Genomic DNA, 56,229 nt, shown 5'->3' with positions numbered 1-56,229 from the left:
ACAAAAGAAGCGTCTGCACAATTCTCCGCAATAAGTTTTAGAGACAGAGCTTTAATGGCAGCTAAAAGTTGTTGGATATCTTGACTAGTGGTATCTCGGTACTGCTCACTCACTTCTAGGCTGAAGATGTCCACATCATAGAGACTGAATGCGTCTCCAACAGCAAATGTCGCATCCTGAGCTTCTTCCGACCCAACGGATAGGATAATTTTGGATAGGGTTGAGAGGAGCAATGAGAGCCCCTCTTCCCAAAACTCTTGCGGAAGGCTTGCGAGGTGCGAAAATACATTTGTGTATGAGTGATTGCGGATAGAGAATGGGCTCTCATTGCGAAGAACATACTCCTGAGGGTCAACTTCTGGCCTGCTTCTTAAGCTTAGCACCGCACTTGATAGGGTAATAAGTTCTTTGAAATGTCCAGCCTGTTGAAGAGTTCCAAGCATTTTCCCATAGTCCATGCCCCACTGGTTGAAATCGCGCATCAAACCAGGCCAATCTTCATTTTGAATTTTCTCAACTAACCTAACCAGGCTATCGCCTGGAAGATCACTGGCTATTCGTGTAAACCGATCAACTACTTCCGGGTTCAAGGTCTTCGATGAAATAGTAGTGTCTAGGATTACCCCCACAACTTTGTCTGGGTCAACCTGTGCCATCCTTGTCAAGTAATGCAGCTCAGGAGTGATGAATGAGTATATTGATGGGTCTTCTGCCGCCTCACTCAAAAAGGCAAAAAAGCCGTGCGCATGCAGCCAATCCAACCAGGCTTCATCAGCTTTTTCATAAAAATAGTGGCGAGCGTCCTGATTTAGGCTTATAAGCCTACTTAGCTCTTTGGCCTTCGTGGCAGAAGCTTCTTCATCTGATACTCCCTGCCCCACCACAACATCAATCTCGGAATGGATATCTAACTGTCTCGCAAGCGCATAGCGCATTGCTTTTTCAAAATCGAGTAGAAGCTGTTCAAACTCCAGAACAGAGCAGATTATTTCGTGGTGCGCCAATTTAGTCACAAATCCATATATCCGACCAACCTCCTGAATTATCCTGTCATCCTCTGCTGTAACAGAGCCGGCCATCTTTAGCAGGGTTCTTTTGCTTTCCTCTCCCCTCCAAATCGGCATTATTATTTCCCTAAGCGAATGAGCAGCTTGAGCCATCCAATCGGGGTTACTCCTCAACTCTGGTCTCGATAAATATATTGCGCCACGAAACATGCCCGAAGCTCTCCGCTCGGACTGGAATCTTTCTTCATAGACCTGGTCTAGCCGTCGACAGAGATCTTCCTGGCTTGGAGTTAGAGTCGGTGGTGGAATGGGATTATTTTGAGTTGCGAATGTCAAAATAAACCGCCAATTTGGGATTACCCCACTTGGGATAGAACAGCTTCCTGTATTTTACTAAGCCTGAGCCAGGTTTCAGTAGTGATCCACTTGCACGAAAGAAGCTGGTCCTAATACAAGTATTGTAATCCTGCAAGAGTAGCATCGTCCCTTTTTATTGTTTAGAACCCAGTCCCCACACTATCGCCAGAGTAAATTCAATTTGACGTTTTGTGTCCATCGTACCTCAGTACGCCCCTAACGGTTCACGGGAGCAAAAAAAAAGGCCCGTACATAGGCACGGGCCTTTTTTCGAAACGATTCGCTTACGGAGCGATCTGGCGCAGCTGCTCCATCAACATGGAACCGCCGCCGGCTGCCAGGCCGACCGCGGCCAGCACCAGGCCACCGATGAAGCCGGTGACGAAGAAGCTGGCGATCCAGCCGACGATGACGGTGATGGCCGTCTGGCCGGTGTCCAGATCCAGCGCTTCCTGCGCGGCAATGAACCACGAGACCAGGCCAAGAATGGCGGCAATGCAGGCGATCGGAGCGGTGATGCAGCCCAGCAGGGGCACCACTGCGCCCACCACGCCCAGCACACCCGCCAAACCCCAGATCTGGGCCAGGCCGAGGGTGCGCACCATCTCGTCAAACGTGACATCCGCTTTGAAGAGGGCCTTGCCCAGCCAGGAAATGATGAATGCGCCCAGCGCGAAGCCAGCCACGCTGACCGCCGCGCCCACCACGCCGCCCAGGATCCAGCTGGTCATATCCAGCTGGCCGCCCTCGGTATAAGCGAAGGTGGCCGCAGAACCCAACTGGCTCAGCAGGCCAACCACGGCCGCAATGCCCCAGGCAGTCGGGGTGAAGCTGGTGTCCTTCTCAACATCTGCATAGACTTGGCGCTTGAAAGTCAGTGCGCCGATAATACGTTCCATCAACATACGCTTCCTCCAGTTTGGAATGATGAATTCACAAGGGTTAACACGCTTTGCGTGAATTCGTTACCGTAGATCGTGCAGGCTGGGCACGCCCGCCAGGCCGCGGGCGGCCTGCAGGGCGTTGTAGACTGCCTGCACCACCGCCTCGGCCGCAAACGCACCCACGATGCTCACATTCGCCTTCTTGCGCCCCGTGCTGAGGGCGAAGAGGGTATCGCCGTCCAGCATGGTGTTGGCGGGGCGCAGACAGCGCGCTAGGCCGTTGCTGGCCATGGCGGCCACTTTGGTCGCGCCTTCTTTGTCCAGCTGAGCGTTGGTGGCCACCACGCCGATGACCGTGTTGCTGCCAGTGGCCAGGCCCATTACGCTGCGGCCGGCCGCGGTGCGCATCACTTGCAGCGTGTCGGCAAACCGCCCCTTGCCCAGTTTGAGCGGGCCTTTCTTCACAGAGCGCACGCCGGCCATGATCTCGCCATACGGCCCGATCACATCGCCAAAGGTGTTGACCGCGATCAGCGCGCCCACCTTGACCCCGCCGCCGGCATCCAGCAGGGCGTTGCCGATCCCGCCTTTGACGGCCTGGCCCATGCCCAGCAGCTTGCCCAGCGTGGCGCCCATGCCGGCCCCGGCGTTGCCCTGGGCTGGTTCTTCGGCGCTGGCGTTCTGGCAAGCCTGGTAGCCCATCTCGGCGTCGGGGCGGCGGATGGCTGAGCCGATGCCAAGGTCGAACAGGATCGCCGCCGGCACAATGGGCACGCGCGCCACGCCCACGTTGAGGCCTACCTTGCGCTCTTCGAGGTAGCGCATCGCGCCGCTGGCCGCGTCCAGGCCGAAGGCCGAGCCGCCGGACAGTATGACCGCGTGGACCTTGTTCACCAGGTGCGCGGGGCGCAGCGCGTCGGTCTCACGCGTGCCTGGGGCGCCGCCGCGCTGGTCAACACCGGCCACCGCGCCCTTCTCGGTCAGGATGACGGTACAGCCGGTGGCAGCATCCACATCGTGCGCATGGCCAACCCGGATGCCGGGGATGGCAGTGATGGAATTGTTTGGCATGGAAGTCTCCTGTTGGGGAGTCTATCAGAGGCGCGGGCGGCAGGTAAAAGCCACGTGGTTCCCGTAATGGTTTGCTCAGTCAGGCTTGCTAGAGCGGTGAGGTTGGACTTAGGTTCACCTCGGGGTAACGCTCCAGAAACAGCTCTCGAATGAACTTATTGCGGAAAAGCACAACAAAATTCCCGTTCGTGTCCTGGGCCCAGGTCACCTTGTTCAGTGAATAACGCTCGAAATCCGGCTCAGCTGGTTCAACAACCCACTGGGCAGTCTCGTAGTCTGTGGGCTCAATGACGACGGCCACGTTGTACTCCGACTCCAGCCGGGCCTTGACCACATCAAACTGCAGCATGCCTACCGCGGCCAGGATCGGCTCGCGCCGTGAGGCGTGAACTCTAAAGAAGATCTGGATGGCGCCTTCGTCGGCCAGTTGCTTGAGGCCTTTGTCGAATTGCTTTGACTTTGTTACATCCAGCATACGGATCGTGCCAAAGATCTCAGGCGCGAAGGACGGCAAGGGCATGAAATCGATCGGCTTGCCGGAGTAGAGCGTGTCACCGATCGCAAAGCGTCCATTGCTGGGAATGGCGACAATGTCGCCAGCCACCGCTTCGTTCACCACCGCGCGCTCCTGTGCAAAGGTTTTGTAGACTACAGGCAGACGAATGTCCTTGCTGGTGGCTGCGTGCACCACAGACATGCCCCGGTTGAACTGGCCTGAGCAGATGCGGATGAAGGCTACGCTATCACGGTGGCGCGGGTCCAGGTTGGCCTGCACTTTGAATATAAATGCAGAGAAATCATCCGAGGCTGGCGTCACCCTCTCGCCATGGCGGTCAATGTATTCCTGGGGCGGCGGCGCCAATTCCACAAAACTGGCCAGGAATTGCTCGACGCCAAAATTGGTAAGGGCGCTGCCAAAGAATACCGGCGTCTGCTGCTGCGAGAGCACTTTGTCGCGCTGCATGGCGATCCCCAGCCCGTCGAGCAGCTCCAGATCAGCCTTGAGCGTGTACAGCAGTTGGGATCCATCTTGCTCCTGCGCCAGTTGAGCCAGGAACGCGTCCAGGCTGATCGTGCGCATCGCCGCGGTGGTCTCGTTGCGCACAGAGCGCTCAAACAGGGCGACCTGCCTGGTGACGCGGTCATACACGCCTTTGAAAGACACCCCGTCGCCGATGGGCCAGGCCAGGGGCACAGGTTGCATGCCCAGCACCTCTTCGATCTCGTCCAGCAGCGCCAGCGGCGGCTTTGACGGCCGGTCCAGCTTGTTGATGAACGTGAAGATAGGGATGCCGCGCTGGCGGCAAACCTCAAACAGCTTCTTGGTCTGCTCTTCAATGCCTTTGGCCGCATCAATGATCATCACGGCGCTATCCACCGCCGTCAGGGTGCGATAGGTATCCTCGGAGAAATCATCGTGGCCAGGGGTGTCAAGTAGGTTGATGACATAGTCTTTGAATACGAATTGCAGCACGCTGGAAGCGATCGAGATGCCTCTGGTTTTTTCAATATCCATCCAATCCGAAACCGTGGCGCGCTGCGTTTTGCGGGCGCGCACGTTGCCGGCCAGCGCAATGGCGCCAGAATACAGCAGCATCTTTTCGGTGAGGGTTGTTTTGCCTGCGTCCGGATGGGAGATGATGGCGAAGGTGCGCCGGTGCGAGATCTTATCGGCCAGGTCTTGTGCTGGCGCGGTGCTTGTGTTTTCCATAGTCGGCAGGAATGATACCGCGCCAACCTATGCTCTCCGAAGCGAGGCGCGTGCGTTTAGTGCTTGGCTGCGACTGTGGCCGAGCGTAGCTGCGGCCTGTACTACTCATCATCCTCGCGGATCTCCTGCATGCGCCGCGAGAGATCCGGCACCTTGCGCCCGTACTCCTGGCCCATCAATGGGGACGTGATCAGGAAGTCTGCGGTGGCGCGGTTGGAGGCGGTGGGGATGTTGTGCAGCACCGCCAGGCGTAGTAGCGCTTTTACGTCCGGGTCGTGCGGCTGCGGCTCCAGCGGGTCCCAAAAGAACACCAGCATGTCGATCTCGGCTACGGCGATGGCGGCGCCTAGCTGCTGGTCGCCGCCCAGCGGGCCGCTGAGGAAGCGGCTCACGGGCAGCCCTGTCGCTTCGCTGATGCGCGTGCCTGTGCCGCCGGTGCCGTATAGCTCGTGCTGCGAGAGGGTGGCCTTGTTGTAGACCGCCCACTCGATCAAGTCCTTCTTGCGGCCATCGTGGGCCACCAGGGCGATGCGTTTTTGGGCAGGCAATGTGTGGATTGGCATAGTTACCCCGCGTAGATCAGTTCGGTTTGCGGCGCGCCCAGATATTCGCAGCCGTTCTCGGTCACCACCACATCTTCTTCGATGCCGATGCAGCCGTGGCCAGCCACCATCAAGCTCGGCTCGATGGTGAACACCTGGCCGGCCTCCAGCGGCATGTTGGGCGTCTCGCCGTACTTCTCCCACAGCGGGCCGAGCAAGGCGCCGCCGTCGTGCACGCTTCGGCCCATTTGGTGGCCGAGGGCATGCTTGAATTCGGTGAAGCCCGCCTCGGTCACGATCGTGCGGGCGGCCGTGTCGGCCGCAAGCCCGATCGCGCCGGGCTTGATCAGCGCCATGGCCGCCTCGATGGCGGCCCGCGCCGTGTCAAAGCCGTGCTGCACTTCGGCTGGCGCGGCGCTCTCACCCGGGCGCAGCACGTACATCACGCGTTGAATGTCGGAGGTGTAGTCCTCCTGCAGCACGCCAAAGTCAAAGTGAATGATCTGGCCGGGCTCGACCTTGATCTCGGTGGGCGCGGCGTGGCCGATGGGGCTGTCTGGCCCGGCATTCACCGCCGGGCAGAATTTCTGCTCCCAGGCGAAGCCAAGGCCACGCTTGAGCGTCTCGGCGTGCATGTGGGCCGCGATCTCGCGCTCGGTCTGGCCCACCTTGACGAAGGGGTAGGTGGCGGCGTAGATCTCGGCGGTGCTGGCAATGGCAGCGCGGATGCGGCGCTGCTCCTCGGCGGTCTTGCGGCCGCGTACGGCGTTGATCACCGGCTCGGCCGAGATGATGCGCTCGGCGTACTCGCCCAGGTAATCACGCAGCAGTTCGCCCAGGCCGCTGCTCAGGCCATCGGCGAAGGGGTCATTGCGTGAAATGTTGATTGCAATCTGTTTTGGATCTAGGCGCTTGATCGTGTCCTGCAGTACCTGGCGCACGGACTGGTCGTAGCCCACGATGGTGTCGTAGGCGCCGGTGTTCTGGGCCGTATCCGCCTCCAGGTTGCCGAGGATGGCGATGCGCTCGCCGGCGCGGGTCATGATCAGCGCGCTCTGCCAGGTCAGGTCGGCCCCAAAGATGATCGGCAGCATGGGGTCGCCGGCCGCGCGGGTCTCGCGCACGAAGGTGAGCCACATATCCACGCCCTTCTCCTGCAGAATGCTGACCGCTTGCTGCGTTTTTTCTTGTACGAGTGTTGCCATCGTGTTCTCCGTTTACCAAGCGTACGCTTCAGGGGCCTCGCCGCCCGGGCCGGGCCAGATCTCGTCCAGCTTGTTCATCGCCTCGGCATCCAGGGTGAAATCCAGCGGCTCCAAGGCCGTCTCCAACTGCTCCAGCGTGCGCGGGCCAATGATCGGCGCGGTCACCACTGGGTTCGCCAGCAGCCAGGCCATCGCCACCGTGGCCGGGCTGGCGCCCAGCTGCTTGCACAGCGCCTCGTAATCCTTGTGCTGTTGCTCGCGGCGCTCGATGGCTTTCTGGTTACGCTCATCCGTGCGGCGGCTGTCCTTCACCTTCTCGAAGGCGCCGGCCAGCGTGCCCGCCGCCAGCGGGCTATACGGGATCAGGCCCAGGCCGTACTCGCGGCAGGCCGGGATCAGCTCCTGCTCGATGCGACGGGCGGCCAGGTTGTATAGGCTTTGCTCGCACACCAGTCCCATAAAGTTGCGCGTCTTGGCCGCGGCCTGCGCCTGGGCAATATGGAAGCCGGCGAAGTTGCTGCTGCCCACATAGATCACCTTGCCTTGCTGCACCAACACTTCCATCGCCTGCCATATCTCTTCCCAGGGCGTGTTGCGGTCAATGTGGTGCATCTGGTACAGGTCGATGTAGTCGGTCTGCAAGCGCTTCAAACTGGCTTCGCAGGCCTGGCGGATGTGAAGGGCTGAGAGGCGCTTCTGGTTGGGCCAGTCGCCCATTTCGCCGTAGGCCTTGGTAGCCAGCACCACTTTCTCGCGGCGGCCGCCGCCCTGCGCAAACCAGCGCCCGATGATGTTCTCGGTGATGCCTTCGCCTTTCTTCCAGCCGTATACATTGGCCGTGTCGAAGAAGTTGATGCCCAACTCCAAGGCGCGGTCCATGATGGCGAAGCTGTCAGCCTCGCTGGTCTTGGGGCCGAAGTTCATCGTGCCCAGGCACAAGCGGCTGACCTGCAGGCCGGTGCGTCCGAGATAGGTGTATTGCATGTCCATGTATGCTCCTTAGTTTTGCGCCGGCACGGCCGCGGCTTGGATGTGGGGTTTTTGGGCCAGGCTGCCGAGGTAGATGGCCTCGGTGCCCAGCGAGAGGGTCAGCGCCGCCACCGCGGTGGGGATGCTGGGCAGGCGCAGGGCTACGCCCAGCGCCAGCACGCCGGCCAGCACGGCAAGCTCCAGCGCCATGGCAACCGCCTGCGGGCGGGTGTTGCGCCGCGCCGTCAGCAGGCCGCGCGCCAGGCACACCGCCGCCATCGCCAGCGGCAGCAGCACGCCAAGGCGTGCGCCGCCCTCGGCGATCACGGCCAGCTCATCGCTGACGCCGATCAGGGTGTGAAAGTAAAAGTCCGACAGCGGAGTGTAGGCCACCAGCGCCAGCAGGGCGCAGGCGGCCAGGCCCACGCTGTAGCTGAAGCGCCGCAGCGCGGGCTGGCTGCCGGGCTCGTCGTAGTGGGCAATGACCACTTCGGGCAGCGCCATCTCCAGCGAGCGGCTGATGAAGAACAGGCCGTTCAGCACCGGCCAGGCCGCCAAGGCCGTCTCCGGCTCCGGGCTGCGCGCCAGGGCCGCGGCGATCAGCGGCTGGGTCAGCAGGAACAACAGGTTGCTGGTGGCCAGCGGCCAGTGGAAGTTGACCAGGGCGCGGTAGCTCAAGTCTGGCGCGCTGAGTTTGCTCTCCGCGCCAAAGTGCGTGCGCACGAGCGCGGCCGAGGCGAAATGGGCGTAGATCGCCTCGGCGATGACGCCCAGGCTCAGCGCCAATGCGCCGAGCGCAACGCCGCTGGCGTCGGTGAACACCGCCAGCAAGGTCGCCGTGCCGGCCGAGGCCAGCAGGCGCACCACAGTGCCTTTGCCCACCGAGGCGCTCTGCCCAAAACGAATGAGAATACCCTGGCGGAAGCGCCGCCAGGCGATGGCCGCGCTCCACAATAGCATCAGCTGCAAGCCCAGCTTGACCGGCGCCAGCAGGCTGGTAGGCACGCCCATCCAATCGCGCACCACCAGCTCAAACAGGGGTGACCAACCCAGCAGCGCCTGCAGCACGGTGGTGCCCACCATGAGCTGGATGGTGAAACGGCGCAGCATGGCGTAGTTCTGCGGGCTGCGCGCCAGGGCGGTGCTGGTGGCCAGCAGCGAGATGACCGGGCTCTCGATCGTGATGCTCAGCGAGGCGGCCAGCCCGAAGGCGGCGATCATCAGCACGCTATTCGGCAGCCGCGCCAGGGCGGCGTTCACATATGGCATCTCCAGCGCCATCAGCAGCCAGCTGGCCGCCAGCGGCAGCCAGGTCAGCAATATTCGTTTTTGGGATAGGGGGGCGGTGCTCTGAGCTTGCATATATAAGGGGAGTGTACCAAAGAGCGGTCAACGCACCTGTTTTAGATAAGGCGAGTATCCCTTGACAACAAGTATGGATTCTGCTATTCTTTGGCTAGAGAAAATACGAAAATGGCTAAAAGCAATATGCAAAAGTTCACGGTCAAGGATTTTCAGCAGGTGTTCCCTGATGATGACTCTTGCTTGGATTACATTCGCCAACAAAAATATCCTGAGCGCATAGACTGCCCTTCCTGTAGCAAGAACGCTCTGTTCCACAAGATTAAGGAGCGCAAGTCTTACGCCTGCGATTATTGCGGGTATCAGATTGCGCCGATGGCTGGCACTATTTTTGAGAAATCCAGCACTCCGCTCACTCTGTGGTTTTATGCGATTTATCTCATGGCACAAACGCGCGGCGGTATTTCTGCCAAGCAGATCGAACGCGAAACGGGTGTTACCTACAAAACCGCGTGGCGCATGTGCAAAGAAATTCGCCATTGCTTGGACGAGGATTTTTCGCCCTTTACTGGCGATGTAGAACTGGACGAGTCCTACTTTGGTGGTCGCAAGCATGGAAAGCGCGGGCGCGGCGCAGAGGGTAAGACCGCTGTTTTTGGTATGGCTCAGCGCGCTGGCAGAGTTAAGGCTCGCGTTGTTCCAAATGTTCGCCGTAAATCCATCATGCCGATTATTGAATCTAGCGTGAACAAGACTGCTCGCGTATTTACTGACGAAAGGAACACCTATGCTGCGTTGCCAGCTATGGGCTACGCTCACGGCAGCATTCCTCACGCTCAAAAAGTCTACGTTATGGGTGATGTTCACACCAACACCATTGAGGGCTTTTGGTCTAATGTCAAGAATGGTATTCGCGGCGTTTATCACTCTGTTAGCTCCAGGTATCTACAGTCTTATTTGAACGAGTACGCCTTTCGGTATAACCATCGCAAAGACATTACTCCGATGTTTTGGTTTTTCCTGCGCCGGAGCGTTTTCCATCGGGCTTCTTAGAGGGCTTAGTCCGAATAACCTTGTTTAGTGCCAAAAAGAAGTCCTTTTTAGTGATTTGAGGTTCGGACTTTAGGGGCTTTGGTTTCTTGCCATCTCGTTTTTTCATGCGCTTTCCTTACGGGCAGGATGCTCCGCGGTTATAAAAGCTTTGGATTTCCCAGCCATTGTTGCTGGAAACACAATGAGTCCATATGCCGTTGTTGTCGTTACTTAGCAAATTAAATTCAACTCTATACATGTTACCCATTTGCTGAATTGACAAATCCCCGATGATTTCATAGGTAGTTCGGGTTACTTCTCTTAGCCACGCATCCCAAGCAAAATTGGGATGTTCCTTCAATTCTTTGTTCAATAAACTGTACGCAATTTCGTATCGCCCATCCGCTAGTAGGTCGTAATAAGAGCGGGTAACTTCCTCTGCTGACTGAAATGTAGGACGCGAAAAGGATAATGTCGCGGCGGATGCGGGGGTTTCTGTAGACGCTGGTATTTTCGTTACAGAAGCACTAGGCGGGTCTGATGGGATTGGTTCATTGCCTATGCCCGCCCTGTCAGCCAACCAAAATACACCCACCATAAACAAGAGGATAAGAAGGAATACACCATAAATGACCGCCAGTACTCTTGATGCTTGACCCCTCACCCAAAACAGTATTCGCGCCCTTATTGCAACGAAGCGATGCCCAATGAGCTTATGAGCAACGCCCAAAATACGGTCAAGCAAAATATCCCCCAAACGGCCTGAAATTGCCTGTCCCAACAACAATAAAATGCCGCCACCCAACGCGGCAAGCAGACCTACAATAGCGACATCCACATCCGCATTCTACCCCATACTTGCCGTTAGGGGATACTCGCTTTAGATAATGTGAGGCTTATCAGTTTTTTGTAAAGATAACCTCCCAATGTTTGGTCGTTTTTTGTGTAGAGTTTTTCTTGTAGCCTACATGAGAAAATCAAGGGCAGGAATTCCCTGTCCAGTGAAAGTCAATCCGCCACCGTGAGTCATCGTCCCATCCTGGAGTGGCATATGCCCACAATGTACTTATTCCCCAGATATTTTCTCCGTCCTTATGTCCATGGTAATCAAGATACTTCCAAGAATTCCTGTAGTAAATGAATAAATCTGATGTTCCAGGGCCCATTAGGCTAGCGAGGCTGGGGCCGCGATATACAAGCTCATAATTTCTGTCACGGAAGGTTCCACCCCCTCTGTCTACTGCCACAGGCGTTATGGAACACCATATTTTGGAATTCTGCTGAGTAGTAACTACATAGTCAAGTGATATCCATCCGCTGCCTTGATTTGTATCAACTTTCCCCCAGCTTCCTGACTGCTCTAGTAAAGAATAGTAATGGCCCCTAACCACTTGACCCAAAATCGAATACCCCGTTCCAGGACCAGTGCGAATTCTCAATCCGGACGAACTAACTTGAACAAAAGCACCTGTAGATGGTGAATTGCTTGAACCCGTGTAATATGTAACTGACCCACCACTAGGACCACTATTTCCTGAGCCAGATCCGCTGTTGCCACTACCTCCTGTGCTTCCACCAGATGAGTTGCCAGAACTCGGGGGTGCTATGGTCGGAGATTGGGTATTACCCCCGAAGCACTTCCATGAGTAAGCGTTATTGAAATCGCTAAATTGTGGTGTAGGTAATTGACCACCGTATTGCCAATGGCAGGCATCATACAAATCCATGTTGTGAAGCGATCCATCTGCGCCTTTGCATCTCCACCCATATGCATTGTTTTCTACTAGCTCAGCTTTTGAATACCCTTTGCTTCTGCAATAGCCGTCCAAATCAAGCCCGCCAGATTGAGCCATAACCAAACTTGGCAAAAACAAGGTTGTGACTACCACTGTTACGATAACAAGTAGCTGCCTGCGCATTTTTCCTCCCAATGCTTAGCTTGTTGAAGCAGTAAACTCCAAGGACACTATGTTATTTATGTTTTATGCTGTTACGGTTTCCAAAAGTAATTCTAATCGAAGTAACTAACTAGGTCAATTAGTGCTAACGCGTGCATAGTATGCGCGAAATTAAATCTTGGTTCTTCCCCGCTCCCTTGATAGAATCTCCCCAGCCAATGAACTTCCAGCACAGATCCGGCATCCTGCTCCACGTCACCAGCCTGCCTTGCCGCTTCGGCATCGGCGACCTGGGGCCACAGGCGTATGCCTGGGTAGACTTCCTGGCCGCGTCCGGCACGCGCTGGTGGCAGACCCTGCCGCTTGGCCCCACCGGCTACGGCGAATCGCCGTACCAGTCGTATTCTTCGTTCGCCTTAAACCCCAATCTCATCAGCCCGCAGCTGCTGGCCGACGATGGCCTGCTCGATTCCGCCCACCTGGAGACCGCGCCGGCGTTCCCCACTCACAAAGTAGATTTCCCCGCCGTCACCCAATGGAAGCGCGGCCTGTACCAGGTGGCCTTTGCGCGCCTCAACAGCATGCCAGTGCTGCATCACGCGTTCGATGAGTTCTGTGCGCAGCAAAGCGCCTGGCTGGATGACTATTGCCTGTTTATGACCCTCAAGAGCCAGTACGGCCAGCAAGCCTGGCCGCACTGGCCGGCGCCGCTGCGCGGCCGCCAGCCAGACGCGCTGGCCGAGGCGCGCCAGACCCACGCCGAGACGCTGCGCTACTTTGCCTTCCAGCAGTTCCTGCTGTTCCGCCAGTGGGCCGGGCTGCGCGCCTACATGACAGAGCACGGCGTCGGCATCATTGGCGATCTGCCCATCTACGTGGCCCACGACAGCGTTGACGCCTGGTGCCGCCCCGAGCTATTTGAGCTCGACGAGCGCGGCGCGCCGCTGCGCGTGGCTGGCGTGCCGCCGGACATCTTCAGCACCACCGGCCAGCTGTGGGGCAACCCGCTGTATCGCTGGGACCTGCACAAAAAGCAGGGTTACGCCTGGTGGCTCCAGCGCCTGCGTGCTACCCTGGCGCTCTCAGACGTTATTCGGCTTGATCACTTCCGTGGGTTCGCTACCTATTACGCCATCCCCGCCAGCGAAGATACCGCCATGAACGGCACCTGGGAATTTGGCCCAGGCGAAGATTTCTTCTATACCGTCGAGCGTGAGCTCGGCCATCTGCCGCTCATCGCCGAAGACCTCGGCGGCGAAGCCGCGCCCGAGGTCATCGCCCTGCGTGACCAGTTCAATCTGCCAGGCATGAAGGTCTTCCAGTTCGGCTTTGATATGGGGTTGGAGCATACCTTCCTGCCGCACAACTATCCGGTCAACTGCGTGGCCTACTCCGGCACGCACGACAATGACACTTTCCTCGGCTGGTTCGAGCATGCCCCGGCGGCCGAGCGAACGCTGTGCGAAAGCTATATCAAGATTGGCCCACAAGGCTTTGTGTGGAGCATGCTTGAAATGCTGTGGGGCTCGCAGGCCGCCCTCACCGTTGCCCCCATTCAGGATTTTCTCGAATTGGGCAGCGAAGCCCGCATGAACATCCCCGGCACGCCCCTGGGTAACTGGCACTGGCGCGTGGACGGCGCCCAGCTCACCGATGTGCTGGCGACGCGCATCGCAGACCTGAACGCCCGCAATGGCCGTACGGCTTAAAGCATTCCACAGAGGAACCCAGATAAGGGCGGATAAACACAGATTGAACAACAAAAACCGTGTCGCTCTGAGCGAAGCGAAGGGTAATCGTGGCCCCGATTTCAAGACCAAGCTCGCTGAAATAAACACCATCAGCGTTCATGGGCAAAAATGTCTGTTGTGTTCGTTTAATGGATTCAAGGCGCTGCCCAGAATAACAACCTTCGGGGAGTTGTCATTCCGGGCAGCTGCGAGCTAACGCTCGCGGGGAGAAGTGCACGTCGTTTCGCCGTGCTGGGACCCAGTATAGAAAAAACGACCCCGTCAGGGTCGTTTTTTGGCTACTTCTTTTTGGTGGCTTTTTTCTTGGCCGGGGCCTTTTTTGCCGCAGCTTTCTTGGGCGCCGCCTTCTTCGGGGCCGCTTTCTTCACAGCCTTTTTTACAGCGGGTTTCTTTGCCGCCGGCTTTTTAGCAGCCGCTTTCTTAGGCGCCGCTTTCTTAGGCGCCGCTTTCTTAGGCGCCGCTTTCTTCGCTACGGGTTTCTTGGCCGCGGCGGGCTTGGCCGTAACCTTCTTGGCAGGCTTGGCTGCCGCCTTCACGGGAGCTTTCGCAGCAGGCGTAGGCTCAGCCTTCGGCTGAGCGGGGGCCGGGGTCACAGGAGCGGGCTTAGGCGCAGCCTGTGGCCGGGCGGGTGCCGGGGTGCTGGCCGCCGGAGCGCTGGGCGCCCCGCCAGGGGCCCCACTAGGGGACCATTCCGGTGCGAAGCGCACCAGCTGGTCACGCGGCACCACGTTAGTGCGGGCGCAGCGCGGGCAATAGGCGTTGTAATGCTTCCAGCCCTTGGCCTCGATCTGGTCAAGCGCAGCGTGAATGGTTTCCTGGTTCAGGGTGAAAGGGGTGTGGCAATGCGTACAGCGTACAAGCATGGTTAACTCCTTTGTCAGTGAATCTAATTATACATCCCGCCCCTGTGGCGCAGGTTTCAGGGTGGCGATCAGTATGCCCAGCAGGATCAGCGCCGCACCCACCAACTTGATGCCGCCCGGCACTTCGCCCAGCAGCAGCACCGCCAGGATGGTGCTGCTGACCGGCTCGCCCAGCAGGGCGATCGAAACATACGAGGCCGGCAGGTGCGCCAACGCCCAGTTGAAACTGGAGTGGCCGATCAGCTGCGGCAGCACCGCCAATAGCAACAGGTATACATAGGTAACGGGCGAGAAGCCAAAGGCGTGCTGGCCTGAAAGCGGCACCAGCGCCACCAGCACCAGGGCGGCGATGCCATATACAAGGAAGATGTACGCTGTCAGCGAGAGCTGCGGACGCAGGCTGCGCCCGATCAGGATGTAGCCAGCCCCGCTCCACGCGCCCACCAGGGCCAGAAGGTTGCCGTAAAAGGAGCGCCCGGCCACAAACTCGCTCAGCGGCGGGCACTGTAGCGTGCCGCCGGCCAACGTGCAGCTGTCGCTTAACGCCACCACCACGCCACCCGCCAGCGCCACCAGCATGCCCAGCAGCACACCGCGCCCCAGCTTCTCCTTCAGCACCAGCGGCGCCAGCAGCGCCACCCACAGCGGGTTGGTGGTCACCAGCACTACGGAGCTGGCCACGCTGGTGTACTCCAACGAAAGGATCCAGCTGGCGAAGTGGATCGCCAGCAGCACGCCGCTCAGTGCCGCCAGGGCGTAGCCCCGGCGGCTCAGCTGGCGCAGCTCGCCGGTGTGGCGCGGCAGGGTCAGCGGCACCAGGATGATCGCCGACAGCGCCATGCGGTAGGCGGCGATCACCAGCGAGCCCACCTCCTGCTGGGCATAGCGGATCAGCAGCGAGGATGATGCCACGGCAAAGATGCCAAGCAGCAGCACCAGATGCGGCGGGATTTTCGGTTGGGTTTGTGCGCTCACGGGGTGGGGGATTGTGCTTTTCTTGACAAAGGGGTTTTGCAACGCTTACAATCGCCTCGTTCATTGTAACTTAACCATCCTTTGGCCGTTTTCTCATTGAAAGGAGCTCAAAATGGCTTTCACTCTCCCCAAACTGCCTTACGATTTCAATGCCCTGGAGCCGCACATTGACGCGCGCACCATGGAAATTCACCATGGCAAGCACCATCAGGCCTATGTCAACAACCTGAACGCTGCCATCGAGAAGCACCCCGAGCTGGCCGACAAGTCGCTTGAGGACCTGCTGAAGGACCTCAACGCCGTCCCCGAGGGCATCCGCACCGCGGTGCGCAACAACGGCGGCGGCCACTTCAACCACAGCATGTTCTGGGAGATCATGTCCGCCAATGGCGGCGGTGAGCCCACCGGCGCGCTGGGTGATGCGATCAACAAAGCCTTCGGCGACTTTGCCACATTCAAAGAGAAGTTCGCTGCCGCCGCTGCCGGCCAGTTCGGCTCCGGTTGGGCCTGGCTGGTCAAAGAGGGCGATGGCGTTGCCATCGTGGCCACTCCCAATCAGGACAACCCCATCTCCAATGGCAAGACCGCCATCCTGGGCGTTGACGTGTGGGAGCATGCCTACTACCTCAACTACCAGAACCGCCGCCCGGATTACGTAGCGGCCTGGTGGAACGTGGTGAACTGGGACGAGGTCGCTAAGCGCTTCGCGGCGTAGTGCTTCGGTGCTTAATGTTTGCTGAGACGTTGCTAAATCTAGGGTAGCAAAAATCGCAACCTGGGTGTAAAATCGCCTCAACGGAGATTAACTAAATGACCCACATCATCACCAGTTTGTGTTTGCGCGACGGCGGTTGCGTTGAGGTGTGCCCGGTGGAATGCATTGTTCCCGGCATGCCGCAGGACCAGTACCCTTGGTACTACATCGATCCGGCTACCTGCATTGACTGCGGCGCCTGCATCCCTGAGTGTCCGTTTGAGGCCATCTTCACTGAAGATGAAGTGCCCGATGCTTATGAAGCCAAGGCTGATCAGAAGCAGGCCAAGCCTGCTGGCACGCCTGGCTACGCCGAGCGCTTTGAGGGCAACAATCACCACGGGCACGCGGTCGCCATCGACTCGGTCAAGACCCTCACCCCTGGTGAGGCGGTCAACCTCCGTGATGACATCCAGCCCAACTACGATTACTTCGAAAAAGGCCCCGGTTACTGGGACGGCTGGCAGCAGCACGGCAAGTAGCCTGAAAAATCAGCAACTAAAAAAGCCCGCCATTCGGCGGGCTTTTTTTGCGCCGGCTACCGTGCATCCCGAGCGTCGCGAGGGATCCTCGCAGCGCGTATGGGTAACGCACGCCCTGCATAGAAGACCTGCCTGCAAAGTTCCTTCGCTGGCCCGGCCTCTGCGTCCAGGTGTTGGCCCTATCCACCCGCTCAGGATGCACGCGGCCGTAGGGGCGGGTTTCAAACCCGCCCCCGCACACTAAACACTGTTAGGGGCGCACCGCAGTGCGCCCTACATGTCTCGCACAGCGCGATTCGCCATCCAAACCCTTGACTTTTCGCCTCAGTTCTACCCAGAACCCCGGTTCCACGATAAAACCACCGCATGCAGTTACATTTGGCCATCTATCGTGGACAGTTTTTGCCCGCACAACCTGTCAAGGTCCTTGAACTATTAACGATCTGCGCCATCCGCCCCCGCCAGCCATGATGATGATTAAAACTTTTTGGCAATCGACTAAAATAGGCCTGCCCCATGGGCACCCGCAAGGGTATTGCCAAACTCACTCTCAAAGGACAGCATGAGCCAAGACGTACGTATCGAGAAAGACTCCCTGGGCGAGGTCAAAGTCCCCGCCGGGGCTTTGTACGGCGCACAGACCCAGCGCGCCGTGGATAACTTCCCCATCTCCGGTCTCAAACCCTGGCCCGCCTTCGTCTGGTCCATGGCCGCCATCAAGCGTGCCGCCGCCGATGTCAACGCCGGCCTCGGCCTGCTGGATGCTGATAAGGCTGACGCCATCGCCAAAGCCGCTGCCGAAGTGATGGAAGGCCAGTGGGCTGACCAGTTCGTCGTAGACCCCTTCCAGGCCGGCGCGGGTACGAGCCACAACATGAACATGAACGAGGTGTTGGCCAACCGCGCCACCCTCATCCTCGGCGGCCAGTTGGGCAACTATATTGCCAATCCCAACGACCATGTCAACATGGCCCAGTCCACCAACGACACCATTCCCACCGCCATCCGCCTCGGGGCGCTGTGGCGGCTGGAAGAGCTGCTCGCCGCCGTAGACGGCCTGGCCGAAGCGCTGGAAGCCAAAGCCGCCGAGTTTGACGGCATCGTCAAATCCGGCCGCACTCACCTGCAGGATGCCGTGCCCGTGCGCCTGGGGCAGGAGTTCGGCGCATACGCCAAGGCCGTGCGCCGTGATGCCGAGCGCATTCGCCGCTCGGCGGAGGGCCTGCGCCGCCTGGGCATCGGCGGCACCGCCACCGGCACCGGGCTCAACGCCCATCCCAACTATCACAAGAACATGGTCAAGCGCCTGGGCGAGATCACCGGCCTGGCGCTGCACACCTCTGACAACCTGTTCGAGAGCATGCAGAGCCTGGCCGATGCCGCCGACTTTTCGGCTGCTCTGCGCACCTTTGCGCTCACCATGACCCGCATCGCCAACGACTTCCGCCTGCTGGCCTCCGGCCCGTCCACCGGCCTGGACGAAATTCGTCTGCCCGCCCTGCAGCCCGGCTCCAGCATCATGCCCGGCAAGGTCAATCCGGTGCTGGCAGAGATGATGAACATGGCCATGTATCACGTCATCGGCTGCGACACCACCGTGGCGCTGGCCAGCTCGGCTGGCCAACTGGAGCTGAACGTGATGATGCCCATCATCGCCCACAACCTGTTCGAGATGATGCAGGTCATCATCGGCTCCATCAACGCCTTCACCGAACGCTGCGTGGTGGGCCTGACCGCCAACCAACCCAAAGCCGAAGGCTGGCTGGCGCGCAACGCCATCATCGTCACCGCCCTCAACCCGCTCATCGGTTATCAAGCCGGCGCGGCGCTGGTGAAAGAAGCGGTGAAGGATGACCTGGCGATCACCGATCTGGCCGTCGGCAAGGCCGACGCTGGAGAGCTCAAGCATGTGAAAGAGGATCGCCCGGTGACGGCAGACGAGATCCGCCATGCCCTCAGTGACCTGCGCAAGCTCACCGACGGAGGCATCGTCAAGTAAGCATGCTGCCCGAAATCCAGCAGACCCTGCTGACCTTGGACAAGCTGCGCGGCCAGGTGGCTGCCATCATCCAGGCCACACCGGTGGATGGGCTCAACTGGCGTCCTTCACTGCCGCAGGACGCGGATGGCGTCAACTCGCTGGCTGTGCTGGCGGTGCACACTGCCGGTTCGGAGCACTTCTGGTTCGCAGAGCTGATCGGTGGCCAGCCGCACACGCGTGTGCGTGATGAGGAGTTCGCCTTCGTGGCTGCCTCTGCGCAGGATGTGCTGGGGCGGCTGGCAGCGGTGGCAGCCGAAAGTGAGCCGATCCTCTCTGCACTGACCGCGGAGCGGCTGGACAGCAGCATCACCTATGATGGGCGTGTGCACCCGGTGCGCGGCATTTTGCATCATGTCATCAGCCACTACAGTCTGCATGTGGGTCACATGCAGCTCACCTACCAACTGTGGGCTGGAGGCAAAGCCTTCCAGCCCTAAGTAAAAATAAAAGCGCCGGCATCCGCCGGCGCTTTTTTGAACATGGGGAACGTGACAGAGTTAGGGCAGGCTATAACTCAGCAGCTCAACAGTGCCGACAAAGGGTTCACCACCCTCCACCGCCAAGGTGGACTCGCTGCGCACCATGCCGATGCCGCGCACCCACCAAATCACTGTCGGGCCTTCGATCTCTATGGGGATCGAGATGCCGCCCACGCTGCCTACGAAGCTGATGACGTTCGTGCCTTCAACCCGTATGGCGGTAAAGCTGCCCGCCGGCACCGTTACGCTTTCCTCGCCGATGGCGGTGAAGCTGTGGGTCACAGTGCCGGTGGCGGTGCCTTCCATGCCGCCGCCCATGCTGATGGTGCCTTGCACATCATAGGTCTGCTCCCAGCTCACGCCAGGCGCCAAATCCTTTGGGAAAGTCACACCGGTGACCCCAATGGTTTCGATGTCGGCGCTGAACCCGCCGCCGATGACGCTGGCTTCCGGCCCGTCGCCGTATTCCAGGGCGCTCAAACCTTCGGGGGTGCAGGCCCACAGCTGCGTGACCACCGTGTTCTCGAAGCTGTGCGTAAAGGTGAAGCCGTCGTCGCTCAATTCGCTTACAGTGGTCGTATAAACGTCGCTGCTGCCGTCGGCCTCAGTGGTGTTGTAGGTCCAAGAGGAGCCTTGGGCCAACGGCTGGTACTCATTGGCGCACAGGCCGGTCACGCCACTGGTCGCAGTGCTCTCTGGGGCTTCCACTGGCTCGGTTGCGGTGGGTTCGGGGCCAGTGCCGCCGCAGGCGGCCAGCAGCAGGGCCAGCACCGCCAGCAGGGCCAAACGATGTGCATGCTTGTGCTTCAAAAGGTTCATTCGTTCTCCTTGAAGTGGTATGCCGTAGATAACGACGCAACCGCGAGAATAGCACGCCAAAGCACAGATGACAATCGCAAATCTGAAGCCGGCACTCCAAATTACCAGTTACCATTTCCATATGCCTATCCGTATGTTGCCGCAGGAGCTTGCCTCGCAGATCGCTGCCGGCGAAGTGGTGGAGCGCCCCGCGTCCGTGGTGAAAGAATTGATCGAGAACGCCCTGGACGCCGGCGCCAGCCGTATCCAGGTGCGCATTGAAGGGGCCGGCCAGCGCCTGATCGAGGTCAGCGATGACGGCCTGGGGATTCCGGTGGCCGAGCTGCCACTGGCGCTGGAGCGCCATGCCACCAGCAAGCTCAGCACGCCGGAGGACCTGGAGCATATCCATACCCTGGGCTTCCGCGGCGAAGCGCTGGCGGCGATCGCCTCAGTGTCGCGCTTCACGCTGACCTCGCGCCCGGCCGAGAGCAAAGCGGCCGCCCGCATCCAGGTGGATGCGGGCAAGCGCGCCGGGTTGGAGCAGATCGGCGCGCCGGTGGGCACGCTGGCGCATGTGGAGGACTTGTTCTTCAATTTGCCGGCGCGGCGCAAGTTCCTGAAAGGCGAGGTAACCGAGCGCCGCCACATCAGCCAACTAGTAGCGCGCTACGCGCTTGCCTATCCGCAAGTGGCCTTTGAGCTGCAGATGGATGGCAAGCACAGCTTGCAGACCAGCGGCAATGGGGATCGGCGTGAGATCCTGGCCGCGTTGTACGACGCAGGCATGGCGCGCCGCATGATCCCGGTAGAGGCGCCCGATGCGGAGGTGACGGTGACCGGCTTCATCAGCCCCCCCGATCTGACGCGGGCCAACCGCGCCGAGCTGACCTTCTTTGTGAATGGGCGCTGGGTGCAGGATAGCGCCCTGGCGGCAGCTACGGTGCAGGCCTATCACGGCATGCTCATGGTGGGGCGCTATCCATTAGTGGTGCTGTTTGTAGAGATGCCCAGCGAGATGGTGGACGTGAATGTGCACCCAACCAAGGCGGAGGTGCGCTTTGCACAGCGCGACCGCGTGTTCGCCAGCGTACAGCGCGCTGTGCGGCGTGCCTTGCTGGCGCACGCGCCTGTGCCGCAGTTGGAGCCATTGCAGCCCGGCCTGGCGTGGCGGCCCATGCCCGCCCCGCCCGAGCCAATGCCCGAACCCGAATCGGAGCTGGCCGCGCCGCCAGACGTCGAGGGCGACGTTGAGCCGGCGGCTGCGCCGCAGCCGCGCCTGCCCGGCGTGCCGCTGCTGCGCCTGGTGGGGCAGGTAGGCGCAGCCTACCTGGTGGCTGAGGCGCCGGACGGTTTGTATCTCGTGGACCAACATGCGGCCCACGAGCGCGTGTTGTTCGAGCGCTTTCGCAGCCAACGCCAGCAGCTCGGCTCGCAGATCCTGCTGGAACCTGTGACGGTGCAGCTGCCCGCCGCGCAAGCTGAATTGCTGGAGAGTCATCTAGACACGCTGCGCGGGCTGGCGTTTGATATCGAGCCGTTTGGCCCGCAGGCGTACAAAGTGCGCGCCATCCCGGCGGTGCTGCTGGGCAGCGACCCAGAGACGGCTTTACGCGCCGTAGTAGAAGACTTTGAGGAGGATGAGCAGCCGCTGGAGAAGCAGCTGGAAGCGCGGCTGATCGCGCGTATTTGCAAGCGCATCGCAGTCAAGGCCGGGCAAACGCTCTCGCCGGAGGCACAGCGCGCTCTACTGCGTGACCTGGAGGCGTGCGAGGCGCCGCGCACCTGCCCGCACGGCCGCCCAACGATGATCCATTTATCGATCGATTTATTGGAAAAGCAGTTTGGCCGCCGAGGGGCTCGCTAAACTGCACTGAGGTTGATTTGGGGGTTGCTTCGTGCGCTGCTTTCGCAGCGCGTGGCTAACGGCGGCGGGCGGTCTTGGGTTCAGTGATCAGGCTGACTAATTTCATGGTCTGCTGGGCGGTGTAGCTTTGGGCATCCGTCTCCAGCATGGACTGCTGCTGGCGGGTGGCTTGGTGAGCCAGCTCAGGCGCGGGGGTGAAAACAGCCTCTAGTTCACGCTCGAGTTGTTTTTGCAGCTCGGCGGCGTTGACCGCCAGGTCATTACGCACACGGTGCACCATCACCACCATCAGCTTGCCTTGCAGGCGCATACCATCCAGATCATGCAGCAGGGCGCGGGTCTGTTCCACCGAGTTTGGGTCCGGTTCAGCAACGACGAGGATATGAGTGCAGTGCTCCAGGGCGCGCTGGCTGCTGGTGGGCAGTCCAACGCCTAGATCCAACACCACATGGTCTGAGATCTGCTTGAGTTCGCTGACGATGGCAGCCATCTGCTCGCCGGCCTGGGCAAGCGCTATGTCGCTAGGGCGAATGCCAGCTAGCAATACACGCTGGTTGCTCTTGTGCTCGGTCAGTGCGCCTTCCACGGCGCTGCGATAGATGTCGCGGGTGGTGCGGCGCAGCAGCTCCACCAGGCCTTCGCCGTTGAGGCCCAGGCGAATGTTGAGATCACCGTGGCCGGGCGTGAGCTCGGCCAGGATACAGCCGGTGTTGAAGCGCTCGGCAAAGCCGGCGGCGAGATTGATGCATAGGGTGGAGACACCCTGGCCGCCTTTGGCAGCCAGCACGCCGAGGACTGTGCGCGGGGCGCCACTGCTGGCCGCGGGAGCCGGGCTGTAACTTGCAGGCTCGTGGTAGGCAGGAGCAGCTGGGGCGGCAGGCGCGGGCTGGCTGCGTTGCGGAGCCGCAGGCTCGGGGGGCAGCGGCGGCAGCATGCTGGTGACCGGGCGCTTGAGAATGTTGCGCACGCGTGCCACCAGTTCGGCCGGGTGGGTGGGCTTGGTCAGGTAATCATCCGCGCCCGCATCCAGGCCGGCCACTTTGTCGTCCACCTGGGCTTTGGCGGTGAAGAGAATGATGGGAATGCCGGCGGTGTCTGGGTTGGCGCGCAGACGGCGCGTGACTTCATACCCATCCATCTTGGGCATCATCACATCGAGCAAAATCAGGTCAGGCTTGGTTTCGGCCACCCTGTCCAGTGCTTCTTGCCCGTCTTTGGCGGCCACGATGTTGAACCCTTGCTTTTCGAGCGTTGTGCCCACCAGCTTCAGGGTATCGAGGTCGTCATCCACCACCAGGAGGGTGTAGGTCTGCGCCATAAAGGAAGTCCAGTCTAGCATAAAGGGGGCCGAGCGGCAATTACGCTATGCCAAGGCTGGGGAAGCGCTGCGCGTCGCTATAATGGCGGGATGAGTGCGCATAGCCTGCTAAGTGAAGCTGCTATGAGGCAGATGGAACCGGGCAAGCTTCTGGTACTGGGCTTCTCGGGCGGGCCAGACAGCGCCGCGGCGCTGCATGCCTTGCATGCAGCGGGCTGGCCGCTGCTGGCCGCGCATCTGGACCATGGCCTGCGGCCCGAATCGGCCCAGGATGCGGAAGCCGCGGCCGCCATGGCGGCCGGCTACGGCGTGGGTTTTGCCAGCCGGCGGGTGGATGTGGCCGCGCGGGCGGGGGCTGAAGGCCAGACGATCGAGGAAGCGGCACGCGCAGCGCGCTATGCGTTCTTGTTCGAGTTGGCCCATGCGCAGGATGCGCAAGCGGTAGTGGTGGCGCACCATGCGGATGACCAGGCCGAGACGATCGTGATGCACCTGCTGCGCGGGGCAGGCCCGCAGGGCCTGCACGGCATGCAGGCGCATTGGCTGCCTAACCCGTGGAGCGAGCGCGTGGCGCTGGTGCGCCCGCTGTTGGCGGCCAGCCGCGCGGATGTGCTGGCGTATTGCCAGGCGCATGGTTTGGAAACGCTGACGGACCCGAGCAATCAGGACCCGGCGTATTTTAGGAACAAAGTGCGGCATGAACTCTTGCCGCTTTTAGAGCAGTTTGCGCCCGGAGTGAAGACGCGCCTGGTGCACACGGGTGAGCTGCTGGCCGCCGAAGAGGCCGTGCTGCAGGCTGAGGGGCAAGCTGCTTGGCGGCGCTGCCTGGCCGCGGCTGGGCCAAGCTATGTGGCTTTGCAGCGCAGCGCACTGCAAAGCCAACCGCTGGCGCTGCAGCGGCGCGTGCTGCGCCGTGCCGCGCAGGCTCTACGCCCGCACAGCGGCGAGTTGAGCTTTGCCCTGGTGGAGCAAGCGCGTGAGGGATTAAATGAGGAGGGCGGCCCGTATGATTGGTTTGAGGGTCTAGTGATCCTGGTGGAGGGTGAGCGACTGTGGCTGGCCGAGCGCAGCGCGCAGCTGCCAGTCGCCTGGCCGCAAGCGCCGGAGGCGACGGTACATTTGGAAGCCGGAGTGAGCGTGCCGTTAGGCCCGGGATGGAAGCTGCGCTTGGATGAGGTCCAGCCTGCGGCCGCCCCGACGGGAGATGTGTATGAGGCGTGGCTGGATGCAGAGCGTATCGGCGGCGAGCTGACCCTGCGCCGCCCGCGGCCTGGCGACCGCATGGCGCTGGCGCAGGGCACGCAAAAATTATCGGATGTGTTCATCAATGCCAAGCTGCCGCAGCGAGCGCGGGCCGCCTGGCCGTTACTGTGCAAAGGCGACGAGGTGGTGTGGGCGCCGGGCTTGCGCCTGGCACACGGCTACGTCGCGCAGGTGGGCATGCCTGCGCTGCATGCGCGGGTGGTGAGCGTGGGCGAATAGCTTTATTGCTGGCTAAAACAATTGCAATTGGTCTTCGGCGCGCAGGCGGCTGAGCTTCATGCTGAGTTCGCGCCATTGGATCTCTGAGACGCCCAGTTTTTGGCGCAGGTGGTTTTCGTCCATGCCGCTGCGCAGATCGCGCAAAGCACAACTCCAGCGACACATCAGGAACGAAAGCTGCTTATCCAGCCCGGCTTCCTTGCCCAGATCCTCAAGCAGATATTCCAAACGCCGCGGCGACCAGGGAAACAGCGCATCGCTCAGGTCGTACTGCGCGCTGTACTCCTCGTAGGCTTCGACCCATTCGGAAGGCAGGCTGATCTTGCGCTCCTTGTAGCGGTCTTTGGGGCCGGGGTAGCGCACGAACAGGGTGGGGCCATCGGCCGCTTCCAGGTCAACATGGTTGGTCTTGAGCGCCAACGTCTCGCCTTTCTTGATGCCGGTGCTGAGCAGCAGCGAGACCAACGTGTAGGCGCGGGCATCGCCGCGCTTGCCGCGGCGCTGGCGGGCTGCGACCGCCAGCACGCTTTCCATTTCATCCTGGCTGAGCACATCCGGCAGCGGGCTGAGCACGCTCCGCTGCACCACGCGCTCGGCAGGGTCAGCTAGCACCGCGCCACCGCTCTGCAGCCAGCGGAAAAAACCTTTGAGCGAGGTGATGCGGCGGCTGAGGGTCTTGGGGCTGCATTCCACCCCGCGTTTGTGCTGCATCCAATCAAGGAAATTGTTCAGGTCGTTGGTGGAGATCGAACCCACGGCCTGGTCAGCCGGGAGGAAGCTGGCCAGCAAGCGCACATCGCCGGTGAAGGCTTTGACCGTGTGTTGCGAAGAGCCCTGGTCTTGCAGGAAGCTGGCCCAGGCTTGGATGGCCGGGGGCAGGGTGGTCTTGGGGCTGAGCGGCGAGACAGCAGGGGCTTTAGGCATCACGACTCCTTAATGCGCATAGACATGCAATGCGGAGTGTAGGCATGCGGGTGGCATGCGTCAACTCAATTGGCGATTGAGTTTTTTGCGCTCTCATCCAGCGCACATCTGGTATGGGGCGGGCTGGGCTACAATCATTTAGTTAGATAAACTAACTAATTATGGACGAGACTACGCTGAGCCCGCAGGAACAGTTCCGCAGCCTGATGCAGCGCATTGAGCGCATGGGCATGGGGCGGGAAACGCTGAACAATGTGGAGCTCAGCCTCTCGCAGTTGGGGCTGCTGCTCTCGGTGCGGCGTTCGCCGGGCATCCGTGTGAATGAGCTGGCGCAGCAGGTGGGGTTGAGCGCCCCCACGGTGAGCGTGAGCCTGCGCAAACTGGAACAAGACGGCTGGGTTCAGCGCGAGGCTGACCCGCAGGACAAGCGCTCGTATCACCTGTACCTTACCCGCAAGGCCACCGAATTCGCGAAACGGGCAGAGGCCTTTCAACGTAAGAAGATTACAGACTTCCTGAACGGCCTGAACCCGCAGGAGCAAAGCCAGCTGGTGCGTTTGCTGGACAAAGCCATTTCAAGTATGGAAGAACAGCAGAAATAGATACGGCCGATGGCCGAATAAGGAGCAAGAAGAAGCAATGTTCACACGTATCAAGAATTGGTTCAATCAATTGGATGGCCGCAAGTGGTTCGTGCTTGGCGGCGTAGCGCTGGTGGTGCTGGTGGTGGCCCTGATGGTCAACGGCGCCAATCGGGCCGCCCAGGCAGCCAGCGGCAGCTTGCAAACCGCGCCGGTGGAGCGCGGCAACCTGGTGGCCACCATTGGCGCCACGGGCAGTGTACGCGCCCTGCAAAGCGCGGCGCTGGTCTGGGAAACCTCGGGCATTGTAGAAGAGATCAACTTTGCGGTGGGCGACCGCGTGCGCGAAGGCGATGTGATCGCCAACCTGCTCACCGCCTCGATGCCTGCCAACGTGATCCTGGCGCAGGCAGACTTGCAGACCGCGCAGGACGCCATGGAGGACTTCGAGAACTCGTTCGGCGACCTGGGTATCAGCCAGGCGCAGAAGGCGCTGGCCGATGCGCAGGATGTCTACGAAACGGCCGCCCGCTATCTGAACTCGATCAGTAACCCAGGCCGCCCGGTGGATATTGACCAGGCCCAGGCCAACCTGGTGCTGGCCCAGGACCGGCTGAACAGAGCCGAAGAAGCCTATGAACCCTATTCAGGTCGCTCCGAGAGCGATCTGGTACGGGCCAACTTCCTGCTGCAATTGACCGAGGCCAGGCAGCAATACGATGCGGCCCTGCGCCAGTACAACGCGCGGTCTTCTGGCTCCGGCAGCACGCCGATCGCCCAGGCCGAAGCCGACCTGGCGTTGGCGCAAGCCCAGCTGGACATTGCCCAGCAGAACTATGACGAGATCATGGCCGGCCCCACGGCGCTGCAGTTGGCTGCTGCCCAGGCTCGCCTGGCCGCTGCTCAGGCCAGTGTGGATATGGGCTTCATCCTCGCCCCGTTCAATGGCACGGTGACGGACATCTACCCCAACCAGGGCGACCTGGTGAACGTCGGCAGCAGCGCCGTACAGGTGGACGATCTGAGCACGGTGCAGGTGGTGGTTGAGGTGTCTGAAGTGGACATCAACCGCATCCAGGTGGGCCAGCCTGCCAGCATTGTGCTCGACGCGGTGCAGGACGTGCAGTACCAGGGCGAAGTGGTGGCCGTGGCGCTGGCCGGCAATGTGACCCAGACCGGCGTCAACTTCCGCGTCTTGGTGGAGCTGGAGGATGCAGATGCGAATGTGCGCCCCGGCATGACCGCGGCGGTCAACATTGTGGTGACCGAGCTTGAGGATGTGCTGCTGGTGCCCAACCGGGCCGTGCGCGTGCAGAACGGGCGCCGCGTGGTCTACGTGATGCGCGCTGGCCGCATGGAAGCCGTGGTGATCACGCTGGGTGCCTCCTCCGAGACGTTCAGCGAAGTCGTGGGCGGCGAACTGAGCGAGGGCGACGTGATCGTACTCAACCCGCCCGTCTCCAGTTTTGACCCGATGGATCCTTCCAACCAATTTATGGGCGGTGGAGGCTTCAATTAGCGCTAAGAACAGTCTGGTGGTTGAAGCCCGCAACCTGACCAAAGTCTACACAATGGGCGATGTGGAAGTGCACGCGCTGCGCGGACTTTCACTTGAAGTGGAACGGGGCGAGGTGATGGCCATCATGGGGCCGTCCGGCTCCGGCAAGTCCACATTGATGAACACCCTGGGCTGCCTGGACCGGCCGACCAGCGGCGAATACTACCTGGACGGCGAGAACGTGGCGGCGATGAACGATGACCAGCTGGCGGATGTGCGCAACCGCAAAGTGGGCTTCATTTTCCAGACGTTCAACCTGCTCAAGCGGGCTTCGGCCCTGGCGAATGTGGAACTGCCGCTGCGCTACGCCAACCGCAACGAGAACCGCACCGAGATCGCCCGCCAGGCGCTGGAGGCTGTGGGGCTGGGCGACCGTCTGGACCATAAGCCGAATGAGCTTTCGGGCGGCCAGCAGCAGCGCGTGGCAATTGCGCGCGCCCTGGTGAACAACCCCGCCTTCATCATGGCGGATGAGCCGACCGGTAACCTGGATAGCAAATCCGGCGACGAGATCATGAAAATGCTGCTCAATCTCAACAAAGAGCGCGGCGTCACCCTGATCATCGTCACGCATGATCCCGAGGTCGCCAAGCGCACCCAGCGCGTCGTCACTATCCGTGACGGCCAGGTGCTGCAAGATTCATCGCAGAGTGCGGCGCAGGCTGCTGCGGCGGCGGGAAGTAGGCAAGCATGAACTATTTGAACTCATTTGTCGTAGCGCTGGAGAGCCTGGCGGCCAACAAGCTGCGCTCGGCGTTGACCGTGCTGGGCATCGTGATCGGTGTAGCAGCGGTGATCGCCATGCTGGCGGTGGGCCGCGGCGCCCAGAGCACGATCACCGGCACGATCGAAGGCATTGGTACGAACCTGCTGTTCGTGATGTCCGGCGGCAACAGCGACGTAACGAATCCGAAACCGCTGACGCTGACGGATGCACAGGCTTTGCAGGATAGTTTTGCCGCCCCCTCAGTGATCGGTGTGGCCCCGATGATGCAAGGCTCGGCCACCGTTACCGCGCAGGGCGAGAGCACCTCGACGGTGTTGGACGCGGTCACGCCGGATTACGGTTGGGTGCGCAATGTGGAGTTAAGCGAAGGCGAATTCATCAACGAAGCGCATATTCTGTCGCGCTCGGCGGTGGTGGTGCTCGGGCCGGATGTGGCCGAGGAGCTGTTTGGCCGCAGGGACGGCGTGGTAGGTGAGACCGTGCGCATCGAAGGGCAGCCCTTCCGCGTGATCGGCCTCACGGTGTCCAAGGGCGGCTCAGGCTTCACCAATGAGGACAACCGCGCCATCGTACCGCTCACCACGGCCCAGGCGCGGTTGCTGCGACGCTCAACACCCAATCGCGTCGATATGATCATTGTGCAGGCGGCCAGCTCGGATGCGGTGCCGCAGGCCAGCGAAGAGATCGGCGCTATTCTGCGTGCACGCCATCGCACCGGCATCGGCGCGGATGACTTTAGGATCTTCAATCAACAGGACTTTCTGGATACGGCGGCAGCCGTGACCGGCGTGCTGACCATCTTTTTGGGCGGCGTCGCAGCCATCTCGCTGTTGGTGGGCGGCATCGGCATCATGAATATCATGCTGGTCTCGGTGATCGAGCGCACGCGCGAGATCGGCTTGCGCAAAGCGCTGGGGGCGCGCAAGCGCGACATCATGATCCAGTTCCTGGCCGAGTCCTCGATGCTGAGCCTGCTGGGCGGCATACTGGGCATCCTGCTGGGCTGGCTGATCTCGGCCGCGGTAGGGGCGGTGGCGGCCGCAAGCAACGCCGACATCACGCCGGTGATCGGGCTCGATTCGGTGCTGTTGGCGACCCTGTTCTCGATGGCGGTGGGCCTGTTCTTTGGCCTGTACCCGGCCAATCGAGCCGCCAGTCTGCAACCCGTAGAGGCGCTGCGCTACGAATAAGTGAACCGAACTAAAAAGAGGCTGGGTTTCCCAGCCTCTTGCTCTTTGCTTTCACAAATCCCGCATGGCTGGGGTTATAACAGTATCGCCGCAGGCTGTGCGGTGTTTTTGTTTTGGAGAAGGAGCGCACCAAGGTATGAAAAGCAAAGAGTGGCTGGTCTTTATTGGCCTGGCGTTGGTTTGGGGGTCTTCGTTCTTTTGGATCAAGATCGCCCTAGAAGAGGTGGGGCCTTTTCTTCTGGTCTCGATGCGTGTGCTGTTCGGCCTGCTGGGTCTGCTGGTGGTGTACTCCATCCGGCGCCCAGGCTGGCCGAAAGACAAGACCCTGCTGCGCAACCTGCTGCTTCTTGGATTAACCAATACTGCGTTCCCGTTTATCTTGATCTCATGGGCGGAATTGCATATCGACTCGGCGGTGGCCTCAGTGTTGAACAGCTCGGTGCCGCTGTTCACGACAGTCATCGCCCACATTGCCCTGACGGACGACAAGATGAGCACCCGGCGGGTGCTGGGTTTGCTGGTGGGCTTTGCCGGCGTTGCCCTGCTGGTGCTGCGTGACATGCCGGGTGACCTGCACATGAACCTGCTGGCGCAGGGCGCCATGATCCTGGCGGTGCTGTTTTACGCAGGCAGCGCGGTGTTTGCGCGCAGCAAGACCAAGGGCGCCCCGCAGGAAGTGCAGGCGATGGTGCCGCTGATCTCCGCGACGGCGTTCATGCTGGCGGCCACGTTTATGGTGGAGGCGCCCGTGCAGCTGCCAAGCCAAACCAGCACCTGGGTGGCGCTGCTGTGGCTGGGCCTGGCGGGTTCGTGCGCGGCCTATCTTTTCTACTATTACCTCATCCATTCAGTTGGCCCCACCCGCACCACCATGGTCACCTACACCTTTCCGGTGGTGGGCGTGACCCTGGGCGTGCTGTTCTTGGGTGAAGCGCTGGACTGGCAGCTGGTGGCGGGCGGTTTGCTGATCCTGGCTAGCTTGCTGATCGTCAACCGCGGCTAAGCCCATATGAATCAAAAGCAATTTCTGGCCTTTGTGACGCTAAGCCTGGCGTGGGGCAGCGCCTTCTATTGGATCAAAGTAGCCCTGGAGCAACTGCAGCCGTTCACGCTGGTGGCCTGGCGCCTGCTGCTGGGCAGCCTGTTGTTGGCGATCACGGCGTATGTCAAGCGCAGCGCGCTGCCGCGCGGTTGGGCGCAGTGGTGGCCGCTGCTGCTGATGGGGTTGCTCAACATCGCCATTCCGCTGGTGATGACCACCTCGGGCCAGCAATACATTGACACCGGCGTGGCCTCGATCGTGCTCTCCACCGTGCCGCTGTTCACCATGATCGTGTCGTACTTTGCGCTCAAGGATGACAAACTGAGCGGCTGGCAGCTGGCCGGCCTAATGGTGGGTTTTGGCGGTGTGGTGCTGTTGTTGCTGCGCGATATTGACGGCGGGCAGTCCACCTTGTGGGGCTATGCCTCGCATCTGTTGGCGGCGATGCTGTATGCGGGCAGCGCCGTGTTCGCTCGCAAGGCCTTGCACGGGCACAGCGTGATCGTGCAGGCGCTGGTGCCGACTGCGTTCAGTGGTGCGCTGGTGTGGGCGGCGGTGCCCTTTGTGGAGAGCCCGGTGCAGGCGCCCACGCAACTCATGACGCTGCTAGGCATCCTGGTGTTGGGCGGGGCCAGCTCCTATCTGGCGTATATGCTGTATTACTACCTGATCCGCACCATTGGCCCCACGCGCATGTCCATGACCACGTACACGTTCCCGCTGGTGAGTATTGCGCTGGGTGCGTTGTTCCTGGGTGAAGCGCTTGATCCGCTGCTGCTGGCCGGCGGCGCGCTGGTGCTGGGCAGCGTGTTTATCGTGAACCGGGCTTAGTTCTGCTTGTCGCGCTCGCCAGCGGGGCGGGTGAGCTTGCGTAGATATTCCATGGCCGCGGCAGCGCGCAGCTGGCCCTCGTTGAGCAAGCGCTCGGCGGCCTGGCGGGCGCGCTCCAGGCGGATCTGCAGCTCTTGCCCACTGAGCTCATACAGCTCAACCAATACGCCGTGCGTGCTTTCCGGGTGAATGAAGGCGATCTTCTTGCCGCCCGTGCCGATGATGGGCTCGGGGTTGATGAGGCGTATGTTCTTGGACTTGAGATGGTCCATAGTGGCCTGGATGTCGTAGACCTCAAAGCAGATGTGATGCATGCCCGGGCCGCGCTTCTCAAGGTAGCGCGCCACGCCACTCTCGGTGTCGGTGGGGGTGACCAGCTCCACTTCGCTCTCGGCAGCGGGTAGGAAGGCTACGATGGACTTCTCGCTGGGCACTTCTTCGATATGCGAAAGGTCCAGCCCCAGCGCATCCTGCCAGAATTCGAGGGCCTTGTCCAGATCCTTGACGACAAGGGCGATATGGTCGATCTTCTTGACGAACGATGGCATTGCGACGCGGCTCCTTTAGGCCGTGGGGGGCTGGTACTCACCCCAAAGGCGGCGTAACTGATTGCAGATCTCGCCCAGGGTGATATTGTTCTCAACACATTCGATGAAGATGGGCAGCAGGTTGTCGCTGCCCTTGGCGGCGGTTTCCAGATGGGTCAGCAGTTCGCTGACGCGAGCGCCGTCACGGCGCTCGCGCAGCGCCGCCAGCCGCTGGCGGGCAGCAGCTTCCAGCGCTGGGTCTACTTCCAGACGCTCAGGCTGCACGTCTTCCTCGGTCTGGAAAGCATTCACGCCCACCACGATCTCTTCGCCGGCTTCCAGCGCTTGCTGGAAGGCGTAGGCCGCGTTCTGGATCTCGTTCTGTACAAAGCCTTGCTCGATGGCGACCAGCGCGCCGCCCATCTCCTCAATGCGGTCGAGGTACTTTTGGGCTTCAGCTTCCACTTGGTCAGTCAGGTACTCGATGGCATACGAGCCGCCCAGCGGGTCAACCGTGTCCCCGGCTTTGGACTCATGGGCGATGATCTGCTGGGTGCGCAGGGCCACGCGCACCGCGCTCTCGGTGGGCAGCCATAAGGCTTCGTCGAGGCTGTTGGTGTGCAGGCTCTGCGTGCCGCCGAGCACGGCGGCCAACGCCTGCACCGTGACACGCGCCACATTGTTCTGCGGCTGCTGGGCGGTGAGGGTGGAGCCGGCCGTCTGGGTGTGGAAGCGCAGCTTCCACGAGGCCGGATTCTTGGCCCCGAAGCGCTCTTTCATGATGCGCGCCCACAGGCGGCGGGCGGCGCGGAACTTTGCGACTTCTTCAAGGAAGTGATTATGGGCGTTGAAGAAGAAAGAGAGCTGACCGGCAAAATCATCAATGTTCAGGCCGGCGCGCAAGGCTTCTTCAACGTAGGCAATGCCGTTGGCCAGGGTGAAGGCCACTTCCTGCACAGCGGTGGAGCCAGCCTCGCGGATGTGATAGCCGGAGATGCTGATCGTATTCCAGCGCGGCACCTCTTGCTGGCAATATTTGAACAGGTCAGTGATCAGCCGCATGGAAGGCTGGGGCGGATAAATGTAGGTGCCGCGGGCGATGTATTCCTTCAGGATGTCGTTCTGCACCGTGCCGCGCAGCTTGGCGGGTTCGACTCCCTGGCGTTTGCCCACAGCGATGTACAGCGCCAGCAGCACCGCGGCGGGCGCGTTGATGGTCATGCTGGTGGAGACCTGGTCGAGCGGAATGCCCTCGAACAACTGCTGCATATCTTCTATATAAGAGATGCTGACGCCCACTTTGCCGACCTCGCCCAGTGCCATGGGGTCATCGGCGTCATAGCCGATCTGGGTGGGCAGGTCGAACGCCACCGAAAGGCCAGACTGGCCTTGGGAGAGCAGGTAGCGGTAACGCTTGTTGGATTCCTCGGCGCTGGCGTAGCCGGCGTACTGGCGCATAGTCCACAGGCGCCCGCGGTACATGGTGGGCTGCACGCCGCGCGTGTAGGGGAATTCGCCCGGGGCGCCAAGCGCGGTGTGCGGGTCGCTGTGTACATCGCCGGCGCCCAGCGCCGTGGGCAGCTCAATGCCGCTGGAGGTGGCGAAGCTGGGTTTGCGCTCCTCAGGCTGGCTGGCGGGTTGTTTTTTGGCGTCAGCAGACATTCTTGGCAGAGTATACCTGTACTGCCATTGCCAGCTTTGACATGACGTAACTACCTGAACGGGTAGTGTGATATTGCAGGCAATGAGGTATAGTTAACGGGTTATGGCAAAAGAAAAAGATATGGTTAAGGTGGAGGGCACGGTGATCGAAGCGCTGCCCGGCACCCAATTTCAAGTGGAATTAGACAACGGGCACAAGGTGCTTGCCTATTTGTCTGGCAAGATGCGCCGCTTCTACATCCGCATCCTCCTGGGAGATCGCGTCACGCTGGAGATGTCGCCTTACGACATGCAGCGTGGCCGCATTGTGTACCGCTACAACAAGGCGCCTGGCCAAAGCCAGAGCATCCCTTCCTAGTCCCGCGCACAAACAAAACGTCCCGCAACAGCGGGGCGTTTTTGTTTAATGCTGCAGTGTCACCGTTTGCCCGGGGGCCAGCATGAAAGGGAAGTTGATGTTGTTCAGAGCGGCAACCCGCAGCCAATCCAACCCATAGTAGTGCGCCAACGCAAACAGGCTCTCGCTGCGTGTGGCGGTGTAGAACTCGGGCACTTCTACCGGTGCATCCGGCGGGGGCGCGGTCGCCTGGCTGGCGGGCAGGCGCAATACCTGTCCGGGCAGGATGAGATACGGGGAGGTTAGCTCGTTGAGCGTGGCCAGGTCCTGCCAGTTGAGCTCCAGCTCGCGCGCAATTTTCATCAGATGGTCGCCGCGCTGCACTGTGTAGCTGTCGGCGGAAGGCTGCGGGCCGGCTTCATTCTGGCTGGGGTACAACGCCAGCACTTGGCCGGGGAACAACGCGTATGGGTAGGTGATGTTGTTCCAGCCGGCCAGGTCCACCCAGGTGAAACCAAGGCGCCCGGCAATGCGGTTGAGTGTATCGCCGGCTTGCACGGTGTAGCTCTCCTCGCTGGGCTGCTCGTTGGTGGGCGGCTCAGCCTCAGCTTCGGGCTGCATGGCGGGCGGGCCATCGGTCAGCACGGCCATGTTGTTGAGCACGCTCCAGGAAGCCATGAAGTTTTGGATGGAATGGGTGATGGTGTAACCAGTGAGAGCATCCACAAGCTGGACCGAGTTCTGGTCGTAGCCGATCAGGGTCATGGTGTGCTGGTTGTTGGCCACCAGCACGCTGTTGCCGGCCAGGGTGGTGTAGTAGCGCGGCGTGCCTGACCACACGCTGCCGATGACCCACACAATGACGGGCCGCCCCGCGGCGATCTCAGTTTGCAGGTCTTGCCAGCTGAGGCTTTCTTCGGCACGCGCATCCAGGCCGTAGCTGCGCAGCAGGCGCGCCACCGGCTCGGCGTGCACACCGTAGGAGGCCGGCGGGATGTAGCCCCACGGGTCATTCACATTGCCGACGAAACCTTGATTAGGGTCATCGGAGCTGGGCAGACCGTTGAAGAATTCCGTCTCGGAGATGGAGTAGCCCCAGAACGCGGCCACATCCACCGCCGAGCGTGATTCGCAGGACAGCGAATACTGCTGGGCGCGGCCCACAAAACCACTTATGTAGGCTTGGGCGGGCAGGCCGCTTTGCGCAGCGCGGGCAGAGGCGGGTGCCCCGGCCAGCAAGGCCAGCACACTAAGCAAAACGATGAGCGTGTTCTTCATGACGTCAGTATCTTATCCCGTAGTCTCGCATATATAATCGCCGCATGTCTTCCTTTGGCGACTCCGTGCAACGTATGCTGGGCGAACCCTTGAGTGAAGTCCAGGCCGCCGCCTTTGAGCGCTATGCCGACGAGCTGCTGGAGTGGAACCAGCGCATGAACCTGACCGCGGTGCGCGAGCGCGAGGCGGTGTTCACGCGCCACTTCCTGGATTCGCTCAGCTGTTGGCTGGCGATGCGCGCCCAGCCGGGCGAGCGCGTGATCGATGTGGGCACCGGCGCCGGGCTGCCGGGGCTGCCACTCAAGATCTGGCAGCCTGGCCTGCAGCTCACGCTGCTGGAATCTGTTGCCAAGAAAGCCAGCTTTCTTGAGCATGTTGTGCAAGTTCTGGGCCTGCAAAACGTGCAGGTGCTGACGAAGCGGGCGGAGGACGCCGGGCAGCTGCCCGCCCAGCGCGAGCAGTATGACTGGGCGGTGGCGCGAGCCGTGGCGCCGCTGCGCGTGCTGGCTGAGTATTTGCTGCCCTTCGTGCGCGTGGGCGGCTACATGCTGGCGCAGAAGGCGCGCGGCGTAGCCGAGGAAGCCAAGGACGCGGCCAACGCTTTTGGGCAGCTGGGCGGCAAGCTGCACGAGCTGGTGCGCGTGCAGGTGCCAGGCTTGGAAGAGGAGGAGCGCTGGCTGGTGGTGGTGCAGAAGGTTAAGCCCACCCAGGCGCGCTTTCCGCGCCAGGCGGGCACGCCGGGCAAGAAGCCGTTGTAAAGCGGTCAGCTGTCAGCGTTCAGCAACTCCTTGGGGGATCGCATGTGGACTGGAACTAAAAGCGGTCCGGCTCCCGGTCTATGTCTGTATCAATTCCGCTAAACAACCCGCGCGCATCTTCAATTCCGTTTGTCAACTGCCCGCCATCAATTTCCCAGCGGGCGGCGCTTTCAAGAAACTCCGGCGTGAACAAGTTGAAGTCGGTGGTGGTGAGCAGCACCTGATCGCTGTTGGCTTTCAGGCGCTCCAGCAGATCGGCGCGGCGGCTCTCGTCCAGTTCCGCCAGCACTTCGTCCAGCAGCAGCACCGGGCGCTGGCCGCTACGGGCATGCATCCATTCCAGTTCGGCCAGCTTGAGGGTCAGCAGGGCGGTACGCACTTGGCCCCTACTGCCGTAGCTGCCCAGGTCTACGCCATTGCCCAGAAAGCGCAGCTCATCCCTATGGGGGCCGAGACTGGTGGTGCCGCGCGCCAGATCCTCGCGGCGGGCTTTTTGCAGGGCGGCCAGGTAGCCGCTCTCCAGCTTTTCGGCAGAGACGCCGCTGCGGTCCGTTGGCGCGTCCAGCAAGGTGCGCTGGCCGGCAGGCGCTGGCAGCGGGTCATAGCTGGGTTGGTAACTGAGGCGTAGCACCTCGGCGCCGCGGGTGAGCCCGTGGTGCAGGCGGGCGGCGGCCTGCTCCAACTCCTGAATGGCGCGGAAGCGGGCGGCCAGTACCTGTGCCCCGCGGGTGGCCAGGCGCTGATCCCAGAAGTCGAGCTGGCTCTGGTCACCGCCGTTCTCGCTCAGCTGGCGCAGCAGGGCGTTGCGCTGGGTCAGCACGCTTTCAAATTCGCTCAGGTTCTCGCCGTATTGGCTCTGCACCTGGGCCAGCGCCAGGTCCAGGTAGCGGCGGCGGTGACGCGGCGAGCCGTCGACAATTTGCAGCATCTGCGGCAGGAACAGCACGGCCTGGAACTGGCCGATGACTTCATTGGCTTTCTTCTTGGCGCCGTCCAGCAGCACTTCTTTGCGGCTGCGCTCGCCGTTGCGGGTCTGGTCTTTGATCACGCGGATCTCGAGCTGGTGCTCGCGCCCGTTGCGCTCGTAGGTGGCCTGCAGGCGCGCCACGGCCAGCGGGTTGCGCGCCTCGATGAAATTGATCAGCTGGCGGTCAGTATCGGCGTGGAAAGAGTTGAGCGTGGCGAGGAAATAGATGGCTTCCAGTAGGCTGGTTTTGCCCTGGGCGTTGCGGCCTACGATCAGCACCGATTGCGGCGGCACCTGCACGTCGAGGCGCGCAAAGTTTCGAAAGTGGGTCAGCGAGAGGCGCTTGAGCTGCATGCGGCCGGCCTCACGCCGCGGGGTTTTCTTCGGTTTCTTCGTCTGGCTTGATCTCGTACACCTTCTGGGCGCGCTCAGTGAACAGCACGCCGTTCAGGTGATCGATCTCGTGCTGGAAGATGCGCGCCAGCCAGCCCTCGGCCTTGATCTTGAGCGGGTCCCCGTTGCGGTCTTGTGCTACCACGGTGACAGCCAGCGAGCGCTCAACCTCGGCCAGGATGCCGGGGAAGGACAGGCAGCCCTCGGTGCCGATCTCCTTCTCGCGGCTCATGCGGCTGATCTCAGGATTGATGAGCGTGAAGAGCTGCTTTTCGGCCGGCTCCTCGTCTTCGTTCTCGGGTTCGCCGTATTCGACAACCACAATACGAAGCGGCGCGTTTACCTGCGGCGCGGCCAGGCCAACGCCGGGCGCATTGCGCATGGTCTCGATCATGTCGTCGATCAGGGTCTGGACTTCGGCGTCAATGCGCTCCACGCGCTGCGCCTTTTGCTCCAGGATCTCGCTGGGATAGTTAACAATATCTCGGATAGCCATAAGATTCCAAGCGGTTATTCTACCGCCTCGCCATCCTGGCCCGCGCGCGGCAGGCCGCGGGTGCGCTCTTCTTCGTAGACCTTGAGCCATTCGGCCATCCGGCTGCGCTCATCCAGGTCGCGCTGTTTTTGCGCTTTGAGCTTGAAGGCTTCAATGCGGGCGAAGATGTCTTGCTGCACCTGGGCCGGGTCGTGCACGCCGTCAAAATCGAGCCAGCTGTCGCCAACGTTGATGCGCACCACGCCGAAGTTGAACAGCAGGCCCAGCAGGCCAATGCGATGGTTCTCCAGGCTGAGCACATTGGCCAGCGGGGCGGTCTTGGTGATCAGGCTGCCCAGCGGCTTCTTTTCTGAGTCCATCAAGCTTTCTGGCGTGAGCAGGTAAATGTCGTTCTGCCAGTCCACATAGTGATAAATGATGAAGCCGACGGGGATGAGCAATGCAAGCAGCATGATCAGCCAGCCGGCAGCATCGCTGGGCAGGCCGTTGTATACGAAATTGACCGCCCACACCACGCCGATGAACGCCAGCACGGGGAAGACCAGTGTGCCGAGCAGCTTGGCCCAGTGCTTGTGATAGATGATCTTGTCGCCATCCACTGTGCGGGTGGGGAACATCCACAGGCGTTCGGTGCGGCTGGGCGGCTGGAAGGCGGATGGAGCAGGGCGGGCGGCGGCGCGGTTATGCGGTGCGGTGCCCAGGCTCTCACGCACCGTCTGGCGAATGTCGTCATGACGGGTGCTGCGCGCTCCACGGCGCTGGCGCAACACGTATTCTTCAACCAGGAATTTTGTCGTTTGCGGGTCGCCCACTTTGGGCATGGAGACGGTGCTGGTGAAGGTTTGGATCATTACGTCGCCAAAGCCCAATATGCGGCCCAGCAGGGTGGTGTGGGTGTTGACCGATTGCACGGTCTCCAGCGGGGCTTCGACGCGGCTGGCGGAGCGCAGCAGCTTTTGCTCCAGCCAGACTACGCGCTGGTCGGTCAGCACGTAATAGTCGTTGCGCCAGTCCATCAACTCCCAGACGGCCCAGCCGCCCGCGCCCAGTAGCAGGCCGGAGGCGGCCAGCAGCCAGGGCAGCGGGTTAGCCGCCTCCAGCCCGAACAGCACGCACAGCATGCTGCCGATCGCCAGCAGCAAGGCACGTGCCATGCGTAGCCACAGGGCGGCGGAATGTTTGCGCATCACAAATTGAATGGACTCATCCCGGCCCAGCCAGTCAAACTCGGCGTCCGGTTTCAGCGAGCGGCCGGCCGCCAGCGTGCCCAGGCGTTCGGCCAAGGCGGGGAAAGCCTGCAGCATACGCTCCAGGTCGCGGCGGGGAAGGTAGAGCAGGCGGCTGGCATGCAGGGCTTTGACGCGGGAGATGGCGCTGCCATCCAGGCCCAGGCTGCGGGCGCCGAACACATCGCCATTTTGCAGGCCAGAGGCCGCTACCTGCGAGCTGGCATTCACTAGCTCGCAGCGCAGGTGCCCGCTGAGGACGATATACAGGTTCTCGGCCAGTTCGCCCTGCTCATATAGCTCCTGGCCGCGTGGCAACTGGTATTCAATGAAGCGGGCGGCAATGTACTGCAGATCCACCTCGCTGATGTCTCGAAAGAGAGCAAGTTCCTTTAAAAGCGCCATGCGTTCAGCAATACTGCTGGCTTTGGCGCTGTTTTCGGTAGCCATGTTGGCATTTTAGCATGCGCATGAATCGTACGCTGCGCGCACTCTGCATGGGCTGGCATGCTGTGCAACGCCTTGACAGGCTTCATTTTTTTACCGCAATGACATCATTTGGCAGTAGGATGAGATTGGTGGGGGTTTAGATGGTTCCAGATATCTTTTTAGTTGCACACCCCACCCCCACCCAAAAAAACGAACAACAACTTGACAGGTGAACAGGCGACCGGAGGCAAAACCAGCACTAGCAGTGTTAGAATTTTTGCACTCCCCAGACTTATTTTTGAACGAGGTCAATACAAATGCCCATTCACTTCGGTACAGACGGCTGGCGCGCCGTGATCTCCGATACCTTTACCTTTGCAAACCTGCGCATGGTCGCCCAGGCGATCGCGGATGCCATGCGGGCCGATTTGCAAAACGGGGCGGCCAAGCAGTCGCCGCTGGTGGTGGTGGGCTTTGATACGCGCTTTTTGTCGGACCGCTTTGCGGGCGATGTGGCTCGCGTGCTGGCCGCCAACGGGTTCCGCGTCTTGCTGGCGGCGGCGGATGCGCCCACGCCGGCGATTTCGTATGCGGTGCGGGAGCACCAGGCCATTGGCGGGGTGATGATCACTGCCTCGCACAACCCGCCGCGCTACAACGGCGTCAAGCTCAAAGCCGCCTACGGCGGCTCTGCCCCGCACGAACTGTGCCACCGGGTCGAGATTTACCTGAGCGATAACGAGGCCCGCGGCCGCGGCGCCTCGGTGATGGATTTCAAGCAGGCCGTGGCACAGGAGCTGATTACGCGCTTCGACCCCATGCCGGCCTACAAGGCGCATCTGGCTACCCTGATCGATTTCGAGACCATTCGCAAGAACCCGCAAAAAGTGCTCGTCGATTCCATGTTCGGCTCGGGCCGCGGCCACATTGCCGCCATGCTGCGCGAGGCCGGTTGCGAGGTGACAGAGATCCGCGGTGAGATGAACCCTGGCTTCGGCGGCGTGCACCCGGAGCCGATCATGCCGCATTTGCAGGAGCTGGCCGACGCCATCGCCCAGCACCCCGGCTACTACGGCGTGGCCACGGATGGCGACGCCGACCGCGTCGGGGCGATGGACGAAGACTGCGAGTTCGTAGACCCGCACAAGATCATGTCGCTGGCGCTGCGCCACTTGGTGGAGACGCGTGGCCAGACTGGCAAAGTCATCCGTACGGTTTCCACCACGCGCATGATCGACCGCCTGGCGGCTAAATACGGCCTGCAGGTGGAGGAGACGCCGGTTGGCTTCAACCACATTGCCGACCATATGCTGGCGGGCAACGTACTCATTGGTGGCGAGGAGTCGGGTGGCATTTCGTTCGCCGGGCACATTCCCGAAGGCGATGGCGTGCTGATGGGCCTGCTGGTGGTAGAGATGGTGGCGCGCTCCGGCGGCACGCTGCGCCAACTGGTGGCCGATCTATTAGCCAGCGTTGGCCCGGCGCATTATGCGCGCAAAGACCTGCGCCTAAGCCGCCCGGTCGAGAAGAAGGTGATGACTGCCAAGCTGACTGAAGAGGCGCCGGAGGCGATCGGCGGGGAGAAGGTGCTGGAAGTCGTAAGTCGGGATGGCAGCAAGTACATCATGGCCGACGATTCGTGGCTGCTCATCCGCCCCTCGGGCACCGAGCCTGTGCTGCGCGTGTACGCTGAGGGTCGCACACCTGAAATGGTGAAAGCGCTGATGGCCTACGGGGAACAGGTAGCGGCCAGCGTTTCGTAATCGTCTATAGTCGAGAGGGGAGCAGGTCAGCCAGAGGAAACACTGGCCCCTGGTTGCATGCCAGCAGGGCTTTATGTGGTGTGGCAAAGCTGCAAACGCCGCACTGCGCCAGCCCGCCACACGGCATGGGCGGTGTGACCAAGGCCTGGCCGCGCAGCGTCTTAGGGGCGCGCTCATGGATGCCCAGCAGCTTGGGCAGCTCTTCTATATGAGCAGGTGGGATGTCCAAGGCCAGAAAGTCGGCCCAGACCAGCGCGGCGGGCAGGGCGGCCAGCGGCTGCACTTCAATATGGCTGGGTAGTTCACCTGGCGGTTCGTCGCAGAACAGGGCCACCTCAACCGCCTCGGCGGCTACTGGCAGCAGGCGGGCCGCGTTGCGGCCGCTGGCCGCCAACACCAGGCGGCGTGCGCCGGCGGGCAGGCTGAAGCCGCGGCCCAGCGGGCCGCGCAGCAGCAGTTGAGCGCCAGGCTGCCAGCTGGCCGGCAGCGGGCCGGCTACGGCCAGCTCGATGGTTTCGCCATCACGGCTGGCCGGCTCATGCCCGGCGGGGAAGAGCTGGGTGGCCAGCACGTTTTCCGCGTCGGCGGGATCGTGGGCTTGCAGGTATTGGCCCGGGCGCGGCAGGGCGGCCAGGGGGATGTGCAGGCGGCCTGCGGCGTTCTGATAGGGTTCTAACAGGAGGCTGGTCAGGCGAGCCTTATAATGAATCATCGCAATCCATCGGCATGCTACCACGCAAGCCATACGAACGTGGGAACAGGCCGTTTACTCTCTGAGGAGGAGTAATGGAACTCGTAAGTATTCTTGCATTTCTTTCGGCCATGGCCTGGTTGCTGGTGATCGGCGTCATCGCCCTGGTGGCGGTGCGTACGGTGCGTAGCCGCACCGTGCGCGGCGCTACCGCCATGGCTGGCGGTGGTCTGCTGATCGCAGCAACAGTGGTCGTTGCCATTGTGCTCAGCACGCTGGCGGCGGGCTTGGTATTCATTCAGCCCAATGAGCGTGGTGTGGTGATCAGCGCCACGCAGGGCGGCATTCGCAATGAAGCTTTGCAGCCTGGTCTGCATTGGGTTGTGCCGTTCGCCGAAAATGTGATCCCCTACACGATTTCGCGTCAGACCTATACGATGTCGGTGATTCCTGAAGAGAGTGATGTCTTTCGCGATGACGCCGTTGAAGCGCGGACTTCGGACGGACAAGTAGTACATGTAGATGCATCGGTTATTTTTGCCATCGATGCAGCCGAAGTGGTTGAGGTTCACATTCGCTGGCAGAATCGCTATATCAACGGCATGGTTCGCCCGATCGTTCGCGGTGTCATCCGTGATGCAGTTGCCCAATTCGGCGTAGAGGAAGTTTATAGCAGTAAGCGTTTGGAAATGGCCCAGCTGGTTAGTGATGAGTTGGCGCGCCGCTTTGAGACGAATGGGATTGAGATGATCGACTTTGTTGTCCGAAACATTGCTTTTTCATCTGAATATGCTGATTCTGTTGAGCAGAAGCAGATCGCTGAGCAGCAAGCGCAGCAGGCTGCGTTTGTGGTGGAGCAGCGCCGCCAGGAGGCGGAGCAGGCCCGCCAGGTGGCGCAGGGCGCCGCAGATGCCTCCGTGATCCGTGCGCAGGGTGAGGCCGAGGCCCGCCTGATCCAGGCGGAGGCCGAGGCCGAAGCGCTGCGCATGCTGGCCCAGGCCATTGCCCAGAACCCGGACATTTTGACACTGGAGTACATCCAGAAGCTGGCGCCCAACATCCAGGTGATGTTGGTGCCTACGGATAACCCCTTCCTGCTGCCGCTGCCAAGCACCAATCCATAAGCAGTTATGCAGGCCCACAGCAGCCAGCCGGAAGGCTGGCTGTTGTGGTTAACAATATCTATGATATAAACCATATAAATTGCATGATCTGTTTTATATGCAGTTGGTTTTATTTATCAACCAGGGTGAAGATATGGTAAAATACTTGCACAGTAAAGGAGCAGGAATGTTAATCAGCAAAACGCTTGAAAAAGCCATTAATGACCAAGTGGGGCGAGAGTTTGGCGCAGCCATGCAGTATGTCAACATTGCCTCGTACTTCACCGCCGAGAACATGCTCATGTTCGGCAAACTGTTCTTTGAGCAGGCCGCCGAGGAGAACGCCCACGCCATGAAGTTTGTGCGCTACGTGCTGGATGCGGGCGGCACGATAGGCGTGCCTGCCATTGCGCAGGCCCGCGCCGACTTCAAATCCCCTCAGGATGCCGTGGGGGCCGCGCTGGCATGGGAGGAAGAGGTGACCCGCCAGATCAACGACTTGATGGATATTGCCGTCAAGGAGAAAGACTACATCGCCCAGGAGTTTCTGGGTTGGTTCGTGAACGAACAACTGGAAGAAGTTTCCAAGATGAGCACGATCCTGAGCGTTATCGAACGCTCTGCCGGTAATCTGCTGCTAGCTGAACAATATGTGCAAAGCACCCTGGCCGAGATTGAGTCGGTAGAGGGCGGGTCTAAGTAGTGCTGTTGACTGGTTATAATCAGTGAGCAGTAACAATTGAATACTCTTCGGTGGCAGGTACGCTGTGGCAAAAGCAGCCACAGCGTTGGCAGTTGCATAGCAACTGCGGCTACTGAGTGTAGATGACAACTGAATACTCTTCGGGGCAGGGTGATTACCCTTGGCGTCGTCGAGCGCGGAGTTGCGAAGCAACTCCTAAACGCTCGGCGCAAGGCGCCGAGCGTAAAATTCCCGATCGGTGGTATAGCCCACGAGCGCTCCCTGAGCGCAGGATCCGGTGAAACTCCGGGGCCGACGGTATAGTCCGGATGAAAGAAGAGCGGAGACGAAGACTCCGCAAAGCAAAGTAAAACGCTTGCGTTTACTTTGCTTGCGCATGACGCGTATCTTGCAATGCCCCAAAGCAATCTGCTTTGGGGCATTGTTTTGGAAGCGCGGCCTGCGTGGTGTGTGCTATGGCGCGTATTTTTGCGTTGCACAACAGCCCCGATGAATTATCGGGGCTGTTTTATTTGAGGTGATGTGTAGTGGAACGGAAACACAATAACTCGGAACCCATAGGCTGGCTGCTCGGCCCTCTCGTCGGCGCGCTGACCCTGTTGGCCTGGGAGGCGTTGGTGCGTGTGACGCAGCTGCCCGCCTTCATCCTGCCCGCGCCGCGGGCGGTGTGGAGCCGCCTGGTGCTGGCTCTGCAGGATGGCACCTTGCTGCGCCACGGGCTGGTCACGCTGCAGGAGGTGCTGCTGGGGCTGGCGATCGGCGTGCTGGCGGCGGCGTTGCTGGGTTACTGGCTGGCGCGCTCGCCGCGCTGGGAGCGGCTGCTGGCTCCGTTCGTGGTGGCCAGCCAGTCGGTGCCCATTGTGGCCATCGCTCCGCTGTTGGTGATCTGGTTCGGGCCCGGCCTGCTCTCAAAGACGCTGATCTGCGCGCTGATCGTGTTCTTTCCCATTTTGATCAACACCATCATCGGCCTGCACAGCGTGCCGCAGGAACTGCGTGACCTGATGCGCAGCCTGCAGGCCAGCCGCGCCCAAACCTTCCGCCTGCTGGAGTTGCCCGCCGCGCTGCCGGTGTTTTTGGGAGGGTTGCGCATTGGCGCAACCCTCTCGGTGATCGGTGCGGTGGTGGGCGAGCTGGTGGGCGCTGACCGTGGTCTGGGCTTCCTGATCAATGTTGGCCGCGGCCAATATGACACCGCGCTGGTGTTCGTGGCCGTGTTCGCATTGGTGGCGCTGGCGCTCAGCCTGTATGGCCTGGTTGTGCTGGCCGAACGGCGCTGGCTGTGGTGGCAGCAAAAATCCAATCCTTCTTCTTTTTCATACGGAGACTAATGAAGACTCGCATTCTGTTTATTGTTCTCATCGCCATCGTGCTGGCGGCCTGCGGAGCGCAGCCGCCAGCCAGCGGTTCGCTGCAAAGCCTGCGCTTGCCCATGGGCTACATTCCCAATGTGCAATACGCGCCGTTTTACGTGGCGGTGGAGCGCGGCTATTTTGCCGAGGCGGGTCTTGAGATCGAATTCGACTACAGTTTTGAGACCGATGGCGTAGCCCTGGTGGGCGCGGGCGACCTTCCGTTCGCGATCGTGTCAGGCGAGCAGGTGTTGCTGGGCCGTGCCGCAGGGTTGCCGATCGTGTATGTGGCTGCCTGGTACCAAGAGTTTCCGGTTGCCGTGGTGGCCCTGGCTGAGAGCGGCATCCAAACCCCGCAAGATTTGCGCGGGGCGCGCATCGGCCTGCCCGGCCTGTTCGGCGCCAACTACATCGGCCTGCGCGCCCTGCTGAGCAGCGCCAGCATTCCCGAAGCGGATGTAGTGCTCGATTCGATTGGCTTCAACCAAGTGCAGGCGCTGGCGGCCGGCCAGCAGCAGGCCGTGGTGGGCTATGTCAACAACGAGCCCATCCAGCTGGAGGCCGAGGGCTACGATGTGAACGTGCTGCATGTGGCTGATTATGTCGAACTGGCCGCCAATGGCGTGCTGACCAATGAGCGCATGCTGGCCGAGCACCCGGAGCAGGTGCGTGCCTTTGTGCGCGCTTTGTTGCGCGGCCTGGCCGACACCATCGCTGACCCTGAGGCCGCCTATGAGATCTCCAAGAACTATGTTGAAGGCCTGGCCGCGCTGGACAAAGATACTCAGATGGCCGTGCTGACCCTTTCGATCGAATCGTGGCAAGCTGACCCCTTGGGCTATTCCAACCCGCAGGCGTGGGAGAACATGCACGCGGTGCTGCTGGAGATGGGCTTGATCAACCAGCCGCTGGACCTGAGCGCGGCCTTCAGTAATGACTACCTGCCGGCTGACTAATGGCGCGTAGCACTGCTCCCTTGCTCTCGGTGGAGAAGCTCTCCGCCAGTTTTGCTGACCGTGACGGCCAGCTGGCCGTGCTGCGCAACGTGTCCTTCAGTGTGCCGCGCGGGCAGTTCGTGTGCGTGCTCGGCCCCTCTGGCTCAGGCAAGAGCACGCTGCTGCGGCTGTTAGCCGGGCTGCTGCCGGCCAACAGCGGGCGCATACTGTTCGGCGGCCAGCCGGTACGCGGACCGCAGGCTGGGGTAGGGCTGGTGTTTCAGGATGCAAACCTTATGCCGTGGCGCACCGCACTCGATAATGTTGCCCTGCCCTTGGAACTGCGCCAGGACCCCGATGCGATTGATAGCGCCTGGGACATGCTGCAGCTGGTGGGGCTGGCCGGCTTTGAGCAGGCGCTGCCCAGCGAGCTCTCCGGTGGCATGGCGCAGCGAGTCGCCATCGGCCGGGCGCTGGTGCAAGACCCGCAGCTTTTGCTGCTTGACGAGCCGTTCGGCTCGCTGGATGCGCTGACCCGCGAGAAGATGGGCGAGGAACTGCTGCGCATCTGGGAGCTGGAGCACAAGACGGTGGTGATGGTGACCCACGACATCCATGAAGCGCTGTATCTGGCGGACCGCGTGCTGGTGCTGGGCCGCCGCCCAGCCAGCATTAAGCTGGATATGCAGGTCAGGCTGGCGCGGCCGCGCAAGCTGGCGGTGCGCTATTCGCCCGCCTTCGGGCGTATGGCAGCCCGCCTGCGGGCGGCCATTGAGTAGCAGGCGGTATAATCTCTTTCGAAAGTGAGAGATTGCACATGAGCAGCACAAGCCTTGCCCAACCCCTGCCCACCGGTCTCGGAAACAAGAAGTTCATTATTGGCGGCCTGCTGATCCTGGCCGCGGTGGTCTACCTCATCATCACATCCACTGCCGCAGGAGCGCAATTTTTCTTCACGATCGACGAACTGAATGAGCGCGGCTCCGAAGCCGTGGGCAAACCGGCCCGCGTGGCAGGGGCGGTGCTGGGCGACACTATCGAATACGACCCCGCCACCCTGACCCTCACCTTCACCATGGTGCATATGCCCGCCGATACGCGGCTGATCAATGATGACGGCGGCCTAGCCAAAGCCCTGAACCAAGCCGTGAATGACCCCACGCGTACCCGCCTGCAGGTGCAGTACATTGGCGTCAAGCCTGATCTGCTGGCCCACGAGGTGGAAGCCATCGTGGCCGGCAAGCTGGGCGAAGACGGCGTGTTCTACGCCGACGAGAACGGCTTGCTGCTGCGCTGCCCGACCCGCTACGAAGAGGCGCTTCCCGGCCAGGCCGGCGACTACTAGCCCCTGCATCTCACAATGATCGCAGACTTTGGTTTCTTTGCGCTACTGATGGCTTTTCTGCTGGCGCTGTATGCGTGCGCCGCGGCTGCCTTTGGCAGCTGGAGCGGCCAGCAGCGCTGGGTATCCAGCGCCCGCTCCGCCACCATCCTCAGCTTTCCCCTGCTGACACTGGCGTGTGGCAGCCTGGTGTATTCGCTGGCCAATCTAGACTTTCACCTGCAGTACGTCACCCAGGTCACCAGCCACAGCATGCCCATGTACCTGCGCGTCACCGCGCTGTGGGGCGGGCAGGCCGGCTCGCTGCTGTTCTGGGCCTGGCTGATGGCGGCCTTCACTTTTGCGGTGATGTTGCGCGAATGGCGGCGTGACCGCGATCTGGAGCCGTGGGTCATTATCGTCACTGCTGGTACGCTGGCGTTCTTCCTGGCGCTAATCCTCTTCTTTGAAAATCCCTTCCTGCGATATTGGCAGGGCGTGACTGGCACGGTGTGGGCTGCGCTGTGGCAGCCCGCCGGGGCGCAGCCCTACATTCCCATGGATGGCAATGGACTCAATCCGCTCCTGCGCCATCCGGGCATGATCATTCACCCGCCCATGCTGTATATCGGCTTTGTGGCTTTCGTGGTGCCATTCGCTTTTGCCATCGGCGCCCTGGTCACCGGGCGCAGCGATGACCGCTGGATCCGCGTGACGCGCCGTTGGACGCTGGTGGCCTGGCTGTTCCTCTCGTTGGGCCTCATCCTCGGCAGCCGCTGGGCCTATGATGTGCTGGGCTGGGGCGGCTACTGGGGTTGGGATCCGGTGGAGATCGCCGCGTTCATGCCCTGGCTCACTGGCACGGCCTTTTTGCATTCAGTCATGATCCAGGAAAAGCGCGGCATGTTCAAGCATTGGAACATGCTGCTCATCATCCTGACCTATTGCCTGGTGATCTTCGGCACCTTCCTCACGCGCTCCGGCGTGTTGTCTTCGGTGCATGCCTTTGCGCAGAGCGCGATTGGGCCAATGTTCTTTGGTTTCATCGCGGTCACCTTCGCCGTCTCGCTGGCACTGCTGAACAAACGCTGGGCTACGCTCAAGTCTGAAGTGGAGATGACCTCGCTGCTCTCACGTGAGGCGCTCTTCCTTGTAAACAACTTGCTCTTCATGGGCATCTTGGTCATCTGCTTCTGGGGTGTCGTGTTCCCCATTGTCAGCGAAGCCAGCGGGGGCATTGGCCGCGCCATCCCCGCCCTGGCACACATCTTCACCGGCCAGCGCGCCACGGTTGGCCCCATCTTCTACGAGAGCGCCACTGGCCCGCTGTGGGCGGCCTTGCTGCTGCTGATGGGCATTGCGCCGCTTTCGGCTTGGCGTGCTTCTACGGCGCGTACACTGGGCCGCGCCATGTGGAAGCCATTCATCATTTCGCTGCTGGCCCTGGCCGCCTTGCTTGCTGGCGGCATGCGCCAGCCGCTGGCGCTGTTGGCATTATGGATCTGCGCCTTCGTGTTCCTGGTTACCGCCTATGAGTTTCTGCGCGGCGCCCGGGCGCGCACCAGCCGCGGCGAGACTCCGCTGCAGGCTTTCTGGCGCCTGGTGGCCCGCAACCGCCGCCGCTATGGCGGCTACATCATTCACATTGGCGTCATCCTGATCGCGGTGGGCATCATTGGCATTGAGCTGTTCCAGCAGGAAACGCAGGGCAGCCTGGCGGTGGGCGAACGCATGCATCTGGGCAGCTACAGCATTGAGTACGAGTCGCTGGCTGAGTTTGAAACGCCAGACGGCCGCCTGGTGGACCGCGCCGTGGTGAATGTGTTCAAGGACGGCCAACCGCTGACCCAGCTGTACCCGCGCCGCGATTTTTATTACGAGTCGCAGCAAGCCATGACCATCCCCGGTCTGCGTAGCACGCTGGAGGATGATGTCTACATTCTGCTGGTCGACTGGGAGCCGGTGAGCGCCAGCAGCGCCACATTCAAGATGTATGTCAACCCACTGGTGAACTGGATCTGGCTGGGCGGGTTTGTGTTCATCTTTGGCACGCTGGTCGCCTCGTGGCCCGACGCTGAGTTGCAGCCCGCCCGCAGCCGTGCCCGAGTGCGCGGCACAGCGGAGCGTGCATGAGGTTGCTGGCATTTGCCGTTGCCGCCGTCCTGCTGCTGGCCGCTTGCGCCGGCAGCCCGGCCGCCTTGAACTCTGCGCTACAGGGGACTCCCAGCGCTGACCAAGTCAACGCTGTAGCCAAGAACCTGTATTGCCCGGTGTGCGCCAACGTGCCGCTGGATGTGTGCGGCACGGCCGCCTGCGCCCAGTGGCGCGGCCAGATTGCTGACCTGTTGGCCGATGGCTATAGCGAACAGCAGGTGTATGACTACTTTGCCGCCCACTATGGACAAGGCGTGCTTGCCGTGCCGCCGGCGCGTGGGCTCAATTGGCTGGTGTACCTGCTGCCGCCGGCAGTGATCCTGGGCGCGGCGCTGCTGCTGGGGCGCAACCTGCGCCGCTGGCAGCAGGCGGCGCCCAGTGCAGCCAAGCCCAGCAAAGATGATGAATACACCCGCCAGCTGGAAGAAGAACTTAAGGCGCGCCGCTGATGAGCGAAGACAAAAAGCCAACCTCCCTCCTGGGCCGTGTGCTGGCCTGGGGTCTGCTGATCGCGTTGCTGGCCTTGGTGGGGGCGCAGTTGCAGTCCTCCCTGCAGGGTGTGCTGACGCGTGGTGAGCAGGCGCCAGACTTTACGCTAACCACCTTTGACGGCCAGACCATTGGCCCGGAAGACATTGAGGGCAAAGTAGTAGTGCTCAACATCTGGGCCTCGTGGTGCCTGCCTTGCAAAGAAGAGGCCGCTCACCTGGAGCAGGCCTGGCAGCACTATCAGGACCGCGGCGATGTGCTCTTCCTCGGCGTGGCCTATGTGGACACCGAGAAAGAATCGCTGGCGTTCATTGAGGAACACGGCGTCACGTATCCCAACGGGCCTGACCTGGGCACCACCATCTACACCAGTTTCCGCGCCCGCGGCGTGCCGGAGACATTTGTGATCAACAAACTGGGCGAGATCGCCTCGGTCAAGATCGGGCCGTACCAATCCGTTGAAGAGATCATGACTGTGGTTGACCGCCTGCTTGAGATCGACTGATGGATCTTGGTTCGCTGCTCCTGTTCGTTGCCTTGTTGGTATTGTGTGGGCTGTACGTCGCCCGCCCGCTGCTGGCAGATGCCGATGAGGACTTGAACCCGCAACTGGCCAACCTGCAAGCCGAGCACCAGCGTGTGCTGGATGCGCTGCTGGAGCTGGACGCCGATTGGGAATTGGGCAAAGTGCCGGAGGAGATCTATCATCCACAGCGCCGCCAATTGCTAGCGGAGGGTGCGGCGGCTCTGCGCGCCTTGGAGAAAGCCAATATTGAGTTACCCGCATCGGCCAAGCCTGAACGCGATGAGCTTGAGGCCATGATCGCCGCCTATAAAAATAAGCAAAGCAAGAAGAATGCACCCCGCAAGGGGGCGCGGCGCAAGTAATGAGCACCCGTTTGCTGCGCTGGCTGCCGTTGCTGGCCTTGCTGCTGACCGCCTGCGAATTCTCGCTGGCCGGCGACGTGACCCCGCCGCCGAATGCGATCATCAGCGGCGTCGACTCGACCCCCGTTCCGCTGGAGTACCCGCCCGCGCCGGCAGACATTACTGCGGGCGCGGCCATCTACGCCCAGAGCTGTGCGCCGTGCCACGGCGCCACAGGCCTGGGCGATGGCGGCCAGGCCAACATGCTGCCCGTGCAGCCCGCCCCACTCGGCGTAGCCGAGCGAGCGGATGCCGCCAGCCCGGCCGAGTGGTACCAGATCATTACCCAGGGCAATCTGGATAATTTCATGCCGCCGTTCGCCAGCCAGCTCAGTCTGCAGCAGCGCTGGGATGTGCTGGCCTATACATTCTCGCTGAGTCAGGATCCGTTGGCGGCGGAAGGCGGCGAGCAACTCTTTGCTCGCCATCAGGAGGCGATCGAAGCCGCGTTGCCGCTGGCCGATATCCGTCAGATGGCGGCTTACAGCCGCAACGACATTATCGGCGCCATCGAACAGGCGGCGCCCAGCCTGGCCTCAGCGGAACTGCTGGCGCTGGGCTCGTATGTGCAGGCCATCTCATTGGGCGCTGAGCCGCAGGCGCCAGCCGGCGGGGATGAGCCCGCCGCTATTGGTGCGTTCAGCGGTCGCGTTCAAGATGGCACGGATGGTGAACTGGCGCCTGGCCTGCAAGTGACCCTGTTTGGCTACGAGGGCCAGACTTTGGTACACAGCCAGACCGCCACAGTGGGCGCCAATGGGCGCTTTGCCTTTGACGAAGTGCCTGTAGCCGAGGGGCGCACTTTCTTTGCCGCGGTGGACTATCTGGGGCTCAGCTATTTCTCCGAATTTTTGAATGAGGGCCAGACTGAGTTCAGCCAGCCTATCATCATTTACGAAACAACATCCGATACCAGCCAGCTGGCAGTTGAGCGTCTGACCCTGATCCTGGAATTCGAGCGCCCGGGCTTTGTGCGCGTGGTGCAGCAGTATCTCGTCTCCAACATTGGCACGCGCGCCGTTACGCCTACGCAAGAAGGCGCGCCAGTGCTGCTATATGACCTGCCGGAGGGCGCGGGCGACCTGGCCTTTAATGAGGGCGTGTTCCGCGAGCGCTACCTGCCGACCCAGAACGGTTTTGGCGATCTGCGCGCTGTGTTGCCCGGTTTGCAGACCTACCAACTCTTGTTTGCCTATGAGATGCCGTACACGCGCAGCCTGGACCTGCCGCTGGCGCTTAACCTGCCCGTGCGCTCGGTTGCTGTGCTGGTTCAACACGGCGGCGTGACTTTGGCCAATGCTGATTTCACCAAAGCGGGCGAACAGCAGATCCAGGATGCCTCCTATCGGGCTTACCTCTCTAGCCAGGCCTATTCTGCGGGTGACACCGCTGAACTGCAGCTGCGCGGGCCCAACCCGCAAGGCGGCGGTGGCTGGCAAGCCTTGCTGGCCAACGACGGCGTGGTGGTGGGGCTGGCTGGACTCACGCTGGCGGTTGGCTTCACTTGGCTGTGGCTGCGCCGCATGCAAGCCGGGCCGGACGAAGTGCTGGCCCGCATCGCCCGACTTGATGCGCGCTTTGAGGCTGGCGATGTTTCCCAGAACCAATACACGCGCCAGCGCGCCGCCCTCAAGGCCCAGCTGCGCCGTATGATGAAGGACCGATGATCACTGTCAGCCAGCTCAGCAAGCGTTATGGATACCGCCTGGCTTTACACGGCGTGAATTTGCGCGTGCGCAAGGGCGAGCTGGTGGCCTTGCTTGGCCCCAACGGGGCCGGCAAAAGTACCCTGCTGCGCGTGCTGGCTGGGCTGGCTCAGCCAACGACTGGCCGCGTCCAGGTGGCTGGCTGCCAGCTGCCTAAGCAGGCAGCTGCAGCCCGCGCCCAGCTGGGCTATCTGGGCCACCAGCCGCTGCTGTATGAGGACCTGACCGCTGACCAGAATTTGGACTTCTTTGCCCGCCTGTACGCTGTGTCAGCCGCGGCTGCCCGCATCGATGAACTGTTGGAGCTGGTGGGCTTGCTGGAACGCCGCCGCGAGCCGGTGCGTGGTTATTCGCGCGGGATGTTGCAGCGCCTTGCGCTGGCGCGGGCGCTGCTGCATCGCCCGCGCGTCCTCCTGCTCGACGAGCCGCACAGCGCTCTCGACTTGCAAACTGCCGATGCGCTGGACGATGTGCTGCGCGCCCAGGCACGGGCCGGCGCCACGGTGCTGATCGCCAGCCATGATCTCGATAGGGTGGGCGGCCTGACGCAGCGCGCCGTGCTGCTGGCCGCTGGCCGCAACGCCGGCACGCTGGCCAAGGCCAAGCTGGGCGCCAGGCTGCCTGCGCACTATCAGCAGGCTCTGGAGCGCGCCAATGGCTAACTACTTCACAGCCGTGTGGGCCATCATGCGCAAAGACCTGGCCGCCGAGTGGCGCAGCCGCCAAATGGTGAGCGCCATGCTGGTGTTCGTGGTGCTGGTCATCTTTATTTTTGCGTTCACGCTGGATATCGACATGCTCACCCGCCGCCAGATCGCCGCTGGCGTGCTGTGGACCACTTTCGCCTTTGCCGGCACGCTGGGGCTCAACCGCACCCTGGCCACTGAAGGTGAGCGCGGCTCGCTGGACGGCCTGCTGTTGGCCCCGGTTGAGCGTAGCGCCATTTACTTTGGCAAAACCCTTGCGAACTTATTCTTCATGCTGGTTGTGGAAATTTTCACCCTCCCGCTTTATGCTGTGTTCTACAACATGAGCCTGGCACAGCCGGGTTTGTGGCTGGTGCTGGTGCTGGGTTCGTGGTGCTTTTGCACTGCAGGCACGCTTCTGGCCGCCATGGCGGCCCAGGCCCGCAGCCGTGAATTGCTGCTGCCGGTGCTGTTGTTCCCCGTGGTGCTGCCGGTGCTGGTGGCCTCGGTACGGGCCAGCAGCGCCTTCATCAACGGCCTGGGTATGGAATACGCCCTCTCCAGCCTCAACATTCTGGTTGTGTATGGTCTCATCATGCCCGCGTTGGGCTTTATGTTCTTTGACTTCATCGTAGAGGAGTAAGCTTCAATGGCATCATCAACTTCGCTAGACCCCAAACCCCGCTTGTTGGGCGTGCTGGATGTTCTTTCAGCGCTGCTTATGGCGGGCAGCATCTACATAGTTTTCTTCTATGCGCCCATGGAGCGCGTGATGGGCAATGTGCAGCGTGTGTTTTATTTTCACGCTTCCAGCGGCTGGGTAACCATGGTGGTGCTCATTATTGCCGCCGTGGCCGGAATCATCTATCTGCTGCGCCCGCACAAGAAGTGGGACGTGCTGTCTGTGGCCTGTGTGGAGATCGGCTTGGTGTTCGCTTTCATCTGCGTCACCACCGGCTCCATCTGGGCCCGCCCGGCCTGGAATACATGGTGGACCTGGGACCCGCGCGTGGTCACCTTCACCATCCTCATCCTGGTCTATATGGCCTATATGCTGCTGCGCCAGGGCATTGATGACCCGCAGCGCCGTGCCCGTTTTGGCGCCATCTACGCCATCCTGGCTGCGTTCACTGTCCCGCTGACTTTCTTCTCCATTCGCATCTGGCGCACGCTGCATCCCGTGGTGATCGGCAGCGGCAGCGCCACGGCTGAGGGCGGCTTCGATATGACCCGCCCCATGGTGTGGACCCTGCTGTTCACCCTGCTGGCCCTGACCGTGTTCACGTTGACCCTGTTGTGGCACCGCGTGCGCCTGGGCTGGCTGGCCGACAAAGTGGAAGAACTGCGCATGAAGGCGCTGGGCCGCTAGGCCGGGAGCAAGTGAGAGACATGCCGATCGAAACAACCAACTACATGATCCTGGGCTTCGCCGTCACTTTCGGGGCGATCGCCTTGCACCTTGCCAGCTTCCCGCTGCGGGTCAAGAACCTGAAGGCGGATTATGAGATCCTGAAATCCGCCAAACCGGCAAAGAAAACCGCCCCCAAGAAGGTAGCCAAGAAGACTGCCAAGAAGGCGGCCAAAAAGACCGCCAAGCGCACTACGCGCCGCTAGCCACGAAACTCAAAAAAAGCCATTGGGCGGGGCGCTAATGTGCCCCGCCCATTTTGCTTTTGAGCTAGAATGCAAAAATGTCAGCCAGAAGAAAAGCCTTGCCTCCCAAGCCAGCGCCGCCAAAACGCTGGAGCCCTACCACGAAACTGGTAGTGGCCCTCAGCCTGGTGGCTTTGCTGGCCGCCGTGCTGGTGCGCTTCGATTACCTGATCGGCCCGCTGCTTGTGGCCTTCATGCTCTCGTACATTCTGCACCCGCTTGTGGAGCGCCTGGCGAAAGCCACGGGTCTCAAGTGGCGTTCTGCTGTCAGCCTGATCTTCGTTGGCTTTCTGGCCGTGGTGATCTGGCTCTCGATCCTGGGCGGTTCTGCGGTCGTGGATCAGATGGGCTCGCTGGTGAATGCCGGCCAGAACCTGATCACCAGCTTGCCGGAGTTTGCCCGCCAACTGGCGACTCAATCGCTGCAGATCGGCCCGTTTGATATTCAGTTTTCCGAAGTTGAGCGCATCCTGCAGGAAGAGTTCAACCTCAACTTCGTCACCCTGGGTCAGCAAGTGCTCTCCGCGCTGCAGCCGCTGCTGGGCCAGGCGGGCAGCCTGCTGGGATTGGTCGCAACTGGCGCGCTCAGCACCTTGGGCTGGGCAGCCTTCATATTCATCATCTCGTACTTCCTGCTGGTGGATGCCGAAGGCGTACCCTCTTTCTTTGCGCAGATCGCAAACACCGGCTATGACGCCGAAATACGCCGCATTGGGCGCGAGCTCTCCCGCATTTGGGATACCTTCTTGCGCGGCCAGTTGCTGATCATCAGTTTGGTCATCATTACGTATTTCATGCTCATGACCATTCTGGGTGTGCACAACGCGCTGGGTTTGGCGTTCCTGACCGGCTTGGCCAAGTTTGTTCCTTATGTGGGGCCAGTGGTGGCGGGTGGCACGGCTGCATTGGTGGCTTACTTTCAGGGTGGCAATTATCTTGGCATTGAGCCGTTCGCCTACGCCGCGATCGTGGTGGTGGGCACCTTGGTGCTTGACCAGATCTTTGATAATCTGGTCAGCCCGCGCATTTTCG

55 protein-coding genes and 1 riboswitch (2 of these 56 only partly in view) are annotated in these 56,229 nt (G+C 61.2%); of the genes, 33 read left to right on the top strand and 22 right to left on the bottom strand.

Annotated elements, in window-relative coordinates; genetic code table 11:
* The 8 genes from KIT08_02420 to KIT08_02385 form a co-directional block, all read right to left on the bottom strand.
* A protein-coding gene (locus KIT08_02420; protein ID UYN90103.1) for a hypothetical protein crosses the window boundary here: on the bottom strand, positions 1-1,160 show its 5' portion. 2,110 nt of this gene lie to the left of the window's left edge; the window shows 1,160 of its 3,270 coding nt (coding positions 1-1,160); its start codon is at positions 1,158-1,160; its stop codon lies beyond the left edge, outside the window.
* A gap of 488 nt (positions 1,161-1,648) precedes the next feature.
* Positions 1,649-2,263, bottom strand: coding sequence for a hypothetical protein (locus KIT08_02415; protein UYN90102.1), 615 nt, complete (start codon positions 2,261-2,263; stop codon positions 1,649-1,651).
* Positions 2,264-2,329: 66 nt separating this feature from the next.
* Positions 2,330-3,319, bottom strand: a complete 990-nt coding sequence (locus KIT08_02410) for a P1 family peptidase (GenBank protein ID UYN90101.1) — start codon at positions 3,317-3,319, stop codon at positions 2,330-2,332.
* An 88-nt stretch (positions 3,320-3,407) separates the two neighbouring features.
* On the bottom strand, positions 3,408-5,030 hold the full coding sequence (locus KIT08_02405) for a peptide chain release factor 3 (GenBank protein ID UYN90100.1): 1,623 nt from the start codon (positions 5,028-5,030) through the stop codon (positions 3,408-3,410).
* 101 nt (positions 5,031-5,131) lie between these two features.
* A complete protein-coding gene (locus KIT08_02400; GenBank protein UYN90099.1) occupies positions 5,132-5,593 on the bottom strand; it encodes a methylglyoxal synthase in 462 nt (153 codons plus the stop codon).
* Positions 5,594-5,595: 2 nt separating this feature from the next.
* Positions 5,596-6,777: an aminopeptidase P family protein gene (locus tag KIT08_02395; protein ID UYN90098.1), complete on the bottom strand. Its 1,182-nt coding sequence runs from the start codon at positions 6,775-6,777 to the stop codon at positions 5,596-5,598.
* Positions 6,778-6,789: 12 nt separating this feature from the next.
* The gene (locus tag KIT08_02390; protein UYN90097.1) at positions 6,790-7,761 is read right to left on the bottom strand and encodes an aldo/keto reductase; all 972 of its coding nucleotides are present in this window, start codon (positions 7,759-7,761) and stop codon (positions 6,790-6,792) included.
* 15 nt (positions 7,762-7,776) lie between these two features.
* On the bottom strand, positions 7,777-9,108 hold the full coding sequence (locus KIT08_02385; GenBank protein UYN90096.1) for a hypothetical protein: 1,332 nt from the start codon (positions 9,106-9,108) through the stop codon (positions 7,777-7,779).
* Between the two features lie 111 nt (positions 9,109-9,219).
* Here KIT08_02385 and KIT08_02380 point away from each other — a divergent pair, with 111 nt between their 5' ends.
* Entirely contained in the window at positions 9,220-10,101 is an 882-nt protein-coding gene (locus KIT08_02380) for an IS1595 family transposase (protein UYN90095.1), read from the top strand.
* A gap of 115 nt (positions 10,102-10,216) precedes the next feature.
* Here KIT08_02380 and KIT08_02375 read toward each other — a convergent pair whose 3' ends face one another.
* Positions 10,217-10,918 (bottom strand): hypothetical protein, encoded by a 702-nt coding sequence (locus KIT08_02375; GenBank protein ID UYN90094.1) that lies wholly within the window; start codon positions 10,916-10,918, stop codon positions 10,217-10,219.
* 139 nt (positions 10,919-11,057) lie between these two features.
* Positions 11,058-11,999, bottom strand: a complete 942-nt coding sequence (locus KIT08_02370) for an SH3 domain-containing protein (GenBank protein UYN90093.1) — start codon at positions 11,997-11,999, stop codon at positions 11,058-11,060.
* Positions 12,000-12,196: 197 nt separating this feature from the next.
* Between KIT08_02370 and malQ the strand changes: the two genes are divergently transcribed.
* Positions 12,197-13,687: a 4-alpha-glucanotransferase gene (gene malQ / locus KIT08_02365; GenBank protein ID UYN90092.1), complete on the top strand. Its 1,491-nt coding sequence runs from the start codon at positions 12,197-12,199 to the stop codon at positions 13,685-13,687.
* Positions 13,688-14,007: 320 nt separating this feature from the next.
* On the opposite strand, the gene KIT08_02360 is transcribed toward malQ, so the two are convergent.
* The gene (locus KIT08_02360) at positions 14,008-14,592 is read right to left on the bottom strand and encodes a hypothetical protein (protein UYN90091.1); all 585 of its coding nucleotides are present in this window, start codon (positions 14,590-14,592) and stop codon (positions 14,008-14,010) included.
* A gap of 27 nt (positions 14,593-14,619) precedes the next feature.
* Entirely contained in the window at positions 14,620-15,567 is a 948-nt protein-coding gene (locus tag KIT08_02355) for a DMT family transporter (protein UYN90090.1), read from the bottom strand.
* A 112-nt stretch (positions 15,568-15,679) separates the two neighbouring features.
* Here KIT08_02355 and KIT08_02350 point away from each other — a divergent pair, with 112 nt between their 5' ends.
* From KIT08_02350 to KIT08_02335, 4 genes are all read left to right on the top strand, one after another.
* Positions 15,680-16,282: a superoxide dismutase gene (locus tag KIT08_02350; GenBank protein ID UYN90089.1), complete on the top strand. Its 603-nt coding sequence runs from the start codon at positions 15,680-15,682 to the stop codon at positions 16,280-16,282.
* 95 nt (positions 16,283-16,377) lie between these two features.
* The gene (locus tag KIT08_02345) at positions 16,378-16,803 is read left to right on the top strand and encodes a ferredoxin family protein (GenBank protein ID UYN90088.1); all 426 of its coding nucleotides are present in this window, start codon (positions 16,378-16,380) and stop codon (positions 16,801-16,803) included.
* Between the two features lie 562 nt (positions 16,804-17,365).
* Positions 17,366-18,802 carry an aspartate ammonia-lyase gene (locus KIT08_02340; protein ID UYN90087.1) on the top strand — a complete coding sequence of 479 codons (1,437 nt, stop codon included), beginning with the start codon at positions 17,366-17,368 and terminating at the stop codon, positions 18,800-18,802.
* 2 nt (positions 18,803-18,804) lie between these two features.
* Entirely contained in the window at positions 18,805-19,281 is a 477-nt protein-coding gene (locus KIT08_02335) for a DinB family protein (GenBank protein UYN90086.1), read from the top strand.
* A gap of 60 nt (positions 19,282-19,341) precedes the next feature.
* Here the strand turns inward: KIT08_02335 and KIT08_02330 are convergent, their stop codons facing one another.
* A complete protein-coding gene (locus KIT08_02330; protein ID UYN90085.1) occupies positions 19,342-20,142 on the bottom strand; it encodes a hypothetical protein in 801 nt (266 codons plus the stop codon).
* A gap of 121 nt (positions 20,143-20,263) precedes the next feature.
* On the opposite strand from KIT08_02330, the gene mutL reads away from it, so the two are divergent.
* Positions 20,264-21,988 carry a DNA mismatch repair endonuclease MutL gene (gene mutL, locus KIT08_02325; protein ID UYN90084.1) on the top strand — a complete coding sequence of 575 codons (1,725 nt, stop codon included), beginning with the start codon at positions 20,264-20,266 and terminating at the stop codon, positions 21,986-21,988.
* A 55-nt stretch (positions 21,989-22,043) separates the two neighbouring features.
* On the opposite strand, the gene KIT08_02320 is transcribed toward mutL, so the two are convergent.
* A complete protein-coding gene (locus tag KIT08_02320; protein ID UYN90083.1) occupies positions 22,044-23,306 on the bottom strand; it encodes a response regulator in 1,263 nt (420 codons plus the stop codon).
* A gap of 90 nt (positions 23,307-23,396) precedes the next feature.
* Here KIT08_02320 and tilS point away from each other — a divergent pair, with 90 nt between their 5' ends.
* Positions 23,397-24,788 carry a tRNA lysidine(34) synthetase TilS gene (gene tilS, locus KIT08_02315; protein UYN90082.1) on the top strand — a complete coding sequence of 464 codons (1,392 nt, stop codon included), beginning with the start codon at positions 23,397-23,399 and terminating at the stop codon, positions 24,786-24,788.
* Between the two features lie 12 nt (positions 24,789-24,800).
* On the opposite strand, the gene KIT08_02310 is transcribed toward tilS, so the two are convergent.
* A complete protein-coding gene (locus tag KIT08_02310) occupies positions 24,801-25,712 on the bottom strand; it encodes a site-specific integrase (protein UYN90081.1) in 912 nt (303 codons plus the stop codon).
* Positions 25,713-25,873: 161 nt separating this feature from the next.
* Here KIT08_02310 and KIT08_02305 point away from each other — a divergent pair, with 161 nt between their 5' ends.
* The 6 genes from KIT08_02305 to KIT08_02280 all read left to right on the top strand — a co-directional run bounded on the left by KIT08_02305 (position 25,874) and on the right by KIT08_02280 (position 31,641).
* Entirely contained in the window at positions 25,874-26,314 is a 441-nt protein-coding gene (locus tag KIT08_02305; GenBank protein ID UYN90080.1) for a MarR family transcriptional regulator, read from the top strand.
* Positions 26,315-26,351: 37 nt separating this feature from the next.
* Complete coding sequence (locus KIT08_02300; GenBank protein ID UYN90079.1) at positions 26,352-27,812, top strand: efflux RND transporter periplasmic adaptor subunit; 1,461 nt, start codon at positions 26,352-26,354, stop codon at positions 27,810-27,812.
* Positions 27,813-27,864: 52 nt separating this feature from the next.
* Positions 27,865-28,545, top strand: coding sequence for an ABC transporter ATP-binding protein (locus KIT08_02295; protein ID UYN90774.1), 681 nt, complete (start codon positions 27,865-27,867; stop codon positions 28,543-28,545).
* Complete coding sequence (locus KIT08_02290; GenBank protein UYN90078.1) at positions 28,542-29,768, top strand: ABC transporter permease; 1,227 nt, start codon at positions 28,542-28,544, stop codon at positions 29,766-29,768. Before KIT08_02295 ends, KIT08_02290 begins: the two co-directional genes overlap by 4 nt.
* A 136-nt stretch (positions 29,769-29,904) precedes the next feature.
* Positions 29,905-30,771, top strand: coding sequence for an EamA family transporter (locus tag KIT08_02285; GenBank protein ID UYN90077.1), 867 nt, complete (start codon positions 29,905-29,907; stop codon positions 30,769-30,771).
* Between the two features lie 6 nt (positions 30,772-30,777).
* Positions 30,778-31,641, top strand: coding sequence for a DMT family transporter (locus KIT08_02280; GenBank protein UYN90076.1), 864 nt, complete (start codon positions 30,778-30,780; stop codon positions 31,639-31,641).
* Here KIT08_02280 and mce read toward each other — a convergent pair.
* Positions 31,638-32,189 (bottom strand): methylmalonyl-CoA epimerase, encoded by a 552-nt coding sequence (gene mce / locus KIT08_02275; GenBank protein ID UYN90075.1) that lies wholly within the window; start codon positions 32,187-32,189, stop codon positions 31,638-31,640. The two genes, KIT08_02280 and mce, sit on opposite strands and share 4 nt — an antisense overlap.
* Before the next feature lie 15 nt (positions 32,190-32,204).
* Positions 32,205-33,830, bottom strand: coding sequence for a methylmalonyl-CoA mutase (locus tag KIT08_02270; GenBank protein UYN90074.1), 1,626 nt, complete (start codon positions 33,828-33,830; stop codon positions 32,205-32,207).
* A 103-nt stretch (positions 33,831-33,933) separates the two neighbouring features.
* On the opposite strand from KIT08_02270, the gene infA reads away from it, so the two are divergent.
* Positions 33,934-34,188 (top strand): translation initiation factor IF-1, encoded by a 255-nt coding sequence (gene infA / locus KIT08_02265; protein ID UYN90073.1) that lies wholly within the window; start codon positions 33,934-33,936, stop codon positions 34,186-34,188.
* Between the two features lie 45 nt (positions 34,189-34,233).
* Here infA and KIT08_02260 read toward each other — a convergent pair whose 3' ends face one another.
* Entirely contained in the window at positions 34,234-35,445 is a 1,212-nt protein-coding gene (locus KIT08_02260; protein ID UYN90072.1) for a LysM peptidoglycan-binding domain-containing protein, read from the bottom strand.
* 44 nt (positions 35,446-35,489) lie between these two features.
* Between KIT08_02260 and rsmG the strand changes: the two genes are divergently transcribed.
* Positions 35,490-36,203 carry a 16S rRNA (guanine(527)-N(7))-methyltransferase RsmG gene (gene rsmG / locus KIT08_02255; protein ID UYN90071.1) on the top strand — a complete coding sequence of 238 codons (714 nt, stop codon included), beginning with the start codon at positions 35,490-35,492 and terminating at the stop codon, positions 36,201-36,203.
* A gap of 55 nt (positions 36,204-36,258) precedes the next feature.
* Here rsmG and recF read toward each other — a convergent pair whose 3' ends face one another.
* Genes recF through KIT08_02240 form a run of 3 tightly spaced genes read right to left on the bottom strand, consistent with a single transcriptional unit; the run spans position 36,259 to position 39,735 of the window.
* Positions 36,259-37,524 (bottom strand): DNA replication/repair protein RecF, encoded by a 1,266-nt coding sequence (recF, locus tag KIT08_02250; protein UYN90070.1) that lies wholly within the window; start codon positions 37,522-37,524, stop codon positions 36,259-36,261.
* A 10-nt stretch (positions 37,525-37,534) separates the two neighbouring features.
* Complete coding sequence (def, locus tag KIT08_02245) at positions 37,535-38,059, bottom strand: peptide deformylase (GenBank protein UYN90069.1); 525 nt, start codon at positions 38,057-38,059, stop codon at positions 37,535-37,537.
* Between the two features lie 14 nt (positions 38,060-38,073).
* A complete protein-coding gene (locus KIT08_02240; protein UYN90068.1) occupies positions 38,074-39,735 on the bottom strand; it encodes a cyclic nucleotide-binding domain-containing protein in 1,662 nt (553 codons plus the stop codon).
* 296 nt (positions 39,736-40,031) lie between these two features.
* On the opposite strand from KIT08_02240, the gene KIT08_02235 reads away from it, so the two are divergent.
* Entirely contained in the window at positions 40,032-41,477 is a 1,446-nt protein-coding gene (locus tag KIT08_02235) for a phosphoglucomutase/phosphomannomutase family protein (GenBank protein ID UYN90067.1), read from the top strand.
* Between the two features lie 4 nt (positions 41,478-41,481).
* On the opposite strand, the gene KIT08_02230 is transcribed toward KIT08_02235, so the two are convergent.
* On the bottom strand, positions 41,482-42,189 hold the full coding sequence (locus KIT08_02230) for a hypothetical protein (protein ID UYN90066.1): 708 nt from the start codon (positions 42,187-42,189) through the stop codon (positions 41,482-41,484).
* Between the two features lie 74 nt (positions 42,190-42,263).
* Here KIT08_02230 and KIT08_02225 point away from each other — a divergent pair, with 74 nt between their 5' ends.
* The 16 genes from KIT08_02225 to KIT08_02150 form a co-directional block, all read left to right on the top strand.
* Complete coding sequence (locus KIT08_02225; GenBank protein ID UYN90065.1) at positions 42,264-43,292, top strand: hypothetical protein; 1,029 nt, start codon at positions 42,264-42,266, stop codon at positions 43,290-43,292.
* Between the two features lie 166 nt (positions 43,293-43,458).
* Positions 43,459-43,974, top strand: a complete 516-nt coding sequence (locus KIT08_02220; protein ID UYN90064.1) for a ferritin — start codon at positions 43,459-43,461, stop codon at positions 43,972-43,974.
* 198 nt (positions 43,975-44,172) lie between these two features.
* Positions 44,173-44,298, top strand: a riboswitch (FMN riboswitch).
* 203 nt (positions 44,299-44,501) lie between these two features.
* Positions 44,502-45,305 carry an ABC transporter permease gene (locus tag KIT08_02215; GenBank protein UYN90063.1) on the top strand — a complete coding sequence of 268 codons (804 nt, stop codon included), beginning with the start codon at positions 44,502-44,504 and terminating at the stop codon, positions 45,303-45,305.
* On the top strand, positions 45,305-46,282 hold the full coding sequence (locus KIT08_02210) for an ABC transporter substrate-binding protein (protein UYN90062.1): 978 nt from the start codon (positions 45,305-45,307) through the stop codon (positions 46,280-46,282). Before KIT08_02215 ends, KIT08_02210 begins: the two co-directional genes overlap by 1 nt.
* The gene (locus KIT08_02205; GenBank protein UYN90061.1) at positions 46,282-47,040 is read left to right on the top strand and encodes an ABC transporter ATP-binding protein; all 759 of its coding nucleotides are present in this window, start codon (positions 46,282-46,284) and stop codon (positions 47,038-47,040) included. The genes KIT08_02210 and KIT08_02205 overlap by 1 nt, the downstream gene beginning before the upstream one ends.
* Positions 47,041-47,078: 38 nt before the next feature.
* Positions 47,079-47,606: a cytochrome c maturation protein CcmE gene (locus KIT08_02200; GenBank protein UYN90060.1), complete on the top strand. Its 528-nt coding sequence runs from the start codon at positions 47,079-47,081 to the stop codon at positions 47,604-47,606.
* Between the two features lie 15 nt (positions 47,607-47,621).
* Positions 47,622-49,715, top strand: coding sequence for a heme lyase CcmF/NrfE family subunit (locus tag KIT08_02195; protein UYN90059.1), 2,094 nt, complete (start codon positions 47,622-47,624; stop codon positions 49,713-49,715).
* Complete coding sequence (locus KIT08_02190; GenBank protein UYN90058.1) at positions 49,712-50,185, top strand: cytochrome c-type biogenesis protein CcmH; 474 nt, start codon at positions 49,712-49,714, stop codon at positions 50,183-50,185. Before KIT08_02195 ends, KIT08_02190 begins: the two co-directional genes overlap by 4 nt.
* Complete coding sequence (locus KIT08_02185; protein ID UYN90057.1) at positions 50,185-50,730, top strand: TlpA family protein disulfide reductase; 546 nt, start codon at positions 50,185-50,187, stop codon at positions 50,728-50,730. The genes KIT08_02190 and KIT08_02185 overlap by 1 nt, the downstream gene beginning before the upstream one ends.
* Entirely contained in the window at positions 50,730-51,113 is a 384-nt protein-coding gene (locus KIT08_02180; GenBank protein UYN90056.1) for a hypothetical protein, read from the top strand. Before KIT08_02185 ends, KIT08_02180 begins: the two co-directional genes overlap by 1 nt.
* Positions 51,113-52,819 carry a c-type cytochrome gene (locus KIT08_02175; protein UYN90055.1) on the top strand — a complete coding sequence of 569 codons (1,707 nt, stop codon included), beginning with the start codon at positions 51,113-51,115 and terminating at the stop codon, positions 52,817-52,819. The genes KIT08_02180 and KIT08_02175 overlap by 1 nt, the downstream gene beginning before the upstream one ends.
* Positions 52,816-53,520: a heme ABC exporter ATP-binding protein CcmA gene (ccmA, locus tag KIT08_02170; protein ID UYN90054.1), complete on the top strand. Its 705-nt coding sequence runs from the start codon at positions 52,816-52,818 to the stop codon at positions 53,518-53,520. Before KIT08_02175 ends, ccmA begins: the two co-directional genes overlap by 4 nt.
* Positions 53,513-54,187, top strand: a complete 675-nt coding sequence (locus KIT08_02165) for a heme exporter protein CcmB (protein UYN90053.1) — start codon at positions 53,513-53,515, stop codon at positions 54,185-54,187. Before ccmA ends, KIT08_02165 begins: the two co-directional genes overlap by 8 nt.
* Before the next feature lie 6 nt (positions 54,188-54,193).
* Positions 54,194-54,913 (top strand): cytochrome c biogenesis protein CcsA, encoded by a 720-nt coding sequence (gene ccsA / locus KIT08_02160; GenBank protein UYN90052.1) that lies wholly within the window; start codon positions 54,194-54,196, stop codon positions 54,911-54,913.
* Positions 54,914-54,933: 20 nt separating this feature from the next.
* Positions 54,934-55,158 (top strand): hypothetical protein, encoded by a 225-nt coding sequence (locus KIT08_02155; protein ID UYN90051.1) that lies wholly within the window; start codon positions 54,934-54,936, stop codon positions 55,156-55,158.
* 77 nt (positions 55,159-55,235) lie between these two features.
* A protein-coding gene (locus KIT08_02150) for an AI-2E family transporter (protein ID UYN90050.1) crosses the window boundary here: on the top strand, positions 55,236-56,229 show its 5' portion. It continues 290 nt past the right edge of the window; the window shows 994 of its 1,284 coding nt (coding positions 1-994); its start codon is at positions 55,236-55,238; the stop codon falls past the right edge of the window.

It is taken from the genome of Anaerolineales bacterium, assembly GCA_025808555.1.
Classification (GTDB): domain Bacteria; phylum Chloroflexota; class Anaerolineae; order Anaerolineales; family UBA11579; genus JAMCZK01.
This window is presented reverse-complemented; position numbering and strand designations above follow the sequence as displayed.

Excerpts from the sequence above, each read along its gene's own strand:
- KIT08_02415 (UYN90102.1), bottom strand. The coding sequence starts at position 2,263 with ATGGAACGTATTATCGGCGCACTGACTTTCAAGCGCCAAGTCTATGCA.
- KIT08_02410 (UYN90101.1), bottom strand. The coding sequence starts at position 3,319 with ATGCCAAACAATTCCATCACTGCCATCCCCGGCATCCGGGTTGGCCAT.
- KIT08_02405 (UYN90100.1), bottom strand. The coding sequence starts at position 5,030 with ATGGAAAACACAAGCACCGCGCCAGCACAAGACCTGGCCGATAAGATC.
- KIT08_02400 (UYN90099.1), bottom strand. The coding sequence starts at position 5,593 with ATGCCAATCCACACATTGCCTGCCCAAAAACGCATCGCCCTGGTGGCC.
- KIT08_02395 (UYN90098.1), bottom strand. The coding sequence starts at position 6,777 with ATGGCAACACTCGTACAAGAAAAAACGCAGCAAGCGGTCAGCATTCTG.
- KIT08_02390 (UYN90097.1), bottom strand. The coding sequence starts at position 7,761 with ATGCAATACACCTATCTCGGACGCACCGGCCTGCAGGTCAGCCGCTTG.
- KIT08_02385 (UYN90096.1), bottom strand. The coding sequence starts at position 9,108 with ATGCAAGCTCAGAGCACCGCCCCCCTATCCCAAAAACGAATATTGCTG.
- KIT08_02380 (UYN90095.1), top strand. The coding sequence starts at position 9,220 with ATGGCTAAAAGCAATATGCAAAAGTTCACGGTCAAGGATTTTCAGCAG.
- KIT08_02370 (UYN90093.1), bottom strand. The coding sequence starts at position 11,999 with ATGCGCAGGCAGCTACTTGTTATCGTAACAGTGGTAGTCACAACCTTG.
- malQ (UYN90092.1), top strand. The coding sequence starts at position 12,197 with ATGAACTTCCAGCACAGATCCGGCATCCTGCTCCACGTCACCAGCCTG.
- KIT08_02360 (UYN90091.1), bottom strand. The coding sequence starts at position 14,592 with ATGCTTGTACGCTGTACGCATTGCCACACCCCTTTCACCCTGAACCAG.
- KIT08_02350 (UYN90089.1), top strand. The coding sequence starts at position 15,680 with ATGGCTTTCACTCTCCCCAAACTGCCTTACGATTTCAATGCCCTGGAG.
- KIT08_02345 (UYN90088.1), top strand. The coding sequence starts at position 16,378 with ATGACCCACATCATCACCAGTTTGTGTTTGCGCGACGGCGGTTGCGTT.
- KIT08_02340 (UYN90087.1), top strand. The coding sequence starts at position 17,366 with ATGAGCCAAGACGTACGTATCGAGAAAGACTCCCTGGGCGAGGTCAAA.
- KIT08_02335 (UYN90086.1), top strand. The coding sequence starts at position 18,805 with ATGCTGCCCGAAATCCAGCAGACCCTGCTGACCTTGGACAAGCTGCGC.
- KIT08_02330 (UYN90085.1), bottom strand. The coding sequence starts at position 20,142 with ATGAACCTTTTGAAGCACAAGCATGCACATCGTTTGGCCCTGCTGGCG.
- mutL (UYN90084.1), top strand. The coding sequence starts at position 20,264 with ATGCCTATCCGTATGTTGCCGCAGGAGCTTGCCTCGCAGATCGCTGCC.
- KIT08_02320 (UYN90083.1), bottom strand. The coding sequence starts at position 23,306 with ATGGCGCAGACCTACACCCTCCTGGTGGTGGATGACGACCTCGATACC.
- tilS (UYN90082.1), top strand. The coding sequence starts at position 23,397 with ATGAGTGCGCATAGCCTGCTAAGTGAAGCTGCTATGAGGCAGATGGAA.
- KIT08_02310 (UYN90081.1), bottom strand. The coding sequence starts at position 25,712 with ATGCCTAAAGCCCCTGCTGTCTCGCCGCTCAGCCCCAAGACCACCCTG.
- KIT08_02305 (UYN90080.1), top strand. The coding sequence starts at position 25,874 with ATGGACGAGACTACGCTGAGCCCGCAGGAACAGTTCCGCAGCCTGATG.
- KIT08_02300 (UYN90079.1), top strand. The coding sequence starts at position 26,352 with ATGTTCACACGTATCAAGAATTGGTTCAATCAATTGGATGGCCGCAAG.
- KIT08_02295 (UYN90774.1), top strand. The coding sequence starts at position 27,865 with ATGGGCGATGTGGAAGTGCACGCGCTGCGCGGACTTTCACTTGAAGTG.
- KIT08_02290 (UYN90078.1), top strand. The coding sequence starts at position 28,542 with ATGAACTATTTGAACTCATTTGTCGTAGCGCTGGAGAGCCTGGCGGCC.
- KIT08_02285 (UYN90077.1), top strand. The coding sequence starts at position 29,905 with ATGAAAAGCAAAGAGTGGCTGGTCTTTATTGGCCTGGCGTTGGTTTGG.
- KIT08_02280 (UYN90076.1), top strand. The coding sequence starts at position 30,778 with ATGAATCAAAAGCAATTTCTGGCCTTTGTGACGCTAAGCCTGGCGTGG.
- mce (UYN90075.1), bottom strand. The coding sequence starts at position 32,189 with ATGCCATCGTTCGTCAAGAAGATCGACCATATCGCCCTTGTCGTCAAG.
- KIT08_02270 (UYN90074.1), bottom strand. The coding sequence starts at position 33,830 with ATGTCTGCTGACGCCAAAAAACAACCCGCCAGCCAGCCTGAGGAGCGC.
- infA (UYN90073.1), top strand. The coding sequence starts at position 33,934 with ATGGCAAAAGAAAAAGATATGGTTAAGGTGGAGGGCACGGTGATCGAA.
- KIT08_02260 (UYN90072.1), bottom strand. The coding sequence starts at position 35,445 with ATGAAGAACACGCTCATCGTTTTGCTTAGTGTGCTGGCCTTGCTGGCC.
- rsmG (UYN90071.1), top strand. The coding sequence starts at position 35,490 with ATGTCTTCCTTTGGCGACTCCGTGCAACGTATGCTGGGCGAACCCTTG.
- recF (UYN90070.1), bottom strand. The coding sequence starts at position 37,524 with ATGCAGCTCAAGCGCCTCTCGCTGACCCACTTTCGAAACTTTGCGCGC.
- def (UYN90069.1), bottom strand. The coding sequence starts at position 38,059 with ATGGCTATCCGAGATATTGTTAACTATCCCAGCGAGATCCTGGAGCAA.
- KIT08_02240 (UYN90068.1), bottom strand. The coding sequence starts at position 39,735 with ATGGCTACCGAAAACAGCGCCAAAGCCAGCAGTATTGCTGAACGCATG.
- KIT08_02235 (UYN90067.1), top strand. The coding sequence starts at position 40,032 with ATGCCCATTCACTTCGGTACAGACGGCTGGCGCGCCGTGATCTCCGAT.
- KIT08_02230 (UYN90066.1), bottom strand. The coding sequence starts at position 42,189 with ATGATTCATTATAAGGCTCGCCTGACCAGCCTCCTGTTAGAACCCTAT.
- KIT08_02225 (UYN90065.1), top strand. The coding sequence starts at position 42,264 with ATGGAACTCGTAAGTATTCTTGCATTTCTTTCGGCCATGGCCTGGTTG.
- KIT08_02220 (UYN90064.1), top strand. The coding sequence starts at position 43,459 with ATGTTAATCAGCAAAACGCTTGAAAAAGCCATTAATGACCAAGTGGGG.
- KIT08_02210 (UYN90062.1), top strand. The coding sequence starts at position 45,305 with ATGAAGACTCGCATTCTGTTTATTGTTCTCATCGCCATCGTGCTGGCG.
- KIT08_02205 (UYN90061.1), top strand. The coding sequence starts at position 46,282 with ATGGCGCGTAGCACTGCTCCCTTGCTCTCGGTGGAGAAGCTCTCCGCC.
- KIT08_02200 (UYN90060.1), top strand. The coding sequence starts at position 47,079 with ATGAGCAGCACAAGCCTTGCCCAACCCCTGCCCACCGGTCTCGGAAAC.
- KIT08_02195 (UYN90059.1), top strand. The coding sequence starts at position 47,622 with ATGATCGCAGACTTTGGTTTCTTTGCGCTACTGATGGCTTTTCTGCTG.
- KIT08_02190 (UYN90058.1), top strand. The coding sequence starts at position 49,712 with ATGAGGTTGCTGGCATTTGCCGTTGCCGCCGTCCTGCTGCTGGCCGCT.
- KIT08_02185 (UYN90057.1), top strand. The coding sequence starts at position 50,185 with ATGAGCGAAGACAAAAAGCCAACCTCCCTCCTGGGCCGTGTGCTGGCC.
- KIT08_02180 (UYN90056.1), top strand. The coding sequence starts at position 50,730 with ATGGATCTTGGTTCGCTGCTCCTGTTCGTTGCCTTGTTGGTATTGTGT.
- KIT08_02175 (UYN90055.1), top strand. The coding sequence starts at position 51,113 with ATGAGCACCCGTTTGCTGCGCTGGCTGCCGTTGCTGGCCTTGCTGCTG.
- ccmA (UYN90054.1), top strand. The coding sequence starts at position 52,816 with ATGATCACTGTCAGCCAGCTCAGCAAGCGTTATGGATACCGCCTGGCT.
- KIT08_02165 (UYN90053.1), top strand. The coding sequence starts at position 53,513 with ATGGCTAACTACTTCACAGCCGTGTGGGCCATCATGCGCAAAGACCTG.
- ccsA (UYN90052.1), top strand. The coding sequence starts at position 54,194 with ATGGCATCATCAACTTCGCTAGACCCCAAACCCCGCTTGTTGGGCGTG.
- KIT08_02155 (UYN90051.1), top strand. The coding sequence starts at position 54,934 with ATGCCGATCGAAACAACCAACTACATGATCCTGGGCTTCGCCGTCACT.